The sequence below is a fragment of the Microcystis sp. BLCC-F210 genome (assembly GCF_042134685.1).
Taxonomy (GTDB): Bacteria; Cyanobacteriota; Cyanobacteriia; order Cyanobacteriales; family Microcystaceae; genus Microcystis; species Microcystis aeruginosa_D.
The window spans coordinates 2,063,296-2,120,966 of record NZ_CP169647.1; the positions used below are offsets into that span (position 1 = coordinate 2,063,296).

At 39.2% G+C, this 57,671-nt stretch carries 53 protein-coding genes and 3 pseudogenes (2 of these 56 only partly in view); 33 read left to right on the forward strand and 23 right to left on the reverse strand.

Going from position 1 to position 57,671, the window contains the following annotated elements:
• Window positions 1–315, reverse strand: the 5' end (the start) of a protein-coding gene (locus ACE3JL_RS09955; protein ID WP_375329384.1) for a tetratricopeptide repeat protein. It extends 1,008 nt beyond the left edge of the window; the window shows 315 of its 1,323 coding nt (coding positions 1–315); it begins with the start codon at window positions 313–315; the stop codon falls past the left edge of the window.
• Window positions 308–1,810, reverse strand: coding sequence for an ATP-binding protein (locus ACE3JL_RS09960; RefSeq protein ID WP_375329385.1), 1,503 nt, complete (start codon window positions 1,808–1,810; stop codon window positions 308–310). Before ACE3JL_RS09960 ends, ACE3JL_RS09955 begins: the two co-directional genes overlap by 8 nt.
• 300 nt (window positions 1,811–2,110) lie before the next feature.
• Between ACE3JL_RS09960 and ACE3JL_RS09965 the strand changes: the two genes are divergently transcribed.
• From ACE3JL_RS09965 to ACE3JL_RS10025, 13 genes and pseudogenes are all read left to right on the forward strand, one after another.
• On the forward strand, window positions 2,111–3,196 hold the full coding sequence (locus tag ACE3JL_RS09965) for a hypothetical protein (RefSeq protein WP_375329386.1): 1,086 nt from the start codon (window positions 2,111–2,113) through the stop codon (window positions 3,194–3,196).
• A 377-nt stretch (window positions 3,197–3,573) separates the two neighbouring features.
• Entirely contained in the window at window positions 3,574–6,639 is a 3,066-nt protein-coding gene (locus tag ACE3JL_RS09970) for a zinc ribbon domain-containing protein (protein WP_271991077.1), read from the forward strand.
• Window positions 6,640–7,806, forward strand: coding sequence for a hypothetical protein (locus ACE3JL_RS09975; protein WP_008195823.1), 1,167 nt, complete (start codon window positions 6,640–6,642; stop codon window positions 7,804–7,806).
• A gap of 4 nt (window positions 7,807–7,810) precedes the next feature.
• Entirely contained in the window at window positions 7,811–10,363 is a 2,553-nt protein-coding gene (locus ACE3JL_RS09980) for a hypothetical protein (protein WP_271991075.1), read from the forward strand.
• 40 nt (window positions 10,364–10,403) lie between these two features.
• Window positions 10,404–13,274: an IMS domain-containing protein gene (locus ACE3JL_RS09985; protein ID WP_375329387.1), complete on the forward strand. Its 2,871-nt coding sequence runs from the start codon at window positions 10,404–10,406 to the stop codon at window positions 13,272–13,274.
• A 39-nt stretch (window positions 13,275–13,313) separates the two neighbouring features.
• Window positions 13,314–14,024 (forward strand): nucleotide exchange factor GrpE, encoded by a 711-nt coding sequence (gene grpE, locus ACE3JL_RS09990; RefSeq protein ID WP_375329388.1) that lies wholly within the window; start codon window positions 13,314–13,316, stop codon window positions 14,022–14,024.
• A 41-nt stretch (window positions 14,025–14,065) separates the two neighbouring features.
• Window positions 14,066–16,054 (forward strand): Hsp70 family protein, encoded by a 1,989-nt coding sequence (locus tag ACE3JL_RS09995; protein WP_375329389.1) that lies wholly within the window; start codon window positions 14,066–14,068, stop codon window positions 16,052–16,054.
• A gap of 95 nt (window positions 16,055–16,149) precedes the next feature.
• Window positions 16,150–18,318: an Hsp70 family protein gene (locus ACE3JL_RS10000; RefSeq protein ID WP_375329390.1), complete on the forward strand. Its 2,169-nt coding sequence runs from the start codon at window positions 16,150–16,152 to the stop codon at window positions 18,316–18,318.
• Between the two features lie 84 nt (window positions 18,319–18,402).
• On the forward strand, window positions 18,403–18,672 hold the full coding sequence (locus ACE3JL_RS10005) for a hypothetical protein (RefSeq protein WP_271955302.1): 270 nt from the start codon (window positions 18,403–18,405) through the stop codon (window positions 18,670–18,672).
• Between the two features lie 73 nt (window positions 18,673–18,745).
• Window positions 18,746–20,365: a type IV secretory system conjugative DNA transfer family protein gene (locus tag ACE3JL_RS10010; protein WP_271991064.1), complete on the forward strand. Its 1,620-nt coding sequence runs from the start codon at window positions 18,746–18,748 to the stop codon at window positions 20,363–20,365.
• Between the two features lie 43 nt (window positions 20,366–20,408).
• Window positions 20,409–20,888 (forward strand): hypothetical protein, encoded by a 480-nt coding sequence (locus ACE3JL_RS10015; protein ID WP_375329391.1) that lies wholly within the window; start codon window positions 20,409–20,411, stop codon window positions 20,886–20,888.
• A gap of 24 nt (window positions 20,889–20,912) precedes the next feature.
• Window positions 20,913–21,509, forward strand: coding sequence for a hypothetical protein (locus ACE3JL_RS10020; RefSeq protein ID WP_375329392.1), 597 nt, complete (start codon window positions 20,913–20,915; stop codon window positions 21,507–21,509).
• Between the two features lie 74 nt (window positions 21,510–21,583).
• Window positions 21,584–21,910 (forward strand): annotated as a pseudogene (locus tag ACE3JL_RS10025) (Mov34/MPN/PAD-1 family protein); the annotation flags it as partial.
• Window positions 21,911–21,956: 46 nt separating this feature from the next.
• On the opposite strand, the gene ACE3JL_RS10030 reads toward ACE3JL_RS10025, so the two are convergent.
• Window positions 21,957–22,022, reverse strand: coding sequence for a tetracycline resistance efflux system leader peptide (locus tag ACE3JL_RS10030; protein WP_375329603.1), 66 nt, complete (start codon window positions 22,020–22,022; stop codon window positions 21,957–21,959).
• A gap of 148 nt (window positions 22,023–22,170) precedes the next feature.
• Between ACE3JL_RS10030 and ACE3JL_RS10035 the strand changes: the two genes are divergently transcribed.
• On the forward strand, window positions 22,171–25,911 hold the full coding sequence (locus ACE3JL_RS10035) for an NB-ARC domain-containing protein (protein ID WP_375329393.1): 3,741 nt from the start codon (window positions 22,171–22,173) through the stop codon (window positions 25,909–25,911).
• Window positions 25,912–26,153: 242 nt separating this feature from the next.
• On the opposite strand, the gene ACE3JL_RS10040 is transcribed toward ACE3JL_RS10035, so the two are convergent.
• Window positions 26,154–28,541, reverse strand: a complete 2,388-nt coding sequence (locus ACE3JL_RS10040) for a DUF3769 domain-containing protein (protein WP_375329394.1) — start codon at window positions 28,539–28,541, stop codon at window positions 26,154–26,156.
• 140 nt (window positions 28,542–28,681) lie between these two features.
• A complete protein-coding gene (locus ACE3JL_RS10045) occupies window positions 28,682–28,798 on the reverse strand; it encodes a photosystem II reaction center protein I (RefSeq protein ID WP_002732356.1) in 117 nt (38 codons plus the stop codon).
• A 182-nt stretch (window positions 28,799–28,980) separates the two neighbouring features.
• Between ACE3JL_RS10045 and rsmI the strand changes: the two genes are divergently transcribed.
• Window positions 28,981–29,820: a 16S rRNA (cytidine(1402)-2'-O)-methyltransferase gene (rsmI, locus tag ACE3JL_RS10050; RefSeq protein ID WP_375329395.1), complete on the forward strand. Its 840-nt coding sequence runs from the start codon at window positions 28,981–28,983 to the stop codon at window positions 29,818–29,820.
• A gap of 36 nt (window positions 29,821–29,856) precedes the next feature.
• Here rsmI and ACE3JL_RS10055 read toward each other — a convergent pair whose 3' ends face one another.
• The 5 genes from ACE3JL_RS10055 to ACE3JL_RS10075 form a co-directional block, all read right to left on the reverse strand.
• The gene (locus ACE3JL_RS10055) at window positions 29,857–31,026 is read right to left on the reverse strand and encodes an LptF/LptG family permease (RefSeq protein WP_375329396.1); all 1,170 of its coding nucleotides are present in this window, start codon (window positions 31,024–31,026) and stop codon (window positions 29,857–29,859) included.
• 31 nt (window positions 31,027–31,057) lie between these two features.
• On the reverse strand, window positions 31,058–31,786 hold the full coding sequence (gene lptB / locus ACE3JL_RS10060) for an LPS export ABC transporter ATP-binding protein (protein ID WP_271955319.1): 729 nt from the start codon (window positions 31,784–31,786) through the stop codon (window positions 31,058–31,060).
• A 188-nt stretch (window positions 31,787–31,974) separates the two neighbouring features.
• Window positions 31,975–32,475 (reverse strand): LptA/OstA family protein, encoded by a 501-nt coding sequence (locus ACE3JL_RS10065; RefSeq protein WP_271991044.1) that lies wholly within the window; start codon window positions 32,473–32,475, stop codon window positions 31,975–31,977.
• A gap of 149 nt (window positions 32,476–32,624) precedes the next feature.
• Entirely contained in the window at window positions 32,625–33,050 is a 426-nt protein-coding gene (locus ACE3JL_RS10070; RefSeq protein WP_271991041.1) for a DUF309 domain-containing protein, read from the reverse strand.
• A gap of 9 nt (window positions 33,051–33,059) precedes the next feature.
• A complete protein-coding gene (locus tag ACE3JL_RS10075) occupies window positions 33,060–33,419 on the reverse strand; it encodes a ferredoxin-thioredoxin reductase catalytic domain-containing protein (protein ID WP_271991037.1) in 360 nt (119 codons plus the stop codon).
• Window positions 33,420–33,674: 255 nt separating this feature from the next.
• Here ACE3JL_RS10075 and ACE3JL_RS10080 point away from each other — a divergent pair, with 255 nt between their 5' ends.
• Window positions 33,675–33,974, forward strand: a complete 300-nt coding sequence (locus tag ACE3JL_RS10080; protein ID WP_271991122.1) for a DUF1816 domain-containing protein — start codon at window positions 33,675–33,677, stop codon at window positions 33,972–33,974.
• Window positions 33,943–34,590, forward strand: a complete 648-nt coding sequence (locus ACE3JL_RS10085) for a ComF family protein (RefSeq protein ID WP_271991034.1) — start codon at window positions 33,943–33,945, stop codon at window positions 34,588–34,590. Before ACE3JL_RS10080 ends, ACE3JL_RS10085 begins: the two co-directional genes overlap by 32 nt.
• Window positions 34,591–34,634: 44 nt before the next feature.
• Here the strand turns inward: ACE3JL_RS10085 and psbX are convergent, their stop codons facing one another.
• Entirely contained in the window at window positions 34,635–34,754 is a 120-nt protein-coding gene (gene psbX, locus ACE3JL_RS10090; RefSeq protein ID WP_002733679.1) for a photosystem II reaction center X protein, read from the reverse strand.
• A 219-nt stretch (window positions 34,755–34,973) separates the two neighbouring features.
• Between psbX and ACE3JL_RS10095 the strand changes: the two genes are divergently transcribed.
• A complete protein-coding gene (locus tag ACE3JL_RS10095) occupies window positions 34,974–35,273 on the forward strand; it encodes a hypothetical protein (protein ID WP_002759071.1) in 300 nt (99 codons plus the stop codon).
• 35 nt (window positions 35,274–35,308) lie between these two features.
• Here ACE3JL_RS10095 and ACE3JL_RS10100 read toward each other — a convergent pair whose 3' ends face one another.
• Window positions 35,309–36,241, reverse strand: a complete 933-nt coding sequence (locus ACE3JL_RS10100) for a DNA adenine methylase (protein ID WP_375329397.1) — start codon at window positions 36,239–36,241, stop codon at window positions 35,309–35,311.
• Between the two features lie 15 nt (window positions 36,242–36,256).
• Window positions 36,257–36,472, reverse strand: coding sequence for a type II restriction endonuclease (locus ACE3JL_RS10105; RefSeq protein WP_375329604.1), 216 nt, complete (start codon window positions 36,470–36,472; stop codon window positions 36,257–36,259).
• Between the two features lie 365 nt (window positions 36,473–36,837).
• Between ACE3JL_RS10105 and ftsH2 the strand changes: the two genes are divergently transcribed.
• Window positions 36,838–38,724, forward strand: coding sequence for an ATP-dependent zinc metalloprotease FtsH2 (gene ftsH2, locus ACE3JL_RS10110; protein ID WP_008195899.1), 1,887 nt, complete (start codon window positions 36,838–36,840; stop codon window positions 38,722–38,724).
• 431 nt (window positions 38,725–39,155) lie between these two features.
• Here ftsH2 and ACE3JL_RS10115 read toward each other — a convergent pair whose 3' ends face one another.
• Window positions 39,156–39,374 (reverse strand): neurohypophysial hormones like protein, encoded by a 219-nt coding sequence (locus ACE3JL_RS10115; protein ID WP_271988547.1) that lies wholly within the window; start codon window positions 39,372–39,374, stop codon window positions 39,156–39,158.
• Between the two features lie 37 nt (window positions 39,375–39,411).
• Entirely contained in the window at window positions 39,412–40,377 is a 966-nt protein-coding gene (gene holB, locus ACE3JL_RS10120) for a DNA polymerase III subunit delta' (protein WP_375329398.1), read from the reverse strand.
• A gap of 12 nt (window positions 40,378–40,389) precedes the next feature.
• On the opposite strand from holB, the gene ACE3JL_RS10125 reads away from it, so the two are divergent.
• On the forward strand, window positions 40,390–40,731 hold the full coding sequence (locus ACE3JL_RS10125) for a hypothetical protein (protein ID WP_002734498.1): 342 nt from the start codon (window positions 40,390–40,392) through the stop codon (window positions 40,729–40,731).
• Between the two features lie 199 nt (window positions 40,732–40,930).
• Here the strand turns inward: ACE3JL_RS10125 and ACE3JL_RS10130 are convergent, their stop codons facing one another.
• Window positions 40,931–43,261: a heavy metal translocating P-type ATPase gene (locus ACE3JL_RS10130; RefSeq protein ID WP_375329605.1), complete on the reverse strand. Its 2,331-nt coding sequence runs from the start codon at window positions 43,259–43,261 to the stop codon at window positions 40,931–40,933.
• A 765-nt stretch (window positions 43,262–44,026) separates the two neighbouring features.
• On the opposite strand from ACE3JL_RS10130, the gene ACE3JL_RS10135 reads away from it, so the two are divergent.
• The 4 genes from ACE3JL_RS10135 to ACE3JL_RS10150 all read left to right on the forward strand — a co-directional run bounded on the left by ACE3JL_RS10135 (window position 44,027) and on the right by ACE3JL_RS10150 (window position 46,754).
• Complete coding sequence (locus ACE3JL_RS10135; protein WP_103113277.1) at window positions 44,027–44,437, forward strand: hypothetical protein; 411 nt, start codon at window positions 44,027–44,029, stop codon at window positions 44,435–44,437.
• A 115-nt stretch (window positions 44,438–44,552) separates the two neighbouring features.
• A complete protein-coding gene (locus tag ACE3JL_RS10140) occupies window positions 44,553–45,839 on the forward strand; it encodes a hypothetical protein (protein WP_103113276.1) in 1,287 nt (428 codons plus the stop codon).
• 227 nt (window positions 45,840–46,066) lie between these two features.
• Window positions 46,067–46,558: a type II toxin-antitoxin system VapC family toxin gene (locus tag ACE3JL_RS10145; RefSeq protein WP_375329399.1), complete on the forward strand. Its 492-nt coding sequence runs from the start codon at window positions 46,067–46,069 to the stop codon at window positions 46,556–46,558.
• Window positions 46,545–46,754, forward strand: a complete 210-nt coding sequence (locus tag ACE3JL_RS10150; RefSeq protein ID WP_002732654.1) for a hypothetical protein — start codon at window positions 46,545–46,547, stop codon at window positions 46,752–46,754. Before ACE3JL_RS10145 ends, ACE3JL_RS10150 begins: the two co-directional genes overlap by 14 nt.
• Before the next feature lie 248 nt (window positions 46,755–47,002).
• Here ACE3JL_RS10150 and ACE3JL_RS10155 read toward each other — a convergent pair whose 3' ends face one another.
• Both ACE3JL_RS10155 and ACE3JL_RS10160 read right to left on the reverse strand, forming a co-directional pair.
• Window positions 47,003–47,224, reverse strand: a complete 222-nt coding sequence (locus tag ACE3JL_RS10155; protein WP_002764761.1) for a type II toxin-antitoxin system HicA family toxin — start codon at window positions 47,222–47,224, stop codon at window positions 47,003–47,005.
• Entirely contained in the window at window positions 47,221–47,478 is a 258-nt protein-coding gene (locus tag ACE3JL_RS10160) for a type II toxin-antitoxin system HicB family antitoxin (RefSeq protein WP_002764762.1), read from the reverse strand. The genes ACE3JL_RS10155 and ACE3JL_RS10160 overlap by 4 nt, the downstream gene beginning before the upstream one ends.
• A 783-nt stretch (window positions 47,479–48,261) precedes the next feature.
• On the opposite strand from ACE3JL_RS10160, the gene ACE3JL_RS10165 reads away from it, so the two are divergent.
• The 3 genes from ACE3JL_RS10165 (at window position 48,262) to ACE3JL_RS10175 (ending at window position 49,198) form a co-directional block, all read left to right on the forward strand.
• Window positions 48,262–48,669, forward strand: a complete 408-nt coding sequence (locus ACE3JL_RS10165; protein WP_043995679.1) for a hypothetical protein — start codon at window positions 48,262–48,264, stop codon at window positions 48,667–48,669.
• A gap of 104 nt (window positions 48,670–48,773) precedes the next feature.
• Window positions 48,774–49,049: a hypothetical protein gene (locus ACE3JL_RS10170; RefSeq protein ID WP_002787156.1), complete on the forward strand. Its 276-nt coding sequence runs from the start codon at window positions 48,774–48,776 to the stop codon at window positions 49,047–49,049.
• The gene (locus ACE3JL_RS10175; RefSeq protein ID WP_375329400.1) at window positions 49,046–49,198 is read left to right on the forward strand and encodes a hypothetical protein; all 153 of its coding nucleotides are present in this window, start codon (window positions 49,046–49,048) and stop codon (window positions 49,196–49,198) included. Before ACE3JL_RS10170 ends, ACE3JL_RS10175 begins: the two co-directional genes overlap by 4 nt.
• A gap of 12 nt (window positions 49,199–49,210) precedes the next feature.
• On the opposite strand, the pseudogene ACE3JL_RS10180 reads toward ACE3JL_RS10175, so the two are convergent.
• Window positions 49,211–49,973 (reverse strand): annotated as a pseudogene (locus ACE3JL_RS10180) (IS1 family transposase).
• A 90-nt stretch (window positions 49,974–50,063) separates the two neighbouring features.
• Between ACE3JL_RS10180 and ACE3JL_RS10185 the strand changes: the two are divergent.
• The 6 genes and pseudogenes from ACE3JL_RS10185 (at window position 50,064) to ACE3JL_RS10210 (ending at window position 55,893) form a co-directional block, all read left to right on the forward strand.
• Window positions 50,064–50,312, forward strand: a complete 249-nt coding sequence (locus tag ACE3JL_RS10185) for a hypothetical protein (RefSeq protein ID WP_375329401.1) — start codon at window positions 50,064–50,066, stop codon at window positions 50,310–50,312.
• A gap of 28 nt (window positions 50,313–50,340) precedes the next feature.
• Window positions 50,341–50,646 carry a hypothetical protein gene (locus ACE3JL_RS10190; protein ID WP_375329402.1) on the forward strand — a complete coding sequence of 102 codons (306 nt, stop codon included), beginning with the start codon at window positions 50,341–50,343 and terminating at the stop codon, window positions 50,644–50,646.
• A 333-nt stretch (window positions 50,647–50,979) separates the two neighbouring features.
• Window positions 50,980–51,190 (forward strand): annotated as a pseudogene (locus ACE3JL_RS10195) (cold-shock protein).
• Window positions 51,191–51,736: 546 nt separating this feature from the next.
• Window positions 51,737–52,114, forward strand: coding sequence for a hypothetical protein (locus ACE3JL_RS10200; RefSeq protein ID WP_002754965.1), 378 nt, complete (start codon window positions 51,737–51,739; stop codon window positions 52,112–52,114).
• Window positions 52,115–52,124: 10 nt separating this feature from the next.
• Window positions 52,125–54,893, forward strand: a complete 2,769-nt coding sequence (locus tag ACE3JL_RS10205) for a caspase family protein (protein WP_375329403.1) — start codon at window positions 52,125–52,127, stop codon at window positions 54,891–54,893.
• Window positions 54,894–55,242: 349 nt separating this feature from the next.
• Window positions 55,243–55,893: a TIGR04282 family arsenosugar biosynthesis glycosyltransferase gene (locus ACE3JL_RS10210; RefSeq protein WP_271987910.1), complete on the forward strand. Its 651-nt coding sequence runs from the start codon at window positions 55,243–55,245 to the stop codon at window positions 55,891–55,893.
• On the opposite strand, the gene ACE3JL_RS10215 is transcribed toward ACE3JL_RS10210, so the two are convergent.
• The 4 genes from ACE3JL_RS10215 to ACE3JL_RS10230 all read right to left on the reverse strand — a co-directional run.
• The gene (locus ACE3JL_RS10215; protein WP_108938014.1) at window positions 55,855–56,367 is read right to left on the reverse strand and encodes a L,D-transpeptidase; all 513 of its coding nucleotides are present in this window, start codon (window positions 56,365–56,367) and stop codon (window positions 55,855–55,857) included. The two genes, ACE3JL_RS10210 and ACE3JL_RS10215, sit on opposite strands and share 39 nt — an antisense overlap.
• A 78-nt stretch (window positions 56,368–56,445) precedes the next feature.
• A complete protein-coding gene (locus ACE3JL_RS10220; protein WP_375329404.1) occupies window positions 56,446–56,751 on the reverse strand; it encodes a DUF6464 family protein in 306 nt (101 codons plus the stop codon).
• A 59-nt stretch (window positions 56,752–56,810) separates the two neighbouring features.
• A complete protein-coding gene (speD, locus tag ACE3JL_RS10225) occupies window positions 56,811–57,218 on the reverse strand; it encodes an adenosylmethionine decarboxylase (RefSeq protein ID WP_002735723.1) in 408 nt (135 codons plus the stop codon).
• Between the two features lie 161 nt (window positions 57,219–57,379).
• Window positions 57,380–57,671 carry the 3' portion of a DUF4335 domain-containing protein gene (locus ACE3JL_RS10230; protein ID WP_002768934.1) on the reverse strand. It continues 362 nt past the right edge of the window, so 292 of the gene's 654 nt are visible here — the last part of the coding sequence; the start codon falls outside the window, past its right edge; its stop codon occupies window positions 57,380–57,382.

The window sequence follows — 57,671 nt, forward strand, 5'->3', positions numbered from 1 at the left end:
AATTTCTAAGGGTAAAGAAAATAAAGATTTAGCTTCTTTATACCAACCTAATCGACACAGACAGAGAAATGCTTCCACATAACGACTTGCCCGTTCTTGAATAGAGAGCTGCTGTCCCATTTTATCCTTAATATGGCGTTCATAACCAATTAAATGCCAGATAAATGCGCCAAAATGTGCTTTTTCAAAATGACTCCCTGTCGCCCCTAAAATTTCCCCTTTTTGTTTAACTTGAGCGAGTTCTCCAAAAACAGTAAAATCGATACTTGTGAGACGTTCTTTGACTCTTAATTGAGGAGATTGAAAATCATTCATGATTTGGTTTTCCTTCTTTTCTTTGGGTAGATACTAGACGCTTGAAAGCAACATTGCGAATTAAACTATGCTGTTTGATATGTGGTTCATATCCCGGTTGTTTTTGAGTTTCTACTAAATAACGGTTAAACAAGGTAAAAAGAGCTAGGTCTAAATCTTGTTCCTCGTATTCTGAGAATAATTGAAGATTTTCAAACCACGCATTTTTAAATTCAAAAGATGAATAAGTGGAGCCATAGATAAGCAATAAATAAGCAGTTTTAAAAGTTTTTTCAAGTCGCTCTATTGTTCTTTCGACTTCCTCCTCTAGCAGTTGTTTTCGTAATTGTTTGGTCATTAAGTTAACTTTGTAATAATCATCAGGATTGGCTTTTTGAGCTTCATCAATCATTTCTCTTAATCGTCGAAATCGGGATTTATTCTCCTCATAATAAATGCTGATATCTCCATTCAGTCTATCAATAATATCACCGGAAATTAAGCGGATAGCGAGAGGATGTCCTTCATAAAGTTTTCCGATCTCTTTAAGGTAAGCAAGGTTACGTCCATGAAGAATTAATTCGACTTCTGCTTGTTGAAATAAGCGCTCAAATAACTGTAAACTTTCCTGATCCTCTAATCCCATTAATGGCTGAATATGCCAATATTGAGCTTGACTAAAAGTTTCAAAATCTTCAGGCTTATCCTGCGAAGTTATCACAATTCGAGTCTGACAATCTTCGGCTTCTAATATCCTTTGAAAAAAGACTCGCCAGAGGGGGTCTTTAAAGCGATTACTGCCATCTTGTTGTTCTCCTTGTAAAAGATTTTCCATTGAATCAAACCAAATTAATCGACGATTATTGCTCAGATGATTAACCAGTTGAGTTAATAATTGTTCTGGGTTTTTTGCTTGTTTTGCCGTAACAGGTTCATCGCCACGATTGAGTAAATCAATAGCTGTGCTGATAAAGTTTTGTGCTTCTGATTGCGACTGTTGATCCTCCCGTTGATTAAACCCATCAAAATCAATAGGCGGTTCAGGAGGAAACCCTTCTTGACACAAAGCTAAGGCCAATTTGTAGGCGAGGGCAGTTTTCCCAATACCTGTTATTCCTGTAATTACGACAATGCGACAATCGCCTCTTAGTTTTTCCAGTAAATCACTTTGAAGAGACTCTCGCCCCACCCAGATAGGCTCGATATCTTGAGTCAGTTTTTGCAAAAGATTATCTAGATCTGCGACTTTTGAAGGGTCGATGTTCAAAGCTCGACAAAAGGAAACAAAACCTTCCGATTGAATGTTTTTACCCCTCAAAAAATGATCTAAAGTCTCTGGTGAGCAGGAATTGGCATAGGAAAATCGGTAATCCAGATCTTCTACCCAGTCTATACGAGGTTGACAAAATTGACTAGCCTCGGTGCATAAGTATTTTCTAGTCCAGCCTTCTTTTTGTTTTTGCGCCCATCGGGTTTTGACTTGCTCAAGTCCCGCTACGGAGAGTTTTAACTTCATTGCTCTCTATTCAATCTACATAAGTTTATTTCTCTATTGTTGATCAATTATCCCCAGAAATTCTCATTTTTTGAAAAATTTTCTCTCAAGGTGACTAAGTACATATCAGCTATTTGCTCAATTATAGGTATAGAAAGCCATTCAAGCTTTCTAATTCTTTCTAATTCCAGCTTCTTTTGCTTTTTGCGCCCAAAAATCATCGTTTTGCTTGCTTATCCGTAGAAATCTAAGGATTTCTATCGCTTTACTCCCAATGAAGAGAGCCTCATTGCTCGTTGTCCTCTTCCTAAGGGTAGCAAAATGGCTATTTCTCAAATAATCAACCAAACCAATGGTAAACAGTTTATCTCATTATCATCTACATCGGTGCGGCTACTGTCGTCGGATGGAGTTGATGTCAATCACTTATTTAGCGGTCAAATACCAGAGCGTCACTATGAGCAACTTTCTTGTTGGCTTAATTTAAAACCAAACGAGGAAAAGGACTTAACGGCACAAACATTTGCAACGCTAAAGACCACAAATTACACCCAAAAAGATCCCCTATTCACTTTAAGGACTGTCCGAAGAATGTTACAGGATAACGGTCTTCTCTTTGTCTATGATATATCCCAAACCCCTGATATTGAGCAATATGTGAAGATTCTGTTTTCTTGTGCTGGATTTATTGTGTTAAATAACATTGGCAACTGCTGGATTCTTAGCAAAAGAGCCTTACTTTCTTTTGATGTGCCAAAGGTCAAAGGTTATCTGGTCAAGGAAGCGGAAACACCGGCAGAAATTGAATCCTATTTCTTATTTCTCAAGAATCGCTATCCTGAGTCACAAAATTATTGCAAAGAAATCGACGATTTATTTACTCACCAATCGGTTATTTTTCTAGCCTATCCTGAACAGAATCCCTCTCAGGTAATCGGTGTTGCACGTTATACCTATTCTCTGGCTGAATATGGCTACTATTTGCCTTGTCAACTGGCAACACTTTGTGAAGGAAACCACACAGGAAAGCATTTGATGTTACCCAAAAATGTAACAAGCATCGGAGAAAGTCTCTCTCTATATGATGAAAAGGGAACCGGCAAAAAAGGAACAAGTTATCTTGTTTATCAGCAATTGATTCGAGCTATCTTGACTTACAAACATGATATCGCTCACACTGAAATTTCCTACACGACTTATCCAAAAGGGGACGAAACAATTGAAGCACTGTATAAAGAACGTTTTGGATTTAAGCACACTCTACACGATAATGAAAAAGTTTGCTTAAAATATGGAACATTTGCCGGTCAATGGTATCTCATTGAACTGGAGCAGTGGATGATTAAGCATCAGTACCACAACGCTGACCAGATTTTTCATAAACACAAGGAAGCGTTTGCGGTGTGAAGTCTGGCTCAATAGGTTGCCAATAAATACTAGATTTTGGGAACTTAAGGTAAATTACCCTGAAAATTGGCTATATCCTTAAGTGTCCCGAAGTTGAACTAGAGTCTTAGCGATGCAATGCCTTATCCCACAAAGACTTACAGCTTTTCAAAAAAAATTTGCATCGGGGAAAGTCCCCAATTTATGATAGGGACAATTCAGAAACTTAACATCTTATAGTGCTTTTCATGCCACTGAGGTATCGACAAGTTTTGCCAACAAAGGGTTTAAGCTCCTTAGCCATACCTTATTCTGATGAAAACTGCTATATCTAGTCCAATCTTTTATGAAGTGGACTTCCATGATCAGCTAGAAACCTAACCCCATCATAAATTTTCATGTCTGAAGTATCACGTCCGAACTTTTACGAATTATTAGAGATAGATCCAAGTCAGCCTTGGTCAGATGGAGAATTTAGCAAAATTCTTAAAATTAAACAAGGAGAATGGACTAAAAAAACAAAAAATCCTAAATATAAAGTTGAATATACTGGCTATCTGCAAATGGTTAAGTTGATTGAGCAGATAATGAAGGATCCTAAAAGTCGTGAACAAGAAAGAAAGCAAACTCTTGAAAGTCAGTCAAAACAAGCTCAAATCTTCAAGCAACAGTTTGAGGGAGATTTAAAGGGTATAGTCGCTAAAGGCTATATTTTAGAATCTGAGGTAAAAAATTTGATTACTAAGTTTTCCAGCGTGTTCTCAGAATCAGAGATTCGCCGTCAAATTAGTAATTTAGGGATTGAAATTAAGACTAAAGAAGAAGCAGATAACCCCGAAAATATTAAGATCAACAACATAGATAAAACAAAAATTGGTGAAATTGAAAATAATTTAAAAAGTTTAAATCAACAAGATTTGTACAATTTTCTAGGACTCCCCAAAACCACTAGAACTGATGAATTGTGTGCAGCAGCAAGCAACCGATATGAAGAAATCAAGAAAACAGGTCAATCAACAGCTGAAGCAAGTGCTATTATGGCACTTGCCGGACACGCTAAAACCTTTTTTAAGGATGATGAAAAAAGAAAAATTTATGACTTTTCTCTAAGTTTACAAGTTTTTCAATCTTTAGAAGATGCAATTGATAACATTACGCTTCATGAAAAAATCATTTATGGAAAACAGTTTACTTATTTACTAGAATTAGCCTTTTCTAGAGGGATAGATGTTGAAAAAGCAAAAAAGCATATCATAACCTATGGACGAAATAAAAAAATTGCTGTAGAAATGGCAGGAGTTGAAGCGGTCAAACAGAAAATCGCTTGTCCTCAATGCCAAACCATTAATGAGCGGGATCAAGATTTTTGCTCAAATTGTGGAAGTTCTTTAAAAATAAAATGCCCTAGTTGTGGACTCATTTCTAGTATTGAAGATCGGGCTTGTTCTAAGTGTTCTTTTCCCATTGGGAATGAGTCAATCGTGCGTCGTTATTTAGTGGAGAGTCAAAAGTTAATTCATCAAAAATTTTATGAAGACGCAGTTAACCATCTTAATTTAACCCAACAAGCATGGTCAAGTCCCTTGATATCTCAGACTCTTAACGATGATTTAAGTAAACAAATTAGCCAATTAAAAAGTGAAGCAGAACAGAAAAAACAGAACCTAATTAATTGTCAACAACAACTCAATCATGCTATTAACGAACGTCTTTATTACGAAGCACGTCGTATTTTACAACAGCTAAAGCTTGAATTTGCTTCTCTTGATTTAAACAGAGAAGAAAGTAAAATTGAAGCAGAAATTCACAAAGCTGAATCAGAATTAGAAAAAGTGCGTCAACTGGAAACTCAAGGGGAAGATGCAATTGACCTCTATCAAAAGGTTCTTTCGATTTGTAAAGATTGTCAAGCCGCCAAAGACGCATTAGCCAAAACCCCACCGCTTCCTGCTAGTCAACTTTCTGCAAACAAGAGCCATAAAATCATCAATTTATCTTGGCAAGCAAGCCCTTCTAAGAAAGTTGGTTATACCATTATTAGAAAATATCACTCCCAACCTATTTCTAGTAAAGATGGAGAACAATTAGATACTATTTTTAGTACAAGTTATGATGACAACACGGTAGAAAGTGGTAAACCAGTTTATTATGCTATCTATACTAATAGAGAAGGGGTTCTTGCTGTTAATTCTGCCCAATTAGAGCAACCAATACTGTTAACCAGTGAAGTTTCTAATCTGGTTGCTCAAGCAATGGATACGCAAGTTAATTTAACTTGGACACATCCTCAAAATGTTACTGAAATTCAGATTTATCGATCTACTCAACCGTTCAATACTTCTAATCAGGGTGAACGAGTTGAAGTTATCAATATCAGCAACGTTATTGATAAAAATTTAGAAAATGGTAAGAAGTATTATTACCTAATTTATAGTTTATTTAAAAATTATGATGGCAGTCTTATTAAAAGCCAAGGAATTACTATTGATGTTATTCCCGAAAAACCCCCTTCTCCCCTAGAAGATTTAACCATTGAGGTGATTAAAACTGACCCTTATTACCAACTGAAACTATCTTGGCAATTACCCACAAAAGGAGAAGGAGCAGTCTTACAAAGCGATTCTTTTCCCGATTTCGGGAAAACACATTTATTACCTCAAGGCTCTTTATCAGAATATGGCAAAGTCTTACAGGAAACAAATACATCTGTAACTATAACAATTGAAAAGAAAGGAATTTTTTACTTTACCCCAATTCTTTTATTTCAAAAAAATGCTTATCTTGGCAAAACCAGAGAGTATGTCAATGTTGATGATGTTAGCAATTTGAAATGTCAAAAACAGACAAATGAAATTCAAGTTCGTTGGAATTGGCCAGAAAATTGTCAAGAAATTATTCTTTCTCATGGCGAGCGCCAATTTCCTTCAAGTCATAAAGACTCAAATGCAACCCACATTAAAGTTACAAAAAATCAATACAATCTAAAAGGTTATTATCCCATAACCAGTATTACTAATAGAGATTATTTTATTGTGGTTTATGCTGTCTTTAATAAAGCAGGACAAACCTTAATTGCTTCAGGCTTAAATGAATCAGCACGGGTGCGAATTAGCCTATCAACTCTAATGAAGATTAATTACGAAATCTCTAGGGAAAAAAAGGGATTTGGGTTATTTAAAGGAAAACTTTTGCTGATCATTAATATCAATGGCAAAGGGCAAATGCCAGACTTAGTTTTAGTTTATAAACAAGGAGGGAAGCCAATTAAAAAAACAGATGGAGAAACAGCTTTAACCATTTCATCAACAATACTTCAGGAGGACAAAACAACTTTTACTTATGAACTAAAAGAACAAAATCGTTGTTACGGATCTTTATTTATAGCCAACGATAGCCTTTATGAATCCCAAGGCGGTTATGTTCGTATTAACAAACCAGAAATTGATAAATTGGAGATGTTTTAAATGTCTAAAATTCTTTGTCCTTTTTGCTTTGAAAAAACAGAAGTCTCTCAACTTGAATATCGATGTAGTTATACTCGTTGCTCAGGAAAACGTGAAGATGTCATTTTAGCCCAAGCTCAAGGGCTTCTTAGCCCTACTATAGAAGGTTTAGTCTTTACACCCACAAAAAAAGGATTAGGTCGTTTGTTCGGAAAATCAAATCAGTTAGAAAAATGTCCTAATTGTAACAAAGAAACTTCTATAAAAGTATGTCCAAAATGTCACTATAACTTAAAGTATCTGTCAGGAGAAATAGAGGAAAAAATGATTGCTATTATGGGAGGACGAAGTAGTAGCAAAAGCACCTATATTTCAGTTTTAGTTAATCGTTTACAAAATGAAATTGGCAAAAATTTTAAGGCAGGAGTAATGTTCACTGATGACAAAAGTCGCACAATTTATGAAGAAATTTTCCGTAAACCAATTTTTGTTAGGGAAGAAATTTTACAAGCGACTGTCAGTAGCACTGTTGACTCCCGTGCGAAAACACCAATGATTCTTCGTGTAACTTTTGACAATAACGGTCAACGTAAAGCGGTTAATCTTGTTTTATTTGATACAGCAGGTGAAGATATGGAAGATATAGATATTATGTCTTCTGAGGCACGTTATCTTTGTGAAGCGGATGGGATTATATTCATCTTAGATCCTCTGCAAATTGAAACAGTAAGACAGTTAGTAAAAGAGGATTTACCTGATAGATTAGAAAGCGCAGACCCCAATCGAATTGTTGAACGTCTTTATGAATTACATGAACAAAAATTGAAAATTAAAGCTGGTAAAAAAATTGAGAAACCGATTGCCTTTACCCTATCTAAAAGTGATGCTTTATTTCCCTTTATTGAAGCGGATTCAGTTTTACATCATTCAGGAGAACATTTTGGTTATTTAAACTTACCTGATGTGGAATCAGTCCATACAGAAATTTGCACTTATCTTGAAGAATGGATGGGATCTGCATTTGATAACAAAGTTAAAACCTATTTTAATTGTTATCGTTATTTTGCCATGTCTCCTTTAGGGAAAAATCCTATCAATGGAAAGATTGAAGGGTTGTCTCCTTTAAGAATTGAAGATCCCCTTTTATGGCTTTTTTCTCAATTTCAATTTATACAAGGACGGAAGTAAAACAATGGTTATCCAACAACAATACTATACATCTTGTCGAACAGAAACTAGGACTGGCTATCAAATTAAGGCTGAATCTCCTAATTTTGAGAGTGAAAAACGTCAAATTTTAAACCGATTGATTGGATACTCTATCCCATCAGGTGTTGATGTCAAAGCAATCAATACTCATCCCATTGCTTTACGTTATTTTGTTAATGAAGAAGATGCTTTTTTAGTTTGTAGTCAATCTAGCGGACAAGATGAATTTGGCAGAGATGGAAATTTCTTTGCTCATAGTTTGGTGGGTACAGTTACAGAAATCTCTACTATTCCTAGCATTTTTTCGTGGAAAAGTCCCTTCTGGGTTAAACAAGATAAATCCTCACAAACTGCTTTACCAACTTTAAATGAATTTAACCACGAAATCACGTTTAATTTTGATTCAGTTTGGACATTTTTAAAAGATAAAAAACGACAAGAATGGTTTTATAAGTTGATTTGTGCCGTGATTGACTATGAACAATCAAAACGAAAAATTATTATTATTGATGATAATGAAGCGATTACTTATTGGATTGCTAGTCTCAGCACTATTTTACATCCTCGTTATGTCAACTATCTAACTTTTGCCACCTACCACCATGATCCTTATACGGCTCCTTTTATGATTACAGGAACGACCGAAAATTCTAACTTTCGTTGTAGCAATGATGAATATTACTCTTACTTTATTCTTAATGTTCCCCAACAAAAAGTTAGTGATGTTCCCGAATCGGATTTGGCGATTTATCTATTAGAAAACTTAGATGAGCAAAAGTATGAGAGTCAGATTTTAGAGTTTTACGAATGGTTAGATCGCTATAGTTCTGATTCTAAATACTTGAGTAAACATTTAGATTATTATATCAATTTTCAAAGAGCCATTAAGGGAGAAATAGACGCTTTGCCTTTTGCTAAAGTGATTGAATCTGCACAAGTTATCATCCAAGAGCAAAGTCAAAAAAACTCACATAGTCAATATGTACAACAGGATTTAGAAGATTTATCTTGGGCATCTTATTTATTAGGAAAGGCACTCATTAATCAAGAACAGAGTGATTTGCTTACCTCTTATATTAATGCTTTAAAAATGCTCAAAAAGATAGATAGTTATTTTCTTAATCAAGCTGATAAAGCTATCTTTATTTTTGTTTCATTAGTTCTTAACAAACAAGAACAAAAATCTATGACTTTATGGACTGCTCTAGAGTCTCTTTATTCACCTGCATTACTTAAAGAACATCTTAATTCTTTAGATTTTATTCAACAATTTACTCAGCAATTAAGAAGTAATGACTCGGAACAATTATTGATTTTCTGGAAACAGATTGGCAAAGAATTAACCTTGTCTTCTAGTAATCAGCAGAATTTGAGTATCATCTTAGCAAAAACATTCTCAGCCATTCCAGAGCAAGAGCTATCAAAAAGATTAAGAATTCCTGTGAGTGCATCAACTTGGATTAAAGTTTTTCTAGAAAATGCTAAACTCTCGAAAGACTTTATTCTTGATAACGCTTTACTCTACAAACAAAAATATCCTAATTCTCCTGTATTTGAATGGATTTACTATGCGCTTCTTCAACCATTTTCTTTTGACCAAAGACCTAAATATTTTTGGACTTACTGGCAAAAATCTTCTTCGCTCATTCCAGACTTACATAACTATGAATTACAAAGAGATATTTTACAATCTCATTCCACCTCACAAGCCATTGATGTTATTTATTTATGGTTAGATTATCTGGCTCAAAAATTACATAAATCAATAGTAAAAGAAGCTCTAGAATTTATCTGGACACAACCACAGTTTGAGCGACAAGAATTAGCTGAAACTTTATTGCAAAAAGATAAGTCTGAAAGTATTTTTGAAATTGATATTTATAATCAGTTAATTCAAGATTTACTTTCCACTCTTCAACTTAATACCCCCACAGAATCACTTGCTAATATTTACACCAGAGTTTTAGCAAATCCTAACTTATCCATTTCTCAAGAACAAACACTTATTTTACAGGGGTCATTAGATATGTACCATAATCGTATTTCCGAAATGAACATTGAAGCTTCAAACCAACGTTATCAAACTTTACCACCAGAAAAATATGAGGAAGAAGTTGAAAAACTATTAGAAAAATTCTTTGCTCAAAAAACCCCTGAAAAACTTACAGAAGAACACTTTAAAGTCGTTCAAATTGCTTATGTTATTCGACATCGTGATTTATTTTGGGATATATACTGGTCGAATTTTTGCCACTGCTTAGTGGAAGAACAAAGAGTTAATGACATAGTTTTGATTATGGATTTATGGTTTAACGTTTCTTCCCATTTAGCAGAAAAACTCGGTTATTTTGTGCCAGAATTTTTTATTAACTTACCCAATGCCCTTGAAGAAGTATTTAAAAATAAAGGCTTTGGGAAGGTCAAAAAAGAGTTTGAAAGCAAAATTAAAAGAAAAAGTTGGTATCCTATTATCCAACCTATTTTTGAGAATACACGCTCCAATATTATGGGAAAAATTTCTAATTTCTTTAGTTGATTAACTTACCGATCATTTTGTTTATTAAGGAGGAAAATATATGCAAGTTTTGCTTTATTTAATAGGTACTGGTTTTGTTTTATGGCTTCTATATCTTTTTATTATTCATATAGTTATACCAACTCTAACCATAATCTCATGGTTAACTATAATTGTCATCATATTATGTGCAACAGTTACATCTATTGCTGGTATTGGTGTTGGTATTAAGAACTTTATTCAGGTTTTTTACGAAGGGCTTCAAGTAACTAAAACTAAGTCTTATCTGGATAAAGAAAAATCAATTAAATTCTTTAAAGTACAAAAAGCCAAATTAATGTATATCTATGGTGCAGCTTGGTATGTCATGCGATTTGTTAGTATGAATGTATGGCAAAGTACAAAAGACGATGCAGGAAAATGGCTAGAAATTGCGAAAAATAGATTTTCTAATGGACATTTTTCATGGTCTGGTAATATTTGGCAAAAAGTTTGGGCAATAATGGGATTTTACGGACCAGCACTCGGTTTAATGATTGGATGGTTTTTTCATTTTGTAGCAGCTTCTGTCATTGTTGCCCTATTTTTAGGAATACAATTTATTTTCTGTGTCATCGGCACAATGATTACGAGCTTTTTAATGTTGTTTTTGACCGTAGGAAACTACCTATATAGTAGCTTTTATAAAACTTACTACAGATGTCCAGAATGCCATGAACCGATGAAAATTCCCACCTACATTTGTCCAGATTGTTCAACAGAACATACTCGACTTTGGCCGAGTGTTTATGGGGTTTTTAATCATACTTGTAAAGGAGATTTACCTAATACTAATAATTCTAGAGTTTGTAGCAAATCTTTACCAACTCTTACCTATCTTGGACGAGATAAGTTATTGACAAAAGTTTGTCCTAATTGTAAACACCCCTTAGATGGGATTGGGGGAATCAACGCTCATATTCCAGTTGTCGGACTTCCTAACTCTGGTAAAAGCCATTATATGTTTATGGCAATCAAACAATTTACAGAAGAATATTCTCCTGCTCATAGTTTAGATGTCAGCATACCTAATTCTTTACACGCTCGAAAGTATGAAGACAATATTAATTCCCTAAAAAATGGTCAACGTTTACTCAAAACTTCTGCGGCGGGTGATAGTGCCAAAGGGTTAAATTTAGAAGTCAAAAAGACTAATCAAGCTGTCCCTAATCTCTTGTATTTCTACGATTTAGCAGGAGAATATATAGATACTGATGAACAAGCAGAGTTACAAAAATACTTCAAGTATGTAGATGGAGCTTTTTTTGTTATTGATCCTTTTTCGATTAACCAAGTTAGACAAAGATACCAAGACGCACTGTCAAACAATGCTGATATTCAGGATTTACCCAACCAAGACTTAGATGCCGCTTATGAAAGAATGTTATTTTTATTTGAAAAGAATAAAAATAAAAGAAAAGGAAAAAAATTTACTCAACCTGTTGCCATTATTGTTACTAAAGTGGATTGTGCCGACCTTGAACAACAAATTGGAGTTTATAAAGCTCGTGAATATATGGCGAGCCATTCTGACATAACAAATGAGCAGGATGCGATGAATATTTTAATCAAAAATTTCCTAGAAGATAATGGAGCAGGGAATCTTGTTCGTAATATAGAATTGAATTTTTCTAACGTTCGATTTTTCTCTTGTTCAAATATTGGTTTTAGAGATCAGACAATTGGCAGTAGTAATTCTTCCAATTCTTTTGATGGTGTCCGAGTTTTAGAACCAATGGTATGGCTTATGGAACAAACCAATACCTTACCCCATAAAGCCTCATTTATTTGGCAGTTTTTGCGTTCAACAACCTGGATTAATTATGGTTTACCTATGTTTATCGCAACCATTATGGCTGGTGTGCTGTTCGGTGGTTATTCTATTATTCGTTGGACTGTTAAAACGCTTCAACCCTCTAATTCTTCTCAATCTTCAGAAATTAAAAAAAGTAATCCTCAATCTCAAATAAGTGACAAAACTTTAACTGAAGAAAAACTAAAAAACATGACTTATACCTTGTATAACACAGCCTACCCATTAACTGACGGTAAATTTTTTCAACAATCACCAAATAGTGCTACGGGTCAATCAGTTGAAATCGAGCAAATATACTTCGGAGATATTAATAATGATAGCTCAGAAGATGGGGTGGTCATCTTAGCAGAAAATGGTGGTGGGAGTGGAATATTTAAGTCATTTCTTGTCATCCTTAATCAAAATAACATCCCTACACAAACATCTAATTTTTACTTAGGAGATCGGACAATAATTGAAAATGTAGAAATAAAAAATAATCAGATTAAACTGACACTTATTACTAATGGGCCTGGCGATGCAGCTTGTTGTCCCAGTCTAAAAGTCACTAAAACTTTCAAATTGCAAGGAAATGAATTATCAGAAGTTGTTCCTACCTCATATTCACCTAATAATTCCCCTGTGGCTCTTATTTCTGACCAAAACATTGCAGAACAAATATTTACTGATTCTTCTTCAACAGCAACCCTTTCACAACAAGATGCTGTCAATCTTATTAACAAATGGTTACAAGCGAAAAGAACAATGTTTGCTCCCCCTTATGACCGTCAAATTGCTCAGAAAATTACAACGGGTGAACAGTATCAAAAAACAGCTGGTTATAACGGTTCTATCGACTATTTACAGAAGAAAAATAGTCAATATAAATACGGACAGCAAACAATTGATAACGTTGAAAAATTCGTTATCAATGGTAATCAAGCTAGTATTCAAGTTAGTGTAACTGAGCAACAAACTCTCTATATCAATGATAGAGTTGACCCTCAAAATAGCAAAACAGGAAAAATAACTGTTCTTTATAACTTGAAATTAGTTGATGGGAGTTGGAAAATTGAAAGCTCTCAAGTTATCCGCTAGTTAAAATTTACTAAAACTTACCAAGGAGGTAATTCTCAAATGACTAATTCACAACAAATCACAGATGACAAAAACTCAATGCTAGACCAAAATTCTGCCTCTGATATTTTTAATTTAGAAGAGAATAAATTACCTCATGCTGAATTAGAAAAATCTCCCCTCAATCCAGAAAAACTTAAATCTATGCCCCAGAATGTGCCTAATATTGAGCAGAATATTCAAGAAGAAACCCCTAATAACTTCAACTTAATTCAGCCAATAATTGATAACATTCATCAAGCTATTGCTCAATTACAAAAAGATTTTGAAGTCAAAGTTAAATACGATGAGAGCAAAGAACGTACCATTAATGCCCTTCATAAAGAGTTGCAAGATTATCGAGAAGATATGGTATTTAAAATTTTACGACCCTTAATTATGGACATTACTAGCATTTACGATCATCTCCAATTACTGACTAAGAAATATGGTAATTTATCTGAATCTAATTCTGCCAATTCCATAGCATCCGAGTTAACAAGCTTCACTGAAGAAATTGAAGAAATAGTTAGCCGTTACGGGTTTAAATTCTATCAAAATGACAGTGAAACTTATGACCGTAGTAAACAAAAAGCACAAAAAATTATTAATACTGATGACTCTACTCTCGATAAACAAATTGTAGAGCATCTGCGGATGGGGTTACAGTATCAAGAGCGAATTGTTCGTCCAGAAACCGTTAGTGTCTATCGTTATGTATCCAATCAATAAAAACCAAAAAATTTTTTCTTACCTCATTCACTTATTTTCTTATGATTGATTCCTCCCGTCCGAATTTCTTCTTACTTCTGGAAATTGACCCGAATCAACCTTGGTCTGACTCAGTATTTCAAGAAATTTTTACTCTGAAACAAACTGAGTGGACTAAAAAAAGCAAACATCCTAAATATCGGATGGAATATAGCACCTACTTACAAATGCTTCCTGAAATTAAGGAAGTAATGGAAAATCCAAATTCAAGGCAAATTGAAGCTGATTATTTTCAGCAAAATTTTCAACTCAATAACCCTCAAGTTGAAGCAGAGCCTGATGCTAATCAACTGAATCAAAATAAACCCGTTCAAAAAAACGTCAAGGAGACCAAGAAAATGTCTAAAATTACCCCTATTTTTGGTATTGACTTAGGAACGACCTATTCCTGTATCGCTTATGTTGATGAATATGGTCGTCCTAATGTAGTTGCTAATATGGAAGGAGACCGAACCACTCCCTCAGTCGTGCAATTTAATGGTGAGGAAAGAATTGTTGGTAAGGAAGCGAAAAATAGCAGTATGCTTGAGCCAGATAATACTGTAGATATGGTTAAACGCTTCATGGGTAAAGAGGGATTTTCTTTTGAACACGAAGGAGAATCTTATCGCCCCGAAGAAATTTCTTCTTATATTCTCCGTAAATTAGTAAAAGATGCTGAACAACAAACCAGTTATCAAATCAAAGATGTGGTGATTACTTGCCCTGCTTATTTTGGTATTCGTGAACGAGAAGCGACTCAATTGGCAGGGGAAACAGCTGGTTTAAATGTGCGTAGTATTATTAATGAACCTACAGCGGCAGCTATCTGTTATGGAGTCAATGAAGAAGCAGACCAGACGGTTTTAGTTTATGACTTAGGAGGGGGAACTTTTGACATTACTGTAATCAAGATTGAGGGTGGTAATATAACTGTTATTTGTACCGAAGGAGATCATGATTTAGGTGGAAAAAATTGGGATGAAACCATTGTGACTTATTTGGCTCAACAATGGCAAGAAGAAACAGGATCTAGTGAGGATCCTTTAGAGTCCCCTGAAACTTTACAAGAATTATATGTTCGGGCTGAAGACGCCAAAAAAACCCTAACTCAAAGAGGGGAAACTTCTATTCCTGTTATGCACAATATGCAGCGAAAAAAAATTGAACTGACTCGTGAAACGTTTGATGAATTAACGGAAAGTTTATTAGAAAGAACGATTGAGTTGACTAAAATCGCTATTGCTGAAGCGAAAAAGCGAGGAGTTGAAGACTTTGACCAAATCTTAATGGTAGGAGGTTCTACTAAGATGCCTCAAGTTGCTCGTCGTATTCAAGAAGAATTGGGCAAAGAACCTAAGTTTTGCGAACCCGATGAATCCGTTGCTAAAGGTGCCGCTATCTATGGTCATAAATTAATGCTGGATCAAGAAATTCTTATCACTACATCTAAGGACCTTGGGCTCAAACCAGAAGACGTTAAACTTGAAGATGTACCAGAAGAAACTAAGCAGAAAGCTGAACAAGAAGTTGCCAAAAATAATGGTTTAACATTAGACCAAGTTCAAAAAGCAACCAAAACCAAAATTATTAATGTGACAAGTTGTAGTTTTGGCATTAAAGCACGTGTAAAAAATGAAGAAAAATTGGTTAATTTGATTAAGAAAAATGATCCTGTTCCAGCAGATGTTACTCAACGTTTTGGTACAGGATCAGCGAATCAAACAAGTGTTGAACTGTTAATTGCACAAAATTCTTCAACTGATCAATATTATGAATTACACCTGAGTACAGAAATTGGGCAAGCAGAAATAAGCCTTCCTAGTGGTTTACCTCAAGGTACTCCTATTGATGTCACTTTTAAATTAAATGAACAAGGAATGCTTGAGATGTATGCTAAAGAAATATCAACAGGTCGAGATGCTACTGTCACTATTAAAACAGAAGGGGGTGTAACCCAAGAAGAAAAAGAAGAAATTAAAGCCCGACAAACTGGTTTAGTTTTTAGCTAGTTTTCCCCGTTTAGTTAGGGAATGGAGAATCATTTATTTTCCATTCTCCTCACTTTTTATAAAGTATTCACCCTGACAACTAAAATAATAAAATCATGAACAATTTTGTTGGTATTGACCTCGGAACTACCTTTTCAGTTGTCGCTTATATTAAAGATGGCAAACCGGAAGTCATTCCTAATAACCAAGGAAAAAGAATTACTCCCTCCGTTATTGATTTAGGTAGTAATCCGCCCCTTGTTGGCGATGATGCCAAAGAAAAACAAGCATTAGGAGATGAACAAGTTTATGCCTTTTTTAAGCGAGATATGGGCAATACCCACGCCCTTTATTTAGAGAATAATCAAGAATATACCCCCATTGATCTATCTTCAATGGTTCTCTCCTATCTTAAACACTGTGCCGAAGATTTTTTAGGTCAATCTGTCACCGATGCTGTGATTACTGTTCCTGCTTATTTTAATAATATGCAGCGTGAAGCCACCATTGAAGCAGGGAAAAAAGCTGGCTTTAATATTCTTAGAATTATTAATGAACCTACCGCTGCTGCGATCGCTTATGGAGTTCGCCCTAATCAAAATAATTCAAAAATTTTGGTTTATGACCTTGGAGGTGGAACATTTGACGTTTCTCTAGTAGAAGTTACAGGAGATGAACTTCGAGTCATTGCTACAGACGGAGATCATATTTTAGGCGGAAAAGATTGGGATGATCGCATTTTACAATTTCTCGCTACCCAATTTGAAGAAGATTTTGGCGTGGAATTAATGGGAGAAGACTTTAATGAATTAATGATTTTAGCAGAAAAAACTAAAATTAGCTTGTCAACAAAACAAGCGGTTAAAGTATCGGTTAAAGGCGGAGGACATCAAGCTAGTTATGAAATTACTCGTCAACAATTTGAGCAATTAACAAAAGACTTAATCGAAAGAACACAAATGTTAGTAAATATTGTCCTTGATGAAGCTAATTTAACATGGAAAGATATTGAGGGAGCAGTCTTAGTGGGGGGTTCTACGAGAATGCCAATGGTGCGTGAATATGTAGAAGAAATGTCAGGTAAACTACCTCTAAGTGGAGTGAATCCCGATGAAGCCGTCGCATTAGGGGCAGCGATTCAAGCCGCAATAGATATAGAAGCAAAACAACAAAAAAATCCTCAATTATTTTTGTCAGGAAAAACTCAATCTACTGAAACTTTACTCTTAGGAGGAGTGAAAAAATCGAGTGATGTTATTAGTCATAGTTTAGGAATGATTGCTGTTAGTGAAAATGGAGATAAATATATTAATAGTATTATTATTTCCAAAAATCAACCGATTCCCTCCCAACAAACCCGTCCCTATCAATTTCGAGTCAAAAAAGGAGAAGAAAATAAACTAGAAGTCTTTATGACACAAGGGGAAACCTTAGATCCTATGAGTTGTGTTTATCTTGGAAATTACGTCTTTACTGACATTCCGATGGTCAAGTCGCGATTAGCAATTATTGACATCACTTATTCCTATAATTTGAGTGGTGTTGTTGAAGTTTCTGCGGTTGAAAGGAGTACCCAAAAACCCTTGACTTTAACCATTGAACCAGTCCCTTTAGATGTTCCCGATGATCGATTTACCAAATCTCCTCAAGAAACAATTGTGCGAGAACATTTGAATATTTACATGGCGTTTGACCTTTCTGGTAGTATGGATGGTAGGCCTCTAAATGAAGCAATTGAAGCGGCAAAAAGTTTTGTTACTCAATGTGATTTAACTACAACATCTATTGGAATTATTGAATTTTCTGATAAAACTTTAACAACTGTTAATAGTTCTCAAAATATCAGAAAAATTAATCATGGTATTCAAAATTTATCCATAGGACGCACAGGTTATGGCAATTCTGCTCATCCTTTTGATGAAATATGTCGGATTTTACGAAAGGCTAAAGATTTAAAATATGGTATTATTTTGACCGACGGAGTTTGGGCAAATCAGCAACAAGCTATTAAAGCAGCTAAACTTTGTCATAAAATGGAGATAGAAATTATTGCCATTGGATTTGGTGGTGCTGATCAAGAATTTTTAAGACAAATTTCTTCACGAGATGATCTAAGTTTCTTTACGGATTTAAACCAATTGACTGAAACCTTTAGTACCATTGCTCAAGAATTAACGGAAAGTGGTGGACAAATTCGTTTAGAAACAACAACTAAACCGCAAGAAACCGAGCCGATCAATCCTGAACCAAATCAAAAATCAAATAATTGGCTGAAATTCTGGTAAATAAAATTAAATATTGTCAGCGATTTTAGCGAATTTTAGTAGATTCAAACTTTGTTTATTGTCAATTCAATTAAAGAGGAAACTATGGTTTTCAAACGAGATGCAGACTATTATGAAAAACAAGCTCAAAAATATGAAAAGCAAGCTAATGAATGCTTCAAAAAAGCTGAAGCTTATGATAAGAAAGCTCAACAACATGGTCAAATGACACCAGAATCCGTTAAATATACTTCTAAGTATCGAAAAGCCATGGAGGAAGGAACTGATAAAGAAAATAAAGCTAATCAAGCAAGAAGAAAAGCTGAAGAAATTCGTGGAAAAGAAAATGAGCGTTCTTCTGGGCGTGGTAAATAATCTAATCGGGAGTTTTATTACTTATACGATCATTATTTTCTTGGTAAACCTTTGAATTTTCTTAACCACCATCATGAGCCTTATTAGTTTATTTCTTAATCTCACTGTTCAACTAATCACAATTACTCTAAAAATTACTTTCCAAATTTTAGCAGCAATTATTCAGTTACCTTTTATGTTATTTAATGGATTATTCTCAGGATCTTCAGGATTTTCTGCCCCCAATCTACAAGGCTTCAAAAAAAGAGGTAAATCATTAGGATTTGGAGCGCAACCCGAAGATCAAGGCAATGCTCACTGGGCAACAGATAAGGAAATTAAAGATGCTCATTTATATAGTCCAGTGGGATTAATTTTGGGTAAATCTTTATCCAATAATCAAGAATTTATTCGCTGGAATCCTGAAGGACATTTAATTACAATTGCTGGAACTGGTTCGGGTAAAGGGATCAGTACCGTTGTGCCGAATCTTCTTACCTATCCTGGGCCGATTGTGGTTACAGATCCCAAAGGAGAAAACTATGAAATTACTGCCAGAGCGCGAAAAGATATAGGACATAAAGTTTATTGTCTTGACCCTTTTAATGTATGTCCTAATGCCTCTAAAGCCCAATTTAACCCCTTAGATTTAATCGATACCTCTAACCCTAATTTTGCCGATGAAGCCAAAATCTTAGCTGATTTATTAGTTTTACGCACAGGAGAAGAAAAAGACCCTCACTGGGATGACAAAGCCAGAGCTATTTTATCTGGAATTATTATGTTTGTTGCTTTCTTTTCTCCTAAAGGAAAACGTAATCTAGGAGAAGTCAGAAATATTGTTATGGCTTCTTCAGATAAGTGGGAAACGATTATAGAAACAATGGAATCAGCCACCGAAGCAGATGGATTAATTGCACGAACAGCAGTGATGATCGAAAGAATGGCGGATGAAGAACGCATGAGTGTTTTCTCTGCTATGGAAAAACATACTGAGTTTCTTGATTCTCGTCCTGTTGTCACTTCCTTAGCCAAAAGCAGTTTTAATATTTGGGATTTAAAAAATGGAAAAATTTCAATTTACTTTGTTCTACCTGCGGCTGAAATAGCCATGTATTCACGTTTATTAAGGGTTTGGATTGGCTCTTGTATTAGAGCAATGGTTAAAAAGCCCGGTAAACCCACTTATCCCACCTTATTTATGCTTGATGAAGCCGCCAATTTAGGTAAAATGGACTTAATTTCTCAAGGGGTTACTTACCTTAGAGGTTATGGCGTTACCTTATGGATTATTCTGCAAAACTTATCTCAACTTGAAGAACTTTATAACAAAGGTTGGGAAACTTTTCTGGGCAATACAGTTATTCAGCAATATTTTGGCATACAAGATATTAAAACCTCAGAATATGTCTCTAAAAAAGCTGGAAAAACCACGATTAGAGTATTAAGTACCAATGAAGGAAGAAACACAGGTGCTTCTAATAATCCTATTGGTTTTTCTATATCTAATTCCAGAGGGCGTTCTTCAGCATTAACTGTTTCTGAAACCCCACGTCCTTTAATTATGCCCGATGAAGTTACTCGTTTAAGTCCCGATGAAGCGATTATCTTTATGCGTGGAAAGCCCCCAATTCCTGTTCAGAAAGTTCCTTATTTTCTAGATCCCTTTTTTGCTGGAATGTATGACGATAATCCTTATCATCAATCTATGTAAGTTTTTTTCCATTAACACAACCCAAAACCATTAGGAGAATATTATGTTTAACTCAAAAGGCTTTTTAAATAACCAATCGTCCCACAATCAAAACTTATTTCCTGTTAATGTTTTTATTTCAAAAAATCTATCTGATAATGAAATTATTGATGCTTGTATTCAGCTATTCTCTCTATCTGAAAAAGATATTTGTGTTACCCAAGATATAACAATAGAGATGCCAGACTATATACAACTTCTTTGCGAAAAAGAATCAATACAAGGAGATTTTAAAATTTTACTCTCACTTTATCCTCAAAATGATTTAATCGAACAATCTATCGGAAAAATTGGGGATGAAATAGCAATCGCTAAAAAGTTTGCTGATTATTTTCATTGTCAATGTATGGTAGCTGATAACTCTCCTTTTGAAGACTATGAAGAAGACCTATATTTCTTGGTTAAAGATACTTCAAATAACGTTCAAAAAATTTATATTAATTTAGACCAAATCGATGACAATATCTATACTATTCAAAATTAATATAATACTAATTGGAGGATAACTATGAGTTCTGAAAAAGACAAAGAATTTTTAGTAGGACGCGGCGGAAAAGCCAAGTTAAGTAATTTAAAAGATGAACCTAAATCAAAACATTATGACACCGCGTCTTATCGGGATCTAAAAAATGCAGGCGAAACGAATACTGTTGGCAATAAAGAGATGATTAAGGACGACATTAGAAGAATTAAAAATGGGGAAGCAACAAGAAGCACAACCAAAGTTAAAGGACAGGAAACAAGCCGATTTACTTTAGATAATGGTCGCACTTATCGAGCAGGAGCAAAAGATACAAATGGAGAGGTAACACTGTTTCCAGAAAAAGGACCCAGACTAACTCAACTGAATAAAAAAGAATCTCGTGCGCTTGGAGTCCTTAATGATCATGGAATTGAGGGAAATAAAGCAAAAGATACCATGAGAAATCTAAAGGTTAGTCCTGAGGAGTCTAATAAAGCGATAAAAGTATGGCAAAAGGCTAAAGGGAAAAATGTAAGTTCTCAAGAGATAGATACTTGGAAACGTCAATATGCAAGCGAATATAAGAAGAAAAATTCACCAACTTTGACCCAGAGTAAAAGTCTTTCTCAAAGAAAACGATGATAGTTTTATCAGGAATTGAAAGTTATTTTATTTAATAGCCAAACTATTCTTATCTTCAAATCAAAATTATGAAAATGTTAAACTACTTAAAACTCCAAACTATTTTTTCAGAGAGAGCCTTTTTAGCAATTGTCGCCGAAACCTATGAAAGCTCTAAAACAGAAACAGGTGGAATTTTTTTGGGAATAAAAACAGTTAATATATGGTACATTCTCGAAACATTAGATCCAGGCATACATCCTATTTTTCAACCAGGTTATTTTGAGTATGATACTGAGTATATTAATCATTTATCTAAGAAAATAGGAAGATATTATCAGGAACCTATAGAACTTCTTGGACTTTGGCATAGACATCCTAGTAGTTTTGATTGTTTTTCACAAACTGATGATATAACAAATAAAAAATATGCTTCTCAAAATTCTGATGGAGCTATTTCTGCCATAGTTAATCTTGACCCTGATTTCCGATTAACGATGTACCATGTTTTAATTGAACCCGATTCCTTATCACGCCCTCAATATACTAAAATTCCTATAGAAGTAGGCGACCACCTCATCCCAGAAAAATTTTTAACCCTCAAATCCTTCCCAGATTCCTTAGAAAATATTAATCAACATTGAAAATATAGCTATAATGAGAAAAATTATCTTCATAGATTATGCCAAGACTAAATACAAGTGATACAGTTAAAGAACAACTTTCTCTTTTGTTAAGAAGATTATTAACGTATGTAAACGGTGAATTAGTAGATCAAGCTTATTGGTCAGATAAAATAATCTATAACTGGTTGAAATATGATAAACCTCACCCAAAACTAATTGTCAAAACAGAATTAAAGGTTTTGGTAGATTTTTGCAACGCTGGTACTAAAAAAACATCAGTTATTTCCCTCACTACAATTCAGATGAGAAATGTTCTTGATGTTTTAAAAGATTGGGGAATTCTTACAGATAATCGCACGAATCCTCAAGGATCACGACAAAGGCACTTCACCCTCAACCTTTGGAGTTCATTTACAGAAGAAAATTTGTGGAAATTTGAGGAAGAATGGGATAAGCGTAAATCTCCTAATCTTCAAAACTCATCAGTTAAAACAGAAATAAATTATGATAATTTCGGATTAATTCCTGATATTTCTCAGATTTATGGTAGAGAAAAAGAACTAGAATTATTAAAACAAAAGTTTTTTCAAAATAGTCCCCCGTGTAAAATTATCGGAATTTTCGGAATAGCAGGAATCGGAAAAACATCTCTTGTCTGTAAACTGATTGAGCAAATTCAAGAGGAATTTCCCCGTGTTATCTATTGGTCTTTTTTGAATCCCCCTTTACCCCTAGAATTTCTTGAAAATACCAGTAATATTATTTCACAGAATATTAGTTTTAAGACAGAAGATAAATTTAAAATAAAACTGATAAAATTTATCAAGATACTAGCTAAATCTCGTTGTTTATTATTTTTAGATAATATTGATGCGATTATTGAGCATGAAAACTATCGAGAATATAGCGAAATTTTACAAGCAATTGGTCAGTCAAAGCACAATAGCTGTTTAATTATAACCAGTCGAAAAATTCCTCAAGAACTTGAATCGTTAGTGGGAAATAAAACTTCAACTTATTTCCGAGAGTTACAAGGACTTGACTATCAAACTGGACGGCAAATTTTGGGAGATATTGACACCTTTCATGGTTCAGAGGATGAATGGCAATTTTTAATTCAACAAGTCTGTCACGGCAATCCTTTATTCATCAAATCTATCGCTCATCATATTCAACGAGTTCATCATAATAATCTCTCGGATTTTCTTTTAAAAGGTAATCTTCTGATAGAAAAAATCGAGTCTATTTTAAATTCTTACTTTCAGCAACTATCTAATTTAGAAAAAGCGATTATTTTTGAGTTAGCGATTAATCGAAATCCAGTTTCTTTGTCGGAACTAGAACATAATATTATCATTGAACCGGACGGTAAAAGTATCCAAGAAGGGATCAGATCATTATCTAGCAAAATTCTGTTAGATAAAAAAGATGACTACTTTACCATACATCCTCTACTGATTGAATATTTCACTCAAAAAATTATTACCATAGCAACCGAAGAAATCAAAACTGAAAAATTCCAATTATTAAGAAGTAATTCCTTGACTAAAACTACTGTTCCTGATTATCTAAGAAAGATTCAAATTAATGTTATTTTACACCCAATAATCAATAACTTAATTCATAATTTTCAAGAAAATAATCTAGAAAGCAAACTAATTGATTGTTTAAAGACATTAAAACATCAACCTTCTGGACAAATTGGGGGGATTGCTGGCAATATTATTAACTTACTTAATATACTGAAAAATGGTCACTTAATCGGCTACGATTTTTCTCATATCTCCATTCGACAAGTCGATTTCTCAAACATTAGACTCAACCAAGTAGATTTTTCCTATTCACAGTTTTTTGACTGTATTTTCCCTCAAACTTGCGGTAGTATTTTATCAATTTCTTGCAGTCAGTTTAATCGCTCTTTTCCAAGAGAAGAGCTTTTAGCAACTGGTGACAGTCATGGGATGATTTACCTCTGGAAAGTCAAACAAGACGGAAAATTAGAATTAAGCAAAAGTTTTCCTGCTCACGGAAGTTGGGTGTGGTCAGTAGCCTTAAATTCCGAGGGACAGTTACTAGCAAGTGGGGGACAAGACGGAATTATTAAAATTTGGTCTATTACAACAGATCTATCTATAAATTGTCATTCTTTGCCCCACCCTTCTCAAAAACATCATGCTCCTATTAGAGCCGTTACTTTTAGTGCTGATAGTAAGTTTTTAGCCACAGGAAGTGAGGACAAAACTATTAAAATATGGTCAGTTGAAACAGGAGAATGTCTCCACACCCTTGAAGGACATCAAGAACGAGTAGGTGGTGTTACTTTTAGTCCAAATGGTCAACTTTTAGCCAGTGGCAGCGCTGATAAAACCATCAAAATATGGTCAGTTGACACGGGAGAATGTCTCCATACTCTTACAGGACACCAAGATTGGGTTTGGCAAGTTGCCTTTAGTTCCGATGGTCAACTTCTAGCCAGTGGAAGTGGGGATAAAACCATTAAAATATGGTCTATTATAGAAGGAAAATATCAAAATATTGATACTTTAACAGGACACGAAAGCTGGATTTGGTCAATTGCTTTTAGTCCGGACGGTCAATATATAGCCAGTGGAAGTGAAGATTTTACACTGCGGTTATGGTCAGTAAAAACAAGAGAATGTCTTCAATGTTTTAGGGGATATGGCAATCGATTATCATCGATTACTTTCAGTACCGATAGTCAATATATCTTGAGTGGTTCTATAGATCGATCGATCCGATTATGGTCTATCAAAAACCATAAATGTCTTCAACAGATTAATGGTCATACTGACTGGATCTGTTCAGTAGCTTTTAGTCCCGATGGAAAAACATTGATAAGTGGAAGTGGAGATCAAACGATTAGATTATGGTCAGTGGAAAGTGGCAAAGTAATTAAAATTTTACAAGAAAAAGATTATTGGGTTTTATTGCATCAAGTCGCAGTTAGTGCGAATGGTCAACTGATTGCTAGTACCAGTCACGATAACACCATTAAACTTTGGGATATTAGGACAGATGAAAAGTACACTTTTTCCCCAGAACATCAAAAGCGCGTATGGGCGATCGCTTTTAGTCCTAATAGTCAAATGCTGGTAAGTGGTAGTGGAGATAATTCTGTTAAGCTTTGGTCGGTTCCGAGAGGATTTTGTCTCAAGACTTTTGAGGAACATCAGGCCTGGGTATTATCAGTAAATTTTAGTCTTGATGGAAAATTAATAGCAACTGGTAGTGAAGATCGAACTATTAAACTCTGGTCTATTGAAGGTGATATGACTCAATCTTTGCGGATTTTTAAAGGTCATCAAGGAAGAATTTGGTCTGTTGTCTTTAGCTCTGATGGTCAGCGATTAGCCAGTTCAAGTGATGATCAAACGGTCAAAGTTTGGCAAGTCAAAGATGGTAGATTAATTAATAGTTTTGAAGGTCATAAGTCTTGGGTATGGTCAGTAGCTTTTAGTCCCGATGGGAAGTTACTAGCAAGTGGAGGGGATGACGCAACGATCCGAATTTGGGATGTTGAAACAGGTGAACTTCATCAACTCCTGCGTGAACATACTAAAAGTGTCAGGTCAGTCTGTTTTAGTCCCAACGGTAACACATTGGCCAGCGCAGGTGAAGACGAGACGATTAAACTTTGGAACCTAAAAACAGGAGAGTGTCAGAACACTTTACGCTCTCCTAGACTTTATGAACAAACAAATATTAAGGGAGTAGAAGGGTTGAATTATGAAACGAGCAACACCATGAAAATTTTAGGAGCTTTTCTGTCACGTTGAAGAGAGGATAGAAGTTAGTCAAGGGAGAACGTAGGTTGGGTTGAAGCATGAAACCCAACGCCCGCATGGGTTACGCTACCGCTAACCCATCCTACAAATAATTGTGCCTCCCTACTTAGAAGTTAGCCAAGGGAGTCTCAATGAGAGGTAATCCCGATCTGAAAATCCCTAAAACCCCACACCCCACTTCATAATTCATAATTCATAATTCATAATTCATCATTCATAATTCCCATGTAGTCTTAACGGGTTACTCCATCCACCACCGGACGGACATCGCTACCCTCAAAATAGCCGGGGTTGCCTGTCCAATTGAAATCCGACACGCGGATGTTGAGTATTCCCAACTGCAGCACCGGGTTATAGCGCAAAATTAAACTATAGGTGCGACGACTCCATTCGAGAAAATATTCTGTACTGATTTCCTTCGCTTGATCGATACTGTAAACACTCTGGAAACCCACGCGAATCGGACCATATACCTGTTGAGTTATACCATAGGACATGGTTTGTTGATCAACAAAGCGATCGAAGAAAAAGGGTGATTGTCCGTTAACCAAACCCTGACTAAAACTGATATTAAACCCGGTATAGTCGAAAAAATCGCGGGAAAAACGCCCAAACTGCCCTAATAATCCCACGGTTCCCGTGACGGAATTTTGCGTCTCTCCGTTAGTGTAATAACTGGTGACACCGGTGACACCAGTGACAAGAGCAATATAGGGTTGAACGGGAAGAGGAGAAAATCTTAAACCTTGGTCGGGAGTTGGTGGTAAAGTAAGGGCAGACCAGAGTAAAAAACTGCGATTGAGGGAGACAGCACCCTGAAAACGGCTTAAATTAGTCACATTATCCGTTGCATTGGCCGCTAAGAGATCACTGCGATCGGTGGGTGCGTTAACATTCTGAACAGAAGCTTGATAACTGAGTCTAATATCCGTATTGGGGACAACAATCACCGGTGAGGTCAAAATTGCCCCAAAACTGCTATTAACCGTCTGAAACCCCAAAGAACCGTTAAAGAGACGCTCGCGATAATTGTACTCCACATTGAGCAGATAGGGATCCTGCAACTGTCCGATCGTCTGTTGAAAGCGAATCTTAGAACGAACAATATTTTCGATCTGTTCCAAATCTAAATTAGAAAAAGAAGCTGTTGCCTGAAAAAACGAGCGCTCACCAAAATTAGTGGCAAAATTGCCCAATAAACCAAAAGCTTTCGGACTAAGGGGCGAAACTTCGCCACCTCCGGGGTTAGCTGAGGGAAAAGCATCGGGATTAAGGACTTTTTGAATTAAATATTGCGGTGTCAACTCAAAAAGAGTCTTCGGTGTCTCCACTAAAGTTAGGGGACTTTCTACGAAAAATCCGCCCCGATCCTCCCCATCATAGCCTGGGGCAATTAAAAAAGGACGACGACGACGGCGATCGAACGTAAGACTATTAATAAAAGTGGGTGCCACTACCCGTTGATCGAAAACCAACTGGGAATTACTCATCCGCAACTCATCGGTAAAGGGGCCGGTACTGCGAAAAGTGGCGGAATTAGCCCGAACTTCCAACTCAGGGGGGGAAAAAGGGTCATTAGTCAAACGCACATTAGTGGCATTCCACACCTTACCATCAAAATTCAAGCGTTCGGCCTGAAAACGGACACGATTAATCGTTCCCCCCGACGGACTACTAATATTCTGTCGATCGCGCCGACTGGGATCCTGTCCCCCGACGACAAATTGAAAACCCTCTCCCGTAGTGATTCTCTGCAAGGGTTGATTTAATGCCAAACGATCGGTTAGGGTTCCAAAAGAACTACCGGCCCCCACATCCGTGGGCAGCGTTTGCCCTAAATCCCTAGCGGTGCTGGGTTGAAAAATCTCCCCATTAGCATTAAATACCACACCGCTATCCTGGACGAAATAATACTCAAAGCGATCGCCGCGCAGGATTTGATCTCCCCGGGTTAGGATCACCTGGCCCTCCGCTACCGCTAACTTTTCGGGAAGATTAATCTGTAAGCGATCGGCCGTTAGTACACTTTGGGCAAAACGTAGGGTGACATTACCTCTAGCGGTGATAATCTGCCGATTTTGGTCAAATTCCTGCTCATCAGCCACTAATTCTAGGGGTCTTTCCCCTTCTGGATTAGCGGTCTGAGCTAGGCTGTTATTGAGGGAAATCCAGTATTCTTGGCTGGTTTTTTCGCCTTTTTTCCTCACTAATAGCCGAGTCGAGCCATTTTTCTGGTTAAGAGCTTTTTGATTTAATCCTGAAACTATCTCGGTTTCGGGATTAATGGTGACACCAGCGGCTGCAGGAGGTGGAGAATTCTGGACAGAAAGGGGTTTTCCTAAAGCTGCCGCATCACCCCCACTGCTAGGTAAAGGTTCCAGGGGAATACCCTGATCGGGAACCAAGGGTTTTACCTCGACGGTTTCCGGGGGTGGAGTGACGGTGAGGGGAATAGAAACGCTCTCTTCTGAAGGCTTTTTTGCCTCTAGAGGTGCTGGGGTGACAGGGAGGGGAACTACAGACGTGGGACTATTTTCAGCAACTTGGCGTTCCTCCGTTTCCGGTTCAGCTACAGTGTTAATTAGGGCAGGTGGTTCAACAGCTAAGAGAAAAAAAGACATGACTGCACGAGTCGGCGATCGAAATAGAGGACGAGCCAACCTCAATGATACTACCACGATCATTATTTCTAGGGAGACAGGGAAAGTCCGATAACTTGTTCCCTGTGTCTCTACCCTAGAACCAGTTTGATAATTGTCTTCTACTCAAAGTCTTTGCGTCCAGGGTTACGGGTAGGATCGCCAGAAAGGAAGCCAAAGATAAAAAGTAAGACAAAGAAGGAAACAACGATATAAACGGCGATTTTTAGGGTTAACATTACTAAGACGTTCTCCTTAGACTAGATTAATGCAATAACAGGGTTAGCATACCTTGACCTACTTTACCCTATTTCAGTGATCCCTGAACAGAGAAAAGTGATCAGTCTTCAGTTATCAGCCTACTGTTTACTGTTTACTGATCACTGAAAATACGAGTAAATAGCCTATTTTTAGCCAATTTATGAATAATCTCGGTAAATTATATGTGGTGGGAACGCCGATCGGTAATTTAGACGATCTGACTTTCCGATCCCTGGCAACTCTCAAAAAAGTCTCTCTAATTGCCGCCGAAGATACCAGACACACCGGCAAATTATTACAGCATTTTGATATTTCAACCCCTCAAATTAGTTACCATGAACATAATCGCCTTTCCCGTCTCGATGAGTTATTAAATATTCTCAGCCAAGGTCAGGATATCGCCTTGGTTACTGATGCGGGAATGCCGGGGATTTCTGACCCGGGTTATGAGTTAATTAAAGCTTGTATAGAAGCTAATATCGAAGTGGTTCCCATCCCCGGAGTAACGGCGGTAATTACTGCTTTAGCGGTGTCGGGATTACCCACGGAAAGATTCTGTTTTGAAGGATTTCTTCCGGGTAAGGCAAAGCTGAGACAAGAGCGCTTAGAGAGTTTAAAAACCGAAACAAGAACGATGGTTTTTTATGAAGCTCCTCACAAACTTATTAAGACTTTAGAGGATTTGCTGGCAACTTTCGGATCAACAAGAAAGATAGTTTTAGGTCGGGAATTAACCAAGCTTTACGAAGAAATTTGGCGAGGAACTATCGCCGAGGCGATTAATTTATATCGGGAGAATAAAACTCCTAAAGGGGAATTTACGCTCGTAGTTATGGGCAACGAGCAGGCCGATAATATCCAATTATCCGACGAGGAATTAAAACGGGAATTAAAACAAATTATAGAACGGGGAGTTAGTCGATCGCAAGCCAGCAGACAATTAGCACAAGTTACTAATTTATCCCGCAGTCGTTTATACAAATTAGCCCTAGAAATTTGATGATTATCAATTTTTATTCCCACCGCTAACCCTGAATTACTTCGCTGATTGAAGTAACAAAATTCCCCCAGCAGTTAATCCTAAAATATTGGGCAACCAAGCGGCCATCAAGGGGGTTAAAACTCCGCCAATACCTAGAGAACTGGTGACAAAAGATAGGAGATAATAGGAGAAAATTAGGACAATACAAATACCAAAACTGGTGGCTTTATTAGAATTTTGGGGACGCAATCCCAAGGCTGCCCCAATCATGCCAAAAACCAAACAAACAAAGGGCAAAGATATTTTCTGCTCGATTTGAACCTGTAGTTTTCTAGTTTTGGTAGGATTGCCGCTTAATTGCAGTATTTCTAAGTATTCCCGCGCTTGTCTGAGGGTCATTTCTGAACCATCTCGGCCTCGAAAAGCTAAATCTAAAGGAGTACGCGGTAGGGCTAATTGTTGATGTTGAAAGCGGACAATATTACGATAGGAACCATTAGGATCAATTAGATAAATTGTGCCGTTATAAAAATCCCAGATATTTTTTTCAATATTCCAAGAAGCTGTTTCTGAGGTAATAATTTGATTAACTTCTGGTTGGGTGCGATCGAGAATGGTTAAACCTAACATTTCTTGACCGTTAAATCTTTCGGCATAAAATAACCTTCTTAATACCGTTTGCGCTTCCCCTCCATCTGGTGGCCGCACTTTGCCGTATTCAGGATAAATAATATTATCTTCAATAAAAGACTTGCGATTTGGTCGCAGAGCTTTCGTCATGGTAGCATTAGCTTCATAACTGGCAGCTGGAGCGACATAATCATTAAAAATGTAGGTTAATCCTGTCACTATTAAACTTAGCACAATGGCGGGAATTATTAGGCGATAAACACTAATTCCAATACTTTTAAAAGCAATTAATTCGCTATCACTGGCTAAACGACTGTAGGCCATTAAAGCTGCTAAAAGTATCGACATGGGAAAGGCTAAAACAATAAACTCTGGCATTTTTAATAAGAGAATTTTTAGGGCCAAAGTAAAAGGTAAACCCGACTCAGTAATCCGTCGCACTAAATCAAATAAAGTCCCGATCGCCACTCCCAAAGAAGTGAATAAACCCATACCAAATAGAAAGGGTAATAATAACTCGACAAAAATATAGCGGTCTAAGATGGTAAATCCGGGTATTCTACTTAAATTTCCTTGCCAATTGCTAACTTTCATGATATAATACAGCGATTTTTATTAATAACAATTATCTTAAGAAATTATCACCCAAATAATACTGACGCACCAGAGGATTATTATACAGTTCTTCGCCACTTCCCGCCGCTAAAATCTGCCCTTCGCGCATAATATAAGCCCGATTAGTGATAGCCAAAGTTTCTCGCACATTGTGATCGGTAATTAAAATTCCCATCTGACGATCCCTTAAACCAGCGATCATCGCTTGAATCTCAGATACAGCGATCGGATCCACCCCAGCGAAGGGTTCATCTAATAATAAAAATCTAGGTCCGTTGACTCCCACCGCTAAAGCGCGAGCTAATTCCGTCCTTCTTCTTTCTCCTCCAGAAACGTAAGCGCCTTTAGTGCCAACAATCTTATCGAGGCGAAATTCTTTTAATAAATCATAGAGACGATTTGCCCGTTGGGAAAAGGGAACTCCCGACTGTTCTAGGGCTAACTGAATATTTTCTGATACAGTTAAATAACGAAAAATACTGGCCTGCTGTGTCAGATAGCCAATACCCAGACGCGCCCTCTGATTAAGGGGTAATTTAGTAATTTCTTTTTGATCGAGCCAAACGCGCCCCAGATTCGGTTTAATTAATCCCGTGGCGATATAAAAAGTTGTGGTTTTCCCCGCACCATTTGGTCCTAATAACCCTACAATTTCCCCCGGGGCAACCGTAATACTCACTCGGTTAACCACGAGCCTTTTACCGTAGGATTTATGGATATTTTCTAATACTAAAGTCATCTTTATCCGGTGTTGGGGTGTGGGGTGTAGGGTGTGGGGTGTGGGGAAGTGGGGTGTGGGGAAGTGGGGGGGTGGGGTGTAGGGTGTAGGGTGTGGGGTGTGGGGTGTGGGGTGTGGGGAGAATACTGCCTTTTGTCTTTTGCCTCCTGTCTCCTGTCTCCTGTCTCCTGTCTCCTGAATCCTGACTATCACTGCGGGTTAATAATTGGGGCAGCCGGGAGGGAAGGGGAAGGTATGGGTGCGGGTGTCGGGGAGGCTGCCGGTTGGGGGGAAGTTTCGTTATCTTTGACTAAATAAATTGACTCCACCTGCTGACTGGTTTGGGGAGTAGCGATAAATCTACCCTCATCGACTAGATAAGTCATCGTTTCGGCGCGGATACTGTTGCCTTCCTGCAAAACATAAACGTTACCCGTCATCACTAAACGACGTTCGCGGCTAAAATACTGAGCTTGGGCAGAAGTGGCCTGCATTTTGCGGGCAGGATAGAACACTTGTACGTTACCCCTCGCAGTAATTACCCCCGTTTTTGAGTTTGCCTCCTGAATATCCGATCGCACTGTCATGGCATTACCTGGTACGATGTTCTGCTGTGCCTTGACCAAGGGAGAAGTACCTAATCCCATGACTAAGCTAGTAGAAACGAGGGAAACTAGCCATCCTCTGATTTTTGTGTATCTTGCTTTCATAGAAATTTCGCCTATAAATAGAGTGTTTTATCCCCCCTTTTATCCCCCCTTTTATTCCCCCTTTTATCCCTCCTTGATAAGGGAGGTACTGACAATTTTTAACACCCACCTACTTAGAGGTAATTGTATTGACTAACTAATCTAGCTTTTTAGAGGACGGGATGACTTTTGAGGATTTTTGGCAGAGAACAGATAGATCGATCGAGGTGGGGATGAGGATGTTCCTGATTGCTTTTCATCGCTTCTAGCACTACCGGTAAAGCTTGGGGATCGAGATTCTGTAAAAAGTTTAATAGATCCAAACTCTCCCCCACCAAGTGCGTCACGTTGATCCCCTCGTAATCGGGTTGATAGTGTTGTAAACGTCTCACCCCTTCTCCCAAAAGAATTACCGCCCCGCGCCAGTTATTATTTTCTAGATGGTAACAAGCGACAGCAATCTGCAAAATGCCTTGATAAAAGGTTTTTTCAGGCTCTGCGGACTCCATCCACAAAGCCTCTAGGGTATCATGACAAGCATAGAATTGCTGGCGATTAAATTCGTCGATTCCTTGCCCAAAAGCGCTGGCTGTCATTACCCTAAACTAATGCCCCTTCATAGATTTGCGGACTTCTTGGATATAGTCGAGGGAAATTACCTGTTCTTCCCCAGCAAAGTCGTTATCGGGGGTAATAAACAGCATACAGTGACATTCTTTCCGTTCCCGCATCGGCACACAGGGACAATTCCAGAAAGTATTTTTTACCTCCGCTTCTTTGTCTTCGTAGTGACGACAGGGACATAAAGGAGAGCCTAATTCGTCCTTATGACGCGCTAAACCCTCAATTACCACCGCTGTTACCGAGAGATCGCTACAGAAGTAAGTATTTGTACGTCTAGCGTACTGTTCGGCAAAATTCTTCATCGCCTCAAGACTCTTATCCGTGTCCGTGATCTGGCTCATAGTTATCTAATCCCCTTAGCTTTCTACAAAAAAACTTTTTACTATCCTATCTCGATCCGCCTCCCCTTGGCCGAGAGGAATTTTTAGAATCTCTTTCGATTTTGCCACCGATCCCCTTGTTAATCTAATACGATAAAAAGACTCCCTTTGGCCAAAAGCTCGACTTTTTGGCCAGCAGATCGGAATTATAGGGGCAAAGTTCCTCAAAACCTGTCCTTGATTCCTGCAATCCCTGTACCCTATCAATACCAGAACATGATTTTATCTTTCTTGCAGACAAATAAAATTTCTGACGATAATACACCTTGGTGGCTGAAAATTACCTCCCTTTATCCCCACTGTACCTACTATTTTGGTCCCTTTGCCTCTTTTGAGGAAGCACAACAGCATCAGGGGGGTTATCTCCAAGATCTAGAGTCCGAAGGAGCGCAAGGAATCAGTCTTTCGATCGAGCGGAGTAATCCCCATTATTTGACCGTTTTTGACGATGGAAATCAGCATCTAGCTAAAACGTTCCCTTCCCATGCTCGAACCTTTTCTCGCTTTATTTCTTAAGTCTCCCTGTCCTCTTTGTCAACGGCAGAGCGATCGAGAGCTTTGCCGTGATTGTAGGCGACAATTACAGTCCTATCGTCAGAATAAACCGCTTTTTCTCTGGCGTGGTCCTATTCCCCTGTTTATCTGGGGACGCTATGAAGGTAAATTAAAACAGGCGATCGCTAAAATGAAATATGATCGCCATCCGGCTCTCGGCTCTTTGCTAGGCAGTTGCATGGGGGAAACTTGGCTGCTTCGTCCTCCCCTCACCGATAAACGTTTGACGGTGATTCCTATCCCTCTCCACCCGGAAAGGTTAAGGGAAAGGGGTTTTAATCAAGCAGAAGTCATTGGCGAGGGTTTTTGTCGTTTAACCGGTTATCATCTGGCTAGTCGCGGATTAATTCGGATCAAGAACACGGCAGCCTTGTTTAGTATGGCAGCCGAGGAGAGAAAAAAGACGATGCAAGCGGCTTTTCAATTGGGGAAAAATTTACCGAAATCAGTGCCGATTCTCTTAATTGATGATATTTATACCACGGGAACCACGATTGAGGAAGCTGTGCAGGTTTTACGCACAGAGGGATATCGGGTAGTCGGTGCGATCGCTCTTGCCAGTTCCAAAATTAGCTAAAATGCCCAGACGGATCCGTCTAGGCATTTTAGAGTTAGATTAAATTAAGTGCGTTTGATCTTGTCGTATTGACTGATGAAAATCAAACCGATAGTGGCGGGGATCAGGACGATAACCGCACCTAAAACAAGGCTCCAGAGAAAGTTAGCTAAAGAGGGTGTCATGATAGATAAATCCTTTGTCATATTTTCAAAGACTTAGTTTTTTATCTTATCACCTTGAGCGAGAAGACCTCCAGTGCCACAGTCAGATAAATGCGATCGCAGGTTATTATATGTCTTCAATCGCTGAAAATAAAATCTCCCTTGACTTCTCAAGGAGATAGGGATGTTTGACAATAGTTGATGGTTACAAAAGTTCACACTAGACTGGCAAAGATTTTTATGGCTACTGACGATCGCAAACGGCGCATTCTCGATCATCTCTCCAGAAGTACCACTGGTGCTGACTATATTCCCAAAAAACCGCTGCCAATTGTGGAAACTCCCCCGGTGGCAGCGGAACCCGTGGCAGCGCCGCCTCCAGTAACTCCTTCACCGGAATTAACCGCTAAAGAGCGTAAAAGAAAGATAATGTCCCATCTTTCCATGAGTAGTCAAGATTTTGGCGAAATTACTAGCACTGCCCCCGAAGAAAAGCGTAAACGCCAAATTAATGACCATCTGCGCCAAAGCCAAGGATAAATAGTAAGGAGTGAGAATTAGCCACTAGGCATCTTCTAGACTGTTCTCGCTCCCTCATTTTCTGCTGTCGATGGCAATAATGACAGTTGTTGCAAATCAGTTCCTCGCTCTGGCAACAAGGGAATGTTAAAGTTAGTAATGAGTGCTTCGGTGATCGGATGACGTAATTTTTCTGTGGAACCCACATGATAAAAATGCTGTTTAGTATAGATATAAAACTGATCAGCACTCCAATTTTTTTTAATTAAAGGATTGCTCCTAAACTGATTACTGTGCCAAGTGGACAAAATAAACCGACAAGAAATATCCTTTAAAATAGTCACCAAACAATCTTCATCCTCTTCAGACCAAGAGTTAAAATAATCGGCGTGTCTCCCTAAATAGGGAGGATCGAGATAGATCAAGTCTGTTTTTTGCCAATCAGATAAAGTCTCTCGAAAGTCAGCAACTTGAAAATTATAATCAGTTTTAATAAGAATATTTTCTATGGCAATAACTTGATTGACTATTTTGGTAATATATGCTTGAGAAAATCGCTCTGATTTATGACAGTAAGGGACGTTAAACTGTCCCTTCCGATTGAATCTGATCACGCCGTTAAAACAGGAGCGATTGAGAAATAAAAAATCTAGAGAATTAGGAGATTGATTAAATCTTTCTCGTACTTGATAATAATAACTTTCTCCCTGCTCCTTAAGAATTTGACCATTTTCTTGCAAAAAAAGCTTAACAGTTTTACTGGTAATAACTTGATTTTTTAGATTATTATAAAACTGGATAATATGAGTATTTGTATCCGCAAGTAAAGCCTTTTTCGGATTAATATTAAAAGCCACCACTCCCGATCCAGAAAAGGGTTCTATCCAACGCCCAAAGCTCAGATCAGACACAATATTTTTAACATCTTTCACCAATTTAGTTTTAATTCCTTGACACTTAATCGGTGGCACCAGTGGTGTTAACTTCACTAAACACTCTCCTCATCAACAGTAATCTCTATCCATAGCAAACTTAGCTCCTGTTGGCCCGCGAATAAAGGTCAAATCAGGGTAAAAATTTTGTTGAGATACTAAATCTATCTTTAATTGGTTACATCTAGCAAAATTATCAAATATGGGAAAAAGAAGCAATTCTAGGATTTTAGAGATGATTTTCGTATCAATAGATATAGTATATACTTCTAGGCAGTTTAAATTCAGTACAGCTTATCCCAGAAACCATGAGACTCTTGTTAGAACACATGAACTCAAAAATCTGGCTCTTCTAGGTTCTGTGTGATCAGTTTAACTTACATGATCCCTCAATCTTGGTGTCCTTTGTGTCTTTGTGGTTCGTTCCACCCCCCCGCTAGGAAGAATGTATCTTAGAATACATTTTACCCACCAAACCCAAGAGAGCCAAAATCTCTCGTCACCATTCTTGTCAGAATTATGAGAATTACGTTACATTTAGTTAAGATTTAATTGGCTGCGGGGATTAATCTCGAAAAAATAACGTAAAATCCTTGACAAAAACAGCTAAATGAGTTAAGCAAAAATCTTTATCCTAGAACCACTAAACAAACATGAAACTATCCTGGAAAACGATTTTACTGTGGACATTGCCCGCCCTTGTGGTCGGTTTTTTCCTCTGGCAAGGCACTTTTGCCACCGCCACCAGTAATATCGGCAATAACACCGCCAGTACCCGCATGACCTACGGACGCTTTCTAGAATACCTAGACAGTGGTAGGGTTGTTAGCGTCGATCTCTACGAAGGTGGCAGAACCGCGATCGTACAGGCCCTAGATCCAGAACTAGAAAACCGAGTACAACGCCTACGGGTCGATTTACCAGCCAATTCCCCGGATTTAATCGCCCGTTTACGCGATTCTAAAATTAGTTTCGATGCACACCCGATGCGGAATGACGGCGCTTGGTGGGGATTCCTCGGTAATCTAGTTTTCCCCTTTTTGCTGATTGCCGCTCTCTTTTTCCTGTTCCGCCGTTCTAATAATATGCCAGGCGGCCCCGGTCAAGCGATGAGTTTTGGCAAATCAAAAGCTCGCTTCCAGATGGAAGCAAAAACCGGCATCACCTTTGATGATGTGGCAGGAATTGACGAAGCGAAGGAAGAATTACAGGAAGTCGTCACTTTCCTCAAACAACCGGAGAAATTTACCGCCGTTGGTGCCAAAATCCCCAAAGGAGTCCTGTTAGTTGGTCCTCCTGGTACGGGTAAAACCCTGTTAGCTAAAGCGATCGCCGGTGAAGCGGGTGTGCCTTTCTTCAGCATTTCCGGTTCGGAATTTGTGGAAATGTTTGTCGGTGTCGGTGCTTCTCGCGTGCGCGATTTGTTCAAAAAAGCCAAGGAAAATGCTCCCTGTTTAATATTTATCGATGAAATTGACGCAGTAGGTCGTCAACGGGGTGCCGGTATCGGTGGTGGTAACGATGAACGGGAACAAACCCTAAACCAATTATTGACAGAAATGGACGGTTTCGAGGGGAATACGGGAATTATTATCATTGCCGCCACTAACCGCCCCGATGTTCTCGATTCCGCTCTCATGCGTCCAGGCCGTTTTGATCGCCAAGTAACCGTCGATGCGCCCGATTTTAAAGGTCGTTTAGAGATTTTAGACGTTCACGCCCGTAATAAAAAGCTGGCCAACGACGTTTCCATTGAAGCGATCGCCCGTCGCACACCGGGGTTCAGTGGAGCAGATTTAGCCAATTTACTGAACGAAGCGGCAATTTTAACCGCCCGTCGTCGTAAAGATGCCATTACCCTCCTGGAGATAGATGACGCAGTAGATCGCGTTATCGCCGGTATGGAAGGTACTCCTTTAGTGGATAGCAAGAGCAAGCGCTTAATCGCTTACCATGAAGTGGGTCATGCGATCGTGGGTACGCTCTTAAAAGATCACGATCCCGTCCAGAAAGTGACTCTGATTCCCCGGGGACAGGCCCAGGGTTTAACTTGGTTCACTCCCAACGAAGAACAGGGGTTAACCACGAAAGCGCAGTTAATGGCCCGGATTTCCGGTGCTTTAGGTGGTCGCGCGGCCGAGGAAGAAATCTTCGGCTATGATGAGGTGACTACCGGCGCCGGTGGCGATTTACAGCAGGTTTCTGATATGGCGCGTCAGATGGTGACTCGTTTCGGGATGAGCGATTTGGGTCCTTTGTCCCTAGAAAGTCAAGGTGGTGAGGTGTTCCTCGGTGGCGGTTTGATGACTCGTTCCGAGTATTCTGAGAAGGTCGCTACTCGCATTGATGATCAGGTGCGATCGATCGTGGAACACTGTCATGAAATTTCTCGGCAAATTGTCCGCGATCATCGCGAAGTGATCGATCGAGTGGTGGATCTGCTGATCGAAAAAGAAACGATCAATGGGGAAGAATTCCGGCAAATTGTGGCTGAATACGCCTACGTTCCCGAAAAAGAACAGTTTGTACCACAGTTATAGGTTGATTTCAATCTATATGCGATCGGGTGGGTTAAGACTCACCCGATTTTTTTATCCTAGTTAGGGTTTGCTGAATAAATGTGAAATGTAGGCAAGGTAAGAGTTTTGTGGCTTTTTTCGCGAAACAGGTGCAAGATTTTGAGAGAATCGTCGTTCAAAACCTTGCGTCTTCATCGGCCCGCGTCCTGTAGGGGCGAAGCATTCGGTTAGAAAATCTACGGTTTCACCGATAGGTGATTGTCCGAATGCTTCGCCCGTACTTTTTGCCGCAAACCCTAGTTAAGGGTTCAAAAACGACAAAAATAAGGATTAAATTGCCTAAAATCTGTAAATAGACAATTTAATTGATTATCATTCATTCTTAATTCTCCTGACGACCGACTACTGGCTACTGACTCCTAACCCTAACAATAATTTTTTGATTTTTACAATTAGTTATCATCATCATCGTCATCGTCTTTTTTATCCCGTTGATTATCATCGTCTTTTTGCCGATTTTCCCCGTCTTCATCGTCATCTGCGTCCGTTTGCGGCGATTCCACCGTGGTGGGGACGTTTTTCGGTTCTTCGGCTTCTTTTCCTCCCTGACAAGCACCTAAAACCGTAGTCAAGGTTAACAGAATCAGCAAAACTAAGGATTTGATTTTCATGGTCTTTCTCCCCACTCGATCGATAAATATAACAATTTTAAGACTTTTGGGCGGTGGATAGCTTGGCCAATGCCAAGAAAGTGCATTCCCAGACTAAACGGGGTTGAACGTAGGCTAACAGCTGCCGGCGGGTTTTTTCCAAGATTTCTAAAATCGATCGCTCTCGTCGTCGTTGCCAATCCTCATACTGAAGATAACTCACATACCATAATTGGGTTTCCGTGTCAAGAGTTTGAGCGATAATTTTTGCTAATTCCAGTGCTTGGGAAAGTTTTAGGGGAAATTTGCTGAAAGATCGCGGTAAATCTTGGGGGAGACTGTCGAGAAACTCTAAAGCGGCGATCGCTTCTCCGGGGCTACCTTGAGCTAAACCGAGAATTGCCGGATAATTGAGAACGCGAGCTTGTCCGTTAGAGCGCAGGACTTGAGCGAGATTTTCTTCCGAAAGACGCTGAAAAGGGATGTGTTGACAGCGAGAAACGAGAGTGGGTAGTAAAGAGGAGGGACTGGGAGCAATCAGGATTAAAGTCGCTTTTCCCGGTTCCTCAAGCGTTTTTAAGAGCGCATTTGCCGCCGATTCCGTCATGGTGTCTGCTTCCTCGATTACCACCACAGAGCGGGCCGATTCGAGGGGAGGACGACTTAAAAAGTTAGTAATCTCGCGAATTTGTTCGATGCGGATTTGCGGGGGAGCTTTGCGCTTGAGATTGCTTTCCTGTGCTTCTTTTGCGGTGAGCAGTTTGCCTTGGTGTTGATAAGTGGGTTCAATCCAGAGTAAATCGGGATGATTGCCCCCTAAAAAGCGTTTCAGGATTAATTCCCTTGTTTCTGGAGATCGATCTCTAGTTAACAAGTCTTGACAGAAACATTTTGCTGCTAGATTGCGTCCAATCCCCTTAGCGCCGGCGAATAAGTAAGCGGGAGCGATCGAATTGACTTCAAGCGCTCTTTGTAGTAGTTCAATGGCCTGATTTTGACCAATTAACCTTGACCAATTTATCATCTTTTCCCTGCCATGGCTCGCTATTGCTGTTCCTATTTTGTCGGGATTTCTCCTCATCAGACCGGGTTTTTATACGATGATATATTAAGTTTGGGTGAATTTGAAATCATCAAGCGCCGGACCGATGTCTTGCTTTTATCGGAAGTTCCTAACGATGCTTTCTTTCCCCAGTTAGTGAAAGTGGAATTGTTTATTCATCCTCCCACTAGCTCGGAACTTCAGATCGATTTATTGGTAAAAAATCATGAATTGCCCCTGAGAACTAATAATCGTTGTCGGCGATTTTTTGAATCTATTCACCAGATTATTACCAACAATTATCAAGGTCAATCCCTGACCAGAATTACCGCTTAACCCGATTTGTTCCTGTCTCCGTCAACTGACAAAGACAGGGACAAAATGCCATCTTGGCTCTCTTGGGTAACGCACCACAAAGACACAGAGGACACAGAGATTGATAGCTCCTGTATCAGTTAAACTTATCACACAAGGAATAATAGAGCTGCTCTTTTTGGCGCTTGATAGATTTATCGAGAAAAAATCGGTAATTGCTTTAATTTTTGCCTTCCTTAGTCGATGTGAGCGTGGGAAATTGACGACGTAAAAGCAGGGAATTACTCACTACCATAACCGAACTAAAAGCCATCAAAGCTGCCGCTAGGGCCGGACTGAAAGCTAGACCCCAATGGGGCAGTAATAAACCACCAGCAATGGGAATAGCAAAGGTATTATAACCCAAAGCCCAAAAAAGATTTTGTCGGATTTTTTGCCATGTAGCCAGACTTAAATGCAGAGATTGCACCACATCCTCCAGGCGATCGCTAATTAAAACGATCCCGGCCGTTTCCATGGCCACTTCCGTGCCACCGGCCAGAGCAATACCGATGTTAGCCTGTCCTAGTGCAGGAGCGTCATTGATACCATCCCCGACCATAGCGACGATTTTGCCCTCTTTTGTCTGTAGATCTGCAATTAAGGCGGATTTTTCGGCGGGAGCAACTTGGGCATAAAATTGGCTAATACCCAAACTATTAGCGATCGCTGTCACTGCTTCTCTGCGATCACCACTGAGTAAAATCACCTCTAAACCGAGTTTTTGCAACTGATTCACGGTTGTTTGAGCATCGGGACGTAATCGATCCTGAAAAGCGATCGCGCCGAGTAATTGTTCTTCCATCCCCAGATAAATCACCGTTTTACCCGCTTGTAAAAGCTCTTGAATACTGGGGATAGTTTCATCGATTTTAATGCCGTTCTGCGCCAACCATTGCCGATTTCCTAGAACAATTTTCGACCCCTGCACCCTTGCCGAAACTCCCAATCCGGCTACAGTTTGAAAATCTTCCCCCGTCAGGTTAGTAGGAGGAGTAACCGCGTCTAAAATCGCCCGAGCAAGAGGATGATTAGTACCACTCTCCACTACTGCCGCTAATTGTTGAATTTCCAGGGAATTAAGCTCAGAAAAACTCAAACAATCGGTAATTTCTGGATGACCTTGGCTAAGGGTTCCCGTTTTGTCAAAAACCACCGTTTGCAGTTGCGAGACGGTTTCCAAAACATCGCCCCCTTTAATTAAAATACCCCGTTCGGCTGCTAAACTGGTTCCCACCAGTAGGGCCGTCGGTGTGGCTAAACCGAGAGCGCAGGGACAAGCGACCACAAGCACGGAAATCGCTAATTTTAGGGACAAAAGTAGGGGAGAAGTGGGTTGAATCATCTCGTGGTGTCCTGTGGTTGACCCTAACACCTCTGGAAACAGCCTAGTTCCCCAAAAATACCAAAAGAGCAGCACAATTAGGGCAATTATCATCACTCCGTAGGCAAAATAACCCGCTACCCGGTCCGCTATCTTCTGTACCGGGGCCTTGCGAGTTTGGGCTGATTCCACGGCTGCGATAATCTTAGCTAGGGTGGTATCGGTCCCCACCTGACGAGTTTGCACTGCGATCGCACCAGAGAGATTGAAACTGCCAGCAATGACTAGATCTCCCATTTCCTTAACCACCGGCAGCGATTCCCCCGTTAATAAAGCTTCATCTACCGTGGTTCTTCCCTGAATAATCTCCCCATCCACGGGAATTTTTTCTCCGGGTAAGACGCGCACCCATTCCCCGACGCGCAGCTGTTCCACGGGAATGGCCACGCCCACACGGTCATCTGTACTACCAATCAGGTGAGCCACTGCCGGTTGTAGGGAGGTAAGCGCTTCTAAGTCTGCGGCTGCGCGATGACGGGAATGCGCTTCTAGAGTCCGTCCGAGGAGAATAAAACCTAACAGCATGACTGGTTCATCAAAAAAGCACTCTAGACCGAGATTAGGGAAGATAAGAGCCAAACAACTGGCTATATAGGCGCTACCTGTGCCTAAACTAACGAGAGTGTTCATATTTGGCATCCCGTGCCGTAATCCCCGCCAACCATCGATGAAAATATCGCGGCCGGGGAATAAAATGGCTAGGGTGGCTAAGGTCCAGTGAAAAGCAATGCTTTGAAAGATGGGGATTTCTGGTCCCCCGATGTGGTGTAAGTGACCAATCAGGGAAAAAACCAGTAAACAACAAGCGATCGCTAATCGGTATAATTGTTGTTGCCGTTCTTTTTGTTGGTTTTGCAGCCGTTGATTTTGTTGAGAAAGGGGAGTCGATGAGCTGCGCGGTTGGGTGGGGAATCCAATCGCGGTTAATTTTGCGGCTAATTGCTCTGGTGCGATCGCATCCGGTTGGTATTCAATCACGGCAATTTCCGTGATTAGGTTAACTTGGGCCGATTTTACCCCTTGATTTTGGCTGAGTTGTCTTTCTACGGCACTCACACAGCCGGCGCATTTCATGCCTTTTACGTCTAGAGTAGCGGTTTTTAGTCCAGTTTCGGCGGCTAGGATCATAGAAAAAGTAGGCAAGGATGGTCTTTACTTCTATCCTAGAAATTCTCGGCCGATTTTTAAACTATTTTGGCGATCTCTTCCCGATCCATTCTCGATCGGCAATAGATCTTGTAGGGTGCGTTAATGAAATGTAACGCACCTTATCTAATGTTCAAAATTCGTGCGTTACGCTGACGCTAACACACCCTACTGGACTGACACAGCTAAAATAGGGCAATAGATAAGCTCAACTGAGGACATCAATCATGGGAAGATGTAGGCGAGATAAAGTTCATCTGACAGTCGCACAACGAGAAAACTTTGAACAAATCAGTGGGGAAGGGTTCATCACAGAGTACGCTAATCGGCATAACACGCTTATCGTAATATTGTACGGAAAACTTCTTGCGATCGCTCCATTTGAGCGTAATATACGGAAAGATTCTTAAAAAAATGCGTATTTGGCGTGATATACGGAAAATTTCCGCATACTATATAGTTAGACACCCAGTTCTAGGTGAGAATATAATCTAATTTGTTGGGTTCTTCGGTTTGTGTTATGTAATGGACGGGGGTTATAAGAGATGGAACCCTTATAGAGAAAGACATTGGACGATTTTTGTCAATTGTTTTTGATCTAGAGCGAGCTAATCAGTTAAATCTTTTGCCAGATAAGGATTTAGTCGATTTATGCCCCCCTATCGAACCATAACAAGTAACGAAGAGCCATTTGTTGCGTGAGTATGCCCACCATCTTGAACATTATTCTTTCTCGAGGAGCTTTCTATGTCTGATTCAAATATAAGAGTTGGAAAAATTGGTAACATTAACGCAAACAATAACAAAGGGGTTGTAAATCTTCTTGCTGTAAGCCAAGATATTCAAAACTCCATTTCAGACTTAGCTTTGTCAGATGCTAATGAGCAAGCTAATGCCAAAGAACTCCTTGAAAAATTGCGTAAGGAGATTGAGGATGCTTCAGAACTCAATGATAAAGAAAAAGAGAGAGCTTTAAAGCAAGTTAAAAGTTTGGTGGAAACTTTACAAATGAAGACACAAGTACAAACAGATTCAGGTCTTCAGGAACGTGCAGAAAATGCAATCACTTTGATAAGAGGCATTGTTGCTGGCATTTCTAGTGCAGTTTCAATATTCAAAGTATTGTCTGAAATTTCCTCTTTGTTTGGTATTGCCTAAATTTCAATATTTTAGCTATTCAAGTGTTCCTTCATGACGTAAAAGAACACTTCTTTTTGATAATTAACTTTAGGTGTTTTCTATACTGTTTTCAATTCAACTAATATACAAGTAGATGACACGTTCTTCAGCCATCGCTGTTATTTTATCGTTTCTAGTGCTATTCATTGCACTAAAAATAATTTTTCACTGGTCAAGTCCACTAGATATCTTTCGAGGTATCCTAATTATCCTATTCTTCGGTTATTTCCCATCTATCTTAGCAATATTAGTGGGAAATACTCTTGATAATACAGATAGGTTTAACCCTATATTTCGCGTCATATTATCAAGCATTATTTTGATAGGCTTAACGGCGACTATCATTTTAGGGATAGTAATAAGAAATGCTCCTCGTGATCTACCTCGACTTTCACCTGGCGCACAATCAGAGATTTCTAAGGCTTTCGAGAGGCTTCCAAGAGGTATATTTGTGTTTTCTTGTCCTAAAGAAATGACTCTTGGAATATCTGAAAAATGTAAAGCTAGGATTGCAAATGAAGAGTTTTTATCAGCATTTCAACAACTTTTAAGGGAAGGATTGGATAAAGATATAAGTGAAAGAGAACTTCGATATGTTAGTCCCATAATGAATGTCAAACTAACATCTCAGAAGTTCCTGTCGTGGAAAGCCTTTGATATCAATCCACAAGAAGATGGTGGTAATCAACCAGTTATAGATCAAGACTTTACTAGTTGGGAGTGGGATGTAACTCCACAAGAATCAGGCAAAAAGAAGTTAAAGTTTATAGTGTCTGTCATAATTAGAATTCCTGGCTACCAAGAATTACTTCCAAAACGATATGAAGAAAATGAAATCGAGGTAGCCGTCAAGCATAATCCAATTTTCTCTTCGACTAATTTTGTAAAACATAACTGGAAGTACCTTGTGGCAATAGTCTTCTCTTCGTTAATTGCTTTTCTAATTGCCAAAAAACTTAAGATAATAGGAACAAGTATAAAAATAGGCAGCATAGGTGACATCGATCTAAAGAATAACGAGGGTGTCATAAACCTTCTTGCATCTAGCCAAAATATAAACAGTAGTTTTTCTAAAACATCTTTCGTTAGAAAAATGGTAGAAGGTTTACCTGATTCATCTAAAATAATGAAGAATTCACTAGAAAATTTACGCCAATTCATTCAGTATAATCCTAAGCTAAATAACGAGCAAAAAGAACAAGCCTTTGATGTAGTAAGAAGACTAATCGAGCTTTATATGGAGCAGGATAAGCCAAATATTCATGGCTGTGTTCTTACTGAAATGGACAAACTTAAGACAATAATAAGGAATGGTTCTAGTGTTGAAGCAGGATTTAAACTTGTAGATCAAATAGCATCCATGTTATTGAAGAGGTTGTAGATTGAATCCATGCGGAAGTTGCTTGATTGGTTGTGGATTGGTGCTTTATTTGAGTAGTGCGATCGCCTCGCCCGTAGGTTGGGTTGACGCAAGGAAACCCAACATCAATCAACTCATAACAGTGCGATCGCTGATCTTGTAGGTTGGGCTGACGGTTGTTACCCAACTCCCTCAAAACCAAGATTAAATGCAGTAGGATAGACGTTGGATAGATTTTCTAGATTGCCGTGAGTGAAAGCGTCTATATTGAAACCAGCGTTATTGGCTATCTGACAGCCAGATCGACCAAAAACTTGGTTATTGCTGGGAATATCGAAACGACAAGGGACTGGTGGCAAAATCGCCGTAATGATTTTCTTCTCTATATCTCACAGGTTGTTTTAGATGAAGTCGCTAAGGGAGATACAGAGATTGCTTTGAAAAGGTTAGAAATTGTCAATGAAATGCCTTTGGTTGAACTCAATCAAGCTGTACGCAACTTGGCAGCCCAGTTTCTTATACGAAGCAACCTTCCTGCCAAAGCTTCTGATGATGCGGTTCACATTGCTGCGGCGACTGTCCACGGGCTAGATTACTTGTTAACATGGAACTGTAAACATATTGCCAACGCTCAAATTCAGAGGAAGTTGGCAGAGCTCAGTCTTGATTTGGGATACGAGTTACCCATAATTTGTACTCCTTACGAACTTTTAGGAGATTATAACGATGTGGCAAGATGACATTTTAGATGAAATTCATAAATTTCGAGAAGAACACGCTAAATCCTTTAACTACGATTTGGATGCAATGTTTGTAGATTGGCAAAAAAGACAAGCAGAAAGTGGCAGGCAGGTAGTCAGCTTACCACCAAAGCAAGGTCTAACAAGTCGTTGGAGCCGACCAAAACAGGATGAACCACAAGAATCTCAAATCTAATCGTGGCGGCTCAACTTAGCCGTTAGACCGACAATGATTCGTACTTGTCTTTGTAAATAGTCCGATTGGTTAGTTATGATTGCGATGCCGAAGGCACTGCGTAGCAGTACGCTGATCTGGTAGGGTGGGTTAATGAAGTGTAACGTACCGATGATATTTTGCAGGTTTATGCCGACAATTTTATGGGTTGCTCTAGAACCGGAAAATTCTGAATTATCTGTGGGAGTGTAATCCCATAGTAAAATGCTTTATAAAAGCTCAACAAATTCGTCAACGCTCAAGCCGACTTGCCGAATAATTGCGCGTAAAGTACCTCGATCTAGTTCTTGATGATCTGGTACCGAGACTGTTGTTTTGGGAGCTTCACGTACTAAAATCATGTGACTTCCACGCTGACGCTCTACGGCAAAGCCTATTTGCTCAAGTGCTTTTACACATTCTGCGCCTGAGATAACACGTAATTTACTCATACCAGAATGACCTCAACCGTATCATTGGGAACAGGTTCACCCCGATCCTGTAAAACTTCGATATACAGAGCGATTGCCTCTTCAATATTGGCTAGAGCCTCCTCACGAGTTTTTCCCTGGCTAATACATCCTGGCAAACTAGGAACTTCGACAACAAAGTAACTATCCTCACCAGGATAGAGAAGTACTTTACGGCTGGATTCAGCTTGTGGTTTAACCATAATCATTGCTCGATAACTATTTGGTTGTTTCATTCAAATATTAACATTTTATGTTCTAGAACCAGTGTGATGCCGAAGGCACTGCGTAGCAGCACGCCGCTCTTGTAGGGTGCGTTAACGAAGTGTAACGGTGCGATTCGTTTCTAGGGGAATAAATAGCCTAGAGTGCTGATAAAACAGCATAACTGACAAAAAGGATGTAGGTGAAAGACCTACCCTGTAAGGGACACAGTGACTCCCGACCTGCCCCCAGTGACTGGACTCGGAAATCTAGAGGCTGAAGCGGGGAACAAGGACGCAATCAGAGCCAAAACAGATAGGCGCAAGGAGCGTTAACGGGGAGTATGATCGCCGCTCTTGTAGGGTGTGTTAATGAAATGTAACGCACCTTATCTAATGTTCAAAATTCGTGCGTTATGCTGACGCTAACACAGGCTACTGGACTGACACAGCTAAAATAGGGCAATAGATAAGCTCAACTGAGGACATCAATCATGAGAAGATGTAGGCGAGATAAAGTTCATCTGACAGTCGCACAACGAGAAAACTTTGAACAAATCAGTGGGGGAGGGTTCATAACAGAGTACGCTAATCGGCATAACACGCTTATCGTAATATTGTACGGAAAACTTCTTGCGATCGCTCCATTTGAGCGTAATATACGGAAAGATTCTTAAAAAAATGCGTATTTGGCGTGATATACGGAAAATTTCCGCATACTATATAGTTAGACCGCAGTAGCCACACACAAGAATTAATCCAAGGGAAGTAAAAAATTCGATCATTGCCCTAAGTATTTTTGCTGGTTTTGTAATAATGCCTCAACCAACTGTTGCTCAAAATTTACCATCTGGTATGTATGTGGACAAAGCCGAGAATGCCATATACTACTGGGATAACACACGAAAAACAGCTTGCCATGTGGTTAACCCCGTTCAGCACAGAGTGTTTATGAATAATGGGACACAAAACCAATCTGGTTCTTTTTCATCTGCAAATGTAGTTCGCCGAGGTGATTGCTTGTGGCCTAATGGCGTTTATGAACCACCGGGGGAAGGCAAAGCTTTCTTCGTAAAGGGGACTTCGATTTGTCACATTCCAACAGCACGGCTGCATACTTTTCTAGCTCAGAAATTTGGAGTTAAAGAAAGCTCTTCCTTTGACATTATCTCTAGAGGATTGAGAAATAGTGGCATTTGCTCAACAGACGAATCCCTTTACTAATGTGATCGCTAACCTGCAACTGAATCTGTAGCCCCAAAGGACTGATCTTGTTAGGTCATCACCCAAGCTAAAATAGACTTGTAAGCTCAAACAAGATCAATCTTATGACAGTCCGACAACCCCGCTATAGCAAAGAAGAGTTTGCCCAACGTGGCGATCTCATTTACCAAACTCAAATCCGCCCACAAGTCGAGGCAGGTAATCATGGCAAGATTGTGGCTATTGACATTGAAACAGGGGCGTTTGAAATTGCTAATGATACGATGACTGCCACTCGTCTGCTTCGAGAACGGTTTCCCGATTCCCAAACTTGGGTAGTCCGAATTGGCTATCGCGCAGTTCATCGTTTCGGTGCGCGAAGCTTGAAAGAAAAGCCATGATGCAAGGATACGTCAATAAGAATTATGAAGCCACGATTCTTGTGGTTGTTCGCAACAATGCCAAACTAAAATCTATTAATGCTGTCATTGATACAGGATTTACAGGTTTCCTAAGTCTTCCCAACGACATCATTACTGGGCGTTGCTGAATTAAGGTATGATTAGGCAAAATGGCGAGCATTCAGAGGAAAATAACTTCTGTTATTTGAATAAGGAACTGGAACATCCTCAAATTTTAGGTAGTGAATTAGTAATCGAATTGAATGTCTGAGCATTTGTTCAGACTTGGAATAACAAAGAGTTTTTCGATGTAACCTGGCTAAATAATGTCTTAGTCTAGTATTTTCTCCCTCTACTCTGGTCATATAAGTTTTGCTAATAATCTGGTCTCCGTCGGGGATAAAATTAGGGTAAACTTTCCATCCATCTGTCACATAAAAATGACATTTCCACTGACCAACAACTTTCCATAAGTCCGCAAAAGTTTTAGCACTATGTTGCCGAAGGCACTCGCCTTGCGAGACCGCCTAAAACCCATCCTAAAATCCCTGTTTTAAAGTGATCTACCGCTGTCCATAACCAGATTTTGTTTTTTTTGAGCCGACAAATGTTTCTAATTCATCTAATTCTCCCACATCGGGAATTGTTTGTGGGTCATAATAATCCGGTAAAAGTTCGCCGACTTGTTTAACCCAATTCATAATTGTCGTATGATGAACGTTTTTAACCCTTTCAATGGCTCGAAAACCCAGACCATTAACATACATTTTCAGACATTCCCGTTTCATTTCTTCAAAAATAACCTCTCTGGGGTTCATAAACCTCTATAAATTGTCTTCCGCAGTTCACACAAATATAGTTCTGTTTTCCTTTTTTATGACCATTTTTATTGATATGATTGGATTGACATTCAGGACATTGCATAATTTCTGAGTTTGATAATGGGTATTTTTGGGTGATCGCCTTCCTCCTCAATCATACCCTAAATCAGCAACGCCCATTACTGAACTAGGCTTGCCGTGGAGTTATCGAGATCGTGGAACATTAGGAGATGGTAGTGAAGTTTTGTTTGATATTTACGACGCGGTAGCCATTTGGGATGGCAAATCCCAAGAGATTGAAGTAAATTCAGCAGAAACAGATCCGCTAATTGGGATGAGTATGCTTCGCGGCTATCGACTGCAAGTAGATACAATTGAAGGCGGATTGGTAATAATCACAGACCTGTCAGACTTTGCTAGTAATCAGCCAAAAGCCGTCTAACACTGCGTTGGAGCCGACTTCATCAAAAGTGATCTTTAAAAGCCAAAGTTTGACTGCTGCGGCTCAACTAGACCGTTATACTGAATCGGTTTTTAATAGCATGATTAACTCCCAATCCCACTTGAAAAACCCGCTCCCTTCTCCCCACTGCTGTAACAAAAAACAACTATCCCCCGATAGCGATCGCGAAAAGTCGAATAATTATAAATTTTTGCTAAGGGTGGGGTCAGATATAGGAATCATGGCTAGAATGAGCCTAATTGTCAGGAATTTAGTTAAACAAGGTTTTTGGCAAGATGCTAGTCTGGCTAACACGCTTTTGGAAGTGATATAGGGAAAACTTCGGGCGATTGCGCCTAAATGGGGTGATATACCGAAAGTTGACCTATATTGTTACTTTCAAGAGTGTTATACGGAAAGTTTCTGTATAATCTCTAGTTAGATGGAATTAGACCGCAATTGCGATAGAATTATAAGTTAGCTGACTTTATCTGAATATTTACGAGAAAATATTGCTATTTATAATGCTTCTAAGTATAATAGATATCGTTGAATTCAAGTAGTAAAACATATATCAAACAAAGTAACTGGCACAGTAAAGTTTGTTATTGCTATTTATAATGCTTCTAAGTATAATAAATATCGTTGAATTCAAGTAATAAAACATATGTCAAACAAAGTAACTGGCACAGTAAAGTTTTTTTAGCGAAGCGAAAGGATTTGGATACATCCAGCAAGACAATGGCCCCGATGTCTTTGCTCACTTTTCTGCAATAACCGGTGATGGTTTCAGAACTTTAGTTGAAGGTCAGCGAGTAGAGTTCGTGGTCAGCCAAGGTACAAAAGGTCCCCAGGCTGAAAATATCCGCGTCCTATAGAACCCATTGGCTCTTCTGGTTTCTGTGTGGAAACGAGGTCTATAGTGATAAGCTAAGACGCATTTAAACCGCTTATTCTTACATTAGCCGAACCTCCCCCAATCCCCCCAATCCCCCACCCCCCCTGCCCCCCCCGACATCGGGTGGGGTCGGGGGGGTGTTGCCTCTTGCCTTTTGCCTATCTTTACTAGGAAATTAATTTTGCACGACTACTTATATCTATATCCTTACTTTTAATCATGATACCAATACTCACCCCCTGCTGAATGTCAGACACATTCTCATACTTTCTAGCGGAATTATCGCCATTAGCCTGTAGTAGTAGTAAGGAAACCCAACACACAATAATTGTTATGATTTCTTGGAGCAGCTTGAAAAATCAATCTTCTATGTTCAGCAACATCACCACATCAGTGAAGAAATCGGCACTCGGCAAGGGGCAGTATGAAAATGGGATCACTCATTCAGATTTCAGATGGTATATGGTAAAATTTGCATAATTCAGTAAGATTAGTATTATCCTATATTATTTCAACTCAACTTCCTATGAGTAACAAATCTACGATTAAATTGCTGATCGCTTTTAACGATCCTAACCTGGAGCCTGAAGAACGCGACGAACAAGCCCAAGTATTACTGACAGAACTACAACAGGCAGATGAAGTTGAATCGGTTAAACGTATTCTTGATCCCAATCCCCCTGAAGGCAATAAGTCGTTGGGCGGTTTTTTGGGAGGAATGTTAATGACCGAAGTTAACCCCGCTAATGGGAAAAAGTTGTTAGGGTTTCTTGGCGATCGCCTGGGAGGTAAACCGATAGAATTGTCGGTAGAGGCCAATGGTCGCAAGTTGACGGTTAAGGCTCACAGTCGAGAAGAATTGGAAATGGCTATTAAAGCGGCTCAAGACTTTATCTCAGGTTAAAGAAGGTATTATGGCAAAATTTGCTTTGTTAATTGGTGTGAGCGAGTATTCCGAAGGATTGCGTTCAATTTCTAGCGCGACTCAAGACATTGAAGCAATGCGCCGAGTATTAGAGCATCCGGACATGGGAGCCTTTGATCAGGTTACAGTGTTGTCTAACCCAGACAAAGGGAGCATGGAAAGAGCAGTCGAGGATTTATTTACTAATCGCCAGAGAGACGACTTAGTTCTTTTATATTTTTCTGGACATGGTCTTAAAGATCAAACGGCTGAATTTTGCCTAAGTGCAAGAGACACTGAGCGTGATCAGAATGGAGAGCTTCGTATCTCAACAATTTTAGCCGCAAGTAAACTTAATAAGTATATGAACAATAGTCGTTCCCAAAGGCAGATGATTATTCTCGACTGCTGTTTTAGCGGAGCATTGGTTCAGGGAATGCCAATCAAAGGGGAACTTAACATTCAAGAGGAATTAGGAGGTAAAGGAAGGGCGATTTTAACCTCTTCTAGTCCGATTGAATATTCTTTTGAGTCGGAAGATAAAGATTTGTCCATCTATACAAAATATCTAGTTGAAGGAATTGAAACTGGTGCAGCAGATAAGGATGGTGATCAATTAATTTCTGTTAATGAATTGCATGAGTATGCCAGCGAACGAGTAAAGGAAGCTGCCCCGGCAATGACTCCCAAATTTTATCTTTCTCTTGAAGGAGAGGATACTATTTATTTAGCCAAATCTCCTCTTGCTGCCACTAATCCTATATTTATTTATCGTGAGAAGGTTAGAGAAATTCTAGATGAATGGAGCAAGGAAAATATATGTAAAGAAAATTTTAATCGTGTAGAAAGAAACTGCCTAAATGAACTAAGAAACGAATTAGATTTATCATTACAGGAGGCAGATATTATCGAATACGAGAATCTTGCGCCATTTAGAAAAAGATTACAAAATTTAACAGAGTACAAAGCAACTTTTAGAGAATTATTAGCTGATTCTATTTCAATAACAGAAGGAAACAGAAGGAGACTAAAAGAGTTACAAAGCCGTTACGGGCTGAGGGATGAGGATATTCAGGTGATTGAAGAAGAAGTGCAAAATGAGGTTTATCCCATTACTCCGAGGATTCCAACAAGCACTTCTCCTTCTGCAAAAATTGCCCAAATTTTGCATTCTATAAAAACTTCAAAGCTCCAAAATTTCAAATTAAATCTGCCAGTTAGCATAGGAATAGCATCAATAGCAGTTGTAAGTTTATTTGCCATTTCTCGCCCTTATATTATTCAATCTGATTGTCCAAAACAAACGGACGACTTTATTAGTGAAGGAGAAGAAGTTCTTAATTACTCTCAATCGTTTAACGAGAAGAAAGGTGCAGAATATTTTGCACAGTGTGATTATCAAGAAGCCTTGTCAAGATTTGAGAAAGCATGGCAAGAGGATAGGCTAGATCCAGAAACATTAATTTACTTAAATAATGCTTTACTAGAAGCCAATAAAAAGCCATATTACACCATTGCTGTTGCTGTTAGTATTCCCAAAAATCAAAATAGCTCTAATGATGATGATGATGATAGTCGAGCAAAAGAAATGTTACGAGGAGTAGCACAATTACAAACAAAAATTAATCTAGGAATTTTAAATGACAATGATCCATTCCTCAAGTATTTTCCAGATCAAGATTTTATCAACAAAAAAGCGATTAATGGTAAGGGATTAAAAGTTGTCATTACTAATGATGAAAATGACGAATTACTAGCCAAAAAGACAGCATCATCTCTTTCCCAGCGTCCTGAAATTTTAGGGGTTGTTGGTCACTATCCCAGTGAAATGACTGTGGCAACGGTGGATATTTATAAGGAAAATGATTTAGTTTTGATTTCTCCCGGATCAACGACTAGCGAGCTTACTAAATACCCCAGAAAAAATTTCCTGCGAACTGTTTTTTCCAGCGATCAACAATCTCCTGCCATTGCAAAATTTTTACAAGAAAAGTCTATTAAAAAAGTGGTGGGCTTTTATAGTGAAGGAAGTCCATTTAGTGAATCTTTTTTTAATAGTTTTAAAACTATTTTTACACGCCCTCCATTCTCTGGAACTGTAGTAAAATTAGATGAATTTGATCTGGGAAATAATTTTAAGGCAGAAGAAGCCATCCAAGAGTTACGAAAAAGACAAGGAAAAATAACAGAAGAAATAGGGCTTGTACTATTCCCAAAAGCAATTGGCGATGCTGAAGGCGATGCAATTAAACTTATAAAACTTAATAATAGTCAAAATTGGGTTATCGGATCATGGGGGCTTCGTAGTTCTCGTACCTTAGAACAAATTGACAACCTACAACCTTTTCAAAAGTTTGTTATTGCGGTTCCTTGGGATTCTTTGACCAGTCCTGACCCGGATTTTCTTAAGGATGCCAAAATTTTATGGACTACAACTTCGGTTAATGCACTAACAGCCCTATCCTATGATGCAACGCTTGCTCTAACAAAAGCTCTAGAAAAGGAAAATAATCCCACACGAATTAATATCCTTGAACACTTAAAGTCTCCTGATTTTCTTGTCACTAAAGGTGCAACTGGGACAATTCAATTCGATGAAAATGGCGATCGCAAAAAAATTGATGAAAATGGCGATCCCCAAAATCCCTCCGTAGAATTTGTTCACATTGTGGAGTGTCGGACAGACAAGTTAGATTTTGCTTTTGTCCCAATCAAGTATCCTACTGCTAAAGATGCTGGTTTATCCTGTTTAAACTCACCCAAAAAGCCTAGTCCCTAGCTAATCAGGGTTGGTTGAAAAAGTCTGAAATGCCGCTAGGAAAAAGGTTTCGACTCAATCAAGCGATCGCCATCATCGTAGGTTGGGTTGAGGAACGAAACCCAACACAGAATTAAATAACCAACTAAAATAATCTATACTAAGCCAATAAAGCCTGTTTTATTAGCTTTCCTGCCTCCTATCGACAGTAGGCTAAAACTAATAAGTGGGTGGGTGGAATTAAATATAAGATGAACGTAGGTTGGGTTGAAGCATGAAACCCAACGCCTGCATGGGTTACGCTACCGCTAACCCATCCTACAAATAATTTTGCCTCCCTACTTAATTAATATCATCGTCGCAATCACTCGTGGACTGGAGACAACAACTGATTATTTTTACCCGTTATCCGGAATTGGGGAAAGTAAAAACCCGTATGATTCCAGCTTTGGCAGCCGAGGGAGCCGAAGAATTACACCGAAAACTGGCCGAATATACTCTTAGTAAATTAGCGGGTTTGAAGAATTTTCTCTCCCTGATCATTTACTACCATGGCGGCAGCGAGGAAAAAATGCGTACTTGGTTAGGTGTGCATTATTGCTATCATTCTCAACGGGGAAAAGACTTAGGAGAAAAGATGCAAAATGCTTTTGCCGATGGTTTTGCTCAAGGGATGACAGCGATCGCTATTATTGGCACAGATTGCCCAGAAATCGGGGAAAAAGAGATTTTAGCAGCCTTTGAAGCCCTAAAAACCCACGATATGGTTTTAGGGCCGGCGTTAGATGGAGGATACTACCTAATTGCTTTAAAACAGGTCTTTCCAGAGCTTTTTGACGGTATTCCCTGGGGGACGGGAGAAGTCTTGGCGAAAACCCAGACAATCGCCGCTAAAATGGCTTTAAAAACCGCTTATCTGCCTAAATTGGCCGATATTGATCGCCCGGAAGACCTGCCCATCTTAAAAAAATACCTGCCAGAATTAAGGTTGAACGATGACGGGGGTTCCCATGCGGACTAAATCAAACAACACTTTCACATCCCGATTCCGCATCCGCACACAACCATGGGAAGCGGCGCTACCGAGGGAATTTTCCGCGGGGGTGCCATGAAAACCGATGGAATTTTTGCCGTCACTCCAAAAACCGATCCATCTTTCCCCTAGGGGACTATTGGGACCGGGAGCGCTGACTTTTCCCGTCCAGGGACTTTTCCAGACGGGATTGCGAACTAATTCCCGCACCTCAAATTTACCTGTGGGGGTTTCCCAGCCTTTTTTGCCGACGGCGACGGTAAATTGTGCTAAAACTTTACTATCTTGATAAACGTAAACTTTTCTCTCTTTCAGTTTCAGGACCAGATGGGTAGCGAGAGTTTGATTGGCTGCCGTATTCGGGGTGACGGTGCTGATTTGGTTAGCTTGAGCCGGATATACGGGTAAACAAGTTAATCCTAATCCGATGATTAAGAGGGTCAAATTTCGTTTGAACGCCATTATTCCCACACTCCTCAATTGCGATAGCGATAATTTTTAAGGATAGCAAATAGGGAACTTTTTGGAAGCTCAAGCTGCCTACACTGTGCCAGTTTTAGCTTCGTACTGCCGACAACCTTCACAGGGACCTGGGGGATTAACCGCACAACGCAAATGGGGGGAATAGGCATTAAAACGACAACTAAGATCACCGATAAATGCCGGTTTATTTTCTGTCTCTAGAGGGATTGACAAAAAATCACTGGCAATCACCGTGCTGTATTCGTGACGATAGCGAATCCCTCTCAAACGGTTGCTTAATCTCTGTTGGGATCGGTTGATTAACCAGAGACTAAGCAGAGAGGGAAAGAGAGCGAGGATAAAAACAAAGGTTATCCTAATCACGATTTCAGTTTAGGCGATCGCCAGTGATGCTAACTTATTATCGAGGCCGGCGCTAGAAATTAGGCCATAACTAGGGAAGACTTGAGTGGTTCTTCCTTTTTGCTTTCATAAACTGCCCCAGAACTGGGGAATCCTCTGGTTAGTTCCCGTACTTTAATCTCACCTGCTTGCAGGGATTTGGTCAAAATTTCCATGGCAACCACGGGTTTGCCGGCACCACAGAAGAATAAATCGGCGGCGAAATAGCCGTGTTCAGGCCAGGTGTGGATCGCGATATGAGATTCAGCTAAAGTCGCCGTCGCGGTAACTCCGTGGGGACTGAACTGGTGGACACACAAATCGATCAGCGTTGCTTCTCCTGCCGTAATTCCATCGAGGATAGCGCGACGAATGCGCTCGGGATCGTTGAGGAGGTCAGCAGGTACTTGCCAAGCATCGACAATCAAATGGGTTCCCAGTTTGGTCATTTTTTTTTCAATACTCCCTATCGAAAAACCTTCACAGATTTACCATCATAACACAATTTTTCTAACTTGTGCAAAAAAGATCTGGTTTTTCTCGGTTACTTTCTCTAAAAACTGGGACGGTGTGGGGTGTGGGGTGTGGGGAAAAGCGCAAGGGACTAATTTTATCTGGGAGGGGGGACAGGATTAGTGGGGACGGTGGGACTGGGAGAAGCGGCGGGAATGGGGGGATTTTCGGGTTTACGGACTTGGGGAACGGGTAACAGATAGAAAAGTAGGGCGCAAGCGACAAGACTGCCTAATCCTGCCAAAAAAGGCACTGTTCGACTGGCCACCGATTCATTCACCTTATGGTAGCGACGGGAAACTGGCTGTAATTTCAGGGTTAGGTCAGGTAAAGTGCGAGTATCGGCAAAAAATTGGTCAATCGCTTCTATTAGATCGAATAACTGCACG

Excerpts from the sequence above, each read along its gene's own strand:
- ACE3JL_RS10000 (WP_375329390.1), top strand. The coding sequence starts at position 16,150 with ATGAACAATTTTGTTGGTATTGACCTCGGAACTACCTTTTCAGTTGTC.
- ACE3JL_RS09960 (WP_375329385.1), bottom strand. The coding sequence starts at position 1,810 with ATGAAGTTAAAACTCTCCGTAGCGGGACTTGAGCAAGTCAAAACCCGA.
- lptB (WP_271955319.1), bottom strand. The coding sequence starts at position 31,786 with ATGACTTTAGTATTAGAAAATATCCATAAATCCTACGGTAAAAGGCTC.
- ACE3JL_RS10170 (WP_002787156.1), top strand. The coding sequence starts at position 48,774 with ATGACAGTCCGACAACCCCGCTATAGCAAAGAAGAGTTTGCCCAACGT.
- ACE3JL_RS10160 (WP_002764762.1), bottom strand. The coding sequence starts at position 47,478 with ATGAAACAACCAAATAGTTATCGAGCAATGATTATGGTTAAACCACAA.
- ACE3JL_RS10045 (WP_002732356.1), bottom strand. The coding sequence starts at position 28,798 with ATGTTAACCCTAAAAATCGCCGTTTATATCGTTGTTTCCTTCTTTGTC.
- ACE3JL_RS10175 (WP_375329400.1), top strand. The coding sequence starts at position 49,046 with ATGATGCAAGGATACGTCAATAAGAATTATGAAGCCACGATTCTTGTG.
- ACE3JL_RS09985 (WP_375329387.1), top strand. The coding sequence starts at position 10,404 with ATGCAAGTTTTGCTTTATTTAATAGGTACTGGTTTTGTTTTATGGCTT.
- ACE3JL_RS10155 (WP_002764761.1), bottom strand. The coding sequence starts at position 47,224 with ATGAGTAAATTACGTGTTATCTCAGGCGCAGAATGTGTAAAAGCACTT.
- ACE3JL_RS10215 (WP_108938014.1), bottom strand. The coding sequence starts at position 56,367 with ATGGCGTTCAAACGAAATTTGACCCTCTTAATCATCGGATTAGGATTA.
- ACE3JL_RS10085 (WP_271991034.1), top strand. The coding sequence starts at position 33,943 with ATGCTCGAACCTTTTCTCGCTTTATTTCTTAAGTCTCCCTGTCCTCTT.
- ACE3JL_RS10010 (WP_271991064.1), top strand. The coding sequence starts at position 18,746 with ATGAGCCTTATTAGTTTATTTCTTAATCTCACTGTTCAACTAATCACA.
- ACE3JL_RS10125 (WP_002734498.1), top strand. The coding sequence starts at position 40,390 with ATGGCTCGCTATTGCTGTTCCTATTTTGTCGGGATTTCTCCTCATCAG.
- ACE3JL_RS10065 (WP_271991044.1), bottom strand. The coding sequence starts at position 32,475 with ATGAAAGCAAGATACACAAAAATCAGAGGATGGCTAGTTTCCCTCGTT.
- psbX (WP_002733679.1), bottom strand. The coding sequence starts at position 34,754 with ATGACACCCTCTTTAGCTAACTTTCTCTGGAGCCTTGTTTTAGGTGCG.
- ftsH2 (WP_008195899.1), top strand. The coding sequence starts at position 36,838 with ATGAAACTATCCTGGAAAACGATTTTACTGTGGACATTGCCCGCCCTT.
- ACE3JL_RS10150 (WP_002732654.1), top strand. The coding sequence starts at position 46,545 with ATGTGGCAAGATGACATTTTAGATGAAATTCATAAATTTCGAGAAGAA.
- ACE3JL_RS10205 (WP_375329403.1), top strand. The coding sequence starts at position 52,125 with ATGGCAAAATTTGCTTTGTTAATTGGTGTGAGCGAGTATTCCGAAGGA.
- ACE3JL_RS10130 (WP_375329605.1), bottom strand. The coding sequence starts at position 43,261 with ATGATCCTAGCCGCCGAAACTGGACTAAAAACCGCTACTCTAGACGTA.
- holB (WP_375329398.1), bottom strand. The coding sequence starts at position 40,377 with ATGATAAATTGGTCAAGGTTAATTGGTCAAAATCAGGCCATTGAACTA.
- ACE3JL_RS10165 (WP_043995679.1), top strand. The coding sequence starts at position 48,262 with ATGCCTCAACCAACTGTTGCTCAAAATTTACCATCTGGTATGTATGTG.
- ACE3JL_RS10015 (WP_375329391.1), top strand. The coding sequence starts at position 20,409 with ATGTTTAACTCAAAAGGCTTTTTAAATAACCAATCGTCCCACAATCAA.
- ACE3JL_RS10070 (WP_271991041.1), bottom strand. The coding sequence starts at position 33,050 with ATGACAGCCAGCGCTTTTGGGCAAGGAATCGACGAATTTAATCGCCAG.
- rsmI (WP_375329395.1), top strand. The coding sequence starts at position 28,981 with ATGAATAATCTCGGTAAATTATATGTGGTGGGAACGCCGATCGGTAAT.
- ACE3JL_RS10115 (WP_271988547.1), bottom strand. The coding sequence starts at position 39,374 with ATGAAAATCAAATCCTTAGTTTTGCTGATTCTGTTAACCTTGACTACG.
- ACE3JL_RS10075 (WP_271991037.1), bottom strand. The coding sequence starts at position 33,419 with ATGAGCCAGATCACGGACACGGATAAGAGTCTTGAGGCGATGAAGAAT.
- ACE3JL_RS09970 (WP_271991077.1), top strand. The coding sequence starts at position 3,574 with ATGTCTGAAGTATCACGTCCGAACTTTTACGAATTATTAGAGATAGAT.
- ACE3JL_RS10080 (WP_271991122.1), top strand. The coding sequence starts at position 33,675 with ATGATTTTATCTTTCTTGCAGACAAATAAAATTTCTGACGATAATACA.
- speD (WP_002735723.1), bottom strand. The coding sequence starts at position 57,218 with ATGACCAAACTGGGAACCCATTTGATTGTCGATGCTTGGCAAGTACCT.
- ACE3JL_RS10135 (WP_103113277.1), top strand. The coding sequence starts at position 44,027 with ATGTCTGATTCAAATATAAGAGTTGGAAAAATTGGTAACATTAACGCA.
- ACE3JL_RS10055 (WP_375329396.1), bottom strand. The coding sequence starts at position 31,026 with ATGAAAGTTAGCAATTGGCAAGGAAATTTAAGTAGAATACCCGGATTT.
- ACE3JL_RS10040 (WP_375329394.1), bottom strand. The coding sequence starts at position 28,541 with ATGTCTTTTTTTCTCTTAGCTGTTGAACCACCTGCCCTAATTAACACT.
- grpE (WP_375329388.1), top strand. The coding sequence starts at position 13,314 with ATGACTAATTCACAACAAATCACAGATGACAAAAACTCAATGCTAGAC.
- ACE3JL_RS09980 (WP_271991075.1), top strand. The coding sequence starts at position 7,811 with ATGGTTATCCAACAACAATACTATACATCTTGTCGAACAGAAACTAGG.
- ACE3JL_RS10005 (WP_271955302.1), top strand. The coding sequence starts at position 18,403 with ATGGTTTTCAAACGAGATGCAGACTATTATGAAAAACAAGCTCAAAAA.
- ACE3JL_RS10200 (WP_002754965.1), top strand. The coding sequence starts at position 51,737 with ATGAGTAACAAATCTACGATTAAATTGCTGATCGCTTTTAACGATCCT.
- ACE3JL_RS10035 (WP_375329393.1), top strand. The coding sequence starts at position 22,171 with ATGCCAAGACTAAATACAAGTGATACAGTTAAAGAACAACTTTCTCTT.
- ACE3JL_RS10140 (WP_103113276.1), top strand. The coding sequence starts at position 44,553 with ATGACACGTTCTTCAGCCATCGCTGTTATTTTATCGTTTCTAGTGCTA.
- ACE3JL_RS09995 (WP_375329389.1), top strand. The coding sequence starts at position 14,066 with ATGATTGATTCCTCCCGTCCGAATTTCTTCTTACTTCTGGAAATTGAC.
- ACE3JL_RS10095 (WP_002759071.1), top strand. The coding sequence starts at position 34,974 with ATGGCTACTGACGATCGCAAACGGCGCATTCTCGATCATCTCTCCAGA.
- ACE3JL_RS10020 (WP_375329392.1), top strand. The coding sequence starts at position 20,913 with ATGAGTTCTGAAAAAGACAAAGAATTTTTAGTAGGACGCGGCGGAAAA.
- ACE3JL_RS09975 (WP_008195823.1), top strand. The coding sequence starts at position 6,640 with ATGTCTAAAATTCTTTGTCCTTTTTGCTTTGAAAAAACAGAAGTCTCT.
- ACE3JL_RS09965 (WP_375329386.1), top strand. The coding sequence starts at position 2,111 with ATGGCTATTTCTCAAATAATCAACCAAACCAATGGTAAACAGTTTATC.